The sequence below is a fragment of the Methanorbis furvi genome (assembly GCF_032714615.1).
Lineage (GTDB): Archaea > Halobacteriota > Methanomicrobia > Methanomicrobiales > Methanocorpusculaceae > Methanocorpusculum > Methanocorpusculum furvi.
On sequence record NZ_JAWDKA010000006.1, the window covers coordinates 1 to 54,794 of the forward strand.

General features: G+C 50.8%; 67 protein-coding genes and 3 tRNA genes (1 of these 70 running past the window's edge). 50 read left to right on the top strand and 20 right to left on the bottom strand.

What is annotated here, in order from left to right:
- On the top strand, positions 1-110 hold a 110-nt coding region (locus tag McpAg1_RS09610), incomplete at its 5' end, for a PGF-CTERM sorting domain-containing protein (RefSeq protein WP_420847103.1).
- Between the two features lie 239 nt (positions 111-349).
- Here the strand turns inward: McpAg1_RS09610 and McpAg1_RS05985 are convergent.
- The 4 genes from McpAg1_RS05985 to McpAg1_RS06000 form a co-directional block, all read right to left on the bottom strand.
- Positions 350-1,876 (bottom strand): AMP phosphorylase, encoded by a 1,527-nt coding sequence (locus tag McpAg1_RS05985; protein ID WP_338094391.1) that lies wholly within the window; start codon positions 1,874-1,876, stop codon positions 350-352.
- Positions 1,877-1,942: 66 nt separating this feature from the next.
- Positions 1,943-2,026 (bottom strand) — tRNA-Ser (locus McpAg1_RS05990).
- 33 nt (positions 2,027-2,059) lie between these two features.
- Complete coding sequence (locus tag McpAg1_RS05995) at positions 2,060-2,917, bottom strand: RNA-guided pseudouridylation complex pseudouridine synthase subunit Cbf5 (RefSeq protein WP_338094392.1); 858 nt, start codon at positions 2,915-2,917, stop codon at positions 2,060-2,062.
- The gene (locus McpAg1_RS06000; RefSeq protein WP_338094393.1) at positions 2,914-3,609 is read right to left on the bottom strand and encodes a uroporphyrinogen-III synthase; all 696 of its coding nucleotides are present in this window, start codon (positions 3,607-3,609) and stop codon (positions 2,914-2,916) included. The genes McpAg1_RS05995 and McpAg1_RS06000 overlap by 4 nt, the downstream gene beginning before the upstream one ends.
- 51 nt (positions 3,610-3,660) lie before the next feature.
- Between McpAg1_RS06000 and McpAg1_RS06005 the strand changes: the two genes are divergently transcribed.
- Positions 3,661-4,887: a tripartite tricarboxylate transporter permease gene (locus McpAg1_RS06005; protein WP_338094394.1), complete on the top strand. Its 1,227-nt coding sequence runs from the start codon at positions 3,661-3,663 to the stop codon at positions 4,885-4,887.
- 3 nt (positions 4,888-4,890) lie between these two features.
- Here the strand turns inward: McpAg1_RS06005 and McpAg1_RS06010 are convergent, their stop codons facing one another.
- Complete coding sequence (locus McpAg1_RS06010) at positions 4,891-5,886, bottom strand: tyrosine-type recombinase/integrase (protein WP_338094395.1); 996 nt, start codon at positions 5,884-5,886, stop codon at positions 4,891-4,893.
- A gap of 495 nt (positions 5,887-6,381) precedes the next feature.
- Here McpAg1_RS06010 and McpAg1_RS06015 point away from each other — a divergent pair, with 495 nt between their 5' ends.
- The gene (locus McpAg1_RS06015) at positions 6,382-7,542 is read left to right on the top strand and encodes a carboxypeptidase regulatory-like domain-containing protein (protein WP_338094396.1); all 1,161 of its coding nucleotides are present in this window, start codon (positions 6,382-6,384) and stop codon (positions 7,540-7,542) included.
- 196 nt (positions 7,543-7,738) lie between these two features.
- On the opposite strand, the gene McpAg1_RS06020 is transcribed toward McpAg1_RS06015, so the two are convergent.
- Positions 7,739-7,810: transfer RNA gene (locus McpAg1_RS06020), tRNA-Arg, on the bottom strand.
- Positions 7,811-7,908: 98 nt separating this feature from the next.
- Here McpAg1_RS06020 and dcd point away from each other — a divergent pair.
- Complete coding sequence (gene dcd / locus McpAg1_RS06025) at positions 7,909-8,340, top strand: dCTP deaminase (RefSeq protein WP_338094397.1); 432 nt, start codon at positions 7,909-7,911, stop codon at positions 8,338-8,340.
- Positions 8,341-8,346: 6 nt separating this feature from the next.
- Here the strand turns inward: dcd and McpAg1_RS06030 are convergent, their stop codons facing one another.
- Complete coding sequence (locus McpAg1_RS06030; RefSeq protein WP_338094398.1) at positions 8,347-10,623, bottom strand: tubulin/FtsZ family protein; 2,277 nt, start codon at positions 10,621-10,623, stop codon at positions 8,347-8,349.
- 250 nt (positions 10,624-10,873) lie between these two features.
- Here McpAg1_RS06030 and McpAg1_RS06035 point away from each other — a divergent pair, with 250 nt between their 5' ends.
- The gene (locus tag McpAg1_RS06035; RefSeq protein WP_338094399.1) at positions 10,874-11,857 is read left to right on the top strand and encodes a 5,10-methylenetetrahydromethanopterin reductase; all 984 of its coding nucleotides are present in this window, start codon (positions 10,874-10,876) and stop codon (positions 11,855-11,857) included.
- 414 nt (positions 11,858-12,271) lie between these two features.
- Here McpAg1_RS06035 and McpAg1_RS06040 read toward each other — a convergent pair whose 3' ends face one another.
- Complete coding sequence (locus McpAg1_RS06040; RefSeq protein WP_338094400.1) at positions 12,272-12,853, bottom strand: indolepyruvate oxidoreductase subunit beta; 582 nt, start codon at positions 12,851-12,853, stop codon at positions 12,272-12,274.
- Positions 12,850-14,637, bottom strand: a complete 1,788-nt coding sequence (iorA, locus tag McpAg1_RS06045; RefSeq protein WP_338094401.1) for an indolepyruvate ferredoxin oxidoreductase subunit alpha — start codon at positions 14,635-14,637, stop codon at positions 12,850-12,852. The genes McpAg1_RS06040 and iorA overlap by 4 nt, the downstream gene beginning before the upstream one ends.
- A 185-nt stretch (positions 14,638-14,822) precedes the next feature.
- Here iorA and McpAg1_RS06050 point away from each other — a divergent pair.
- A tRNA-Ile gene (locus tag McpAg1_RS06050) sits at positions 14,823-14,896 on the top strand.
- A gap of 33 nt (positions 14,897-14,929) precedes the next feature.
- Here the strand turns inward: McpAg1_RS06050 and McpAg1_RS06055 are convergent.
- Positions 14,930-15,469, bottom strand: coding sequence for a hypothetical protein (locus McpAg1_RS06055; protein ID WP_338094402.1), 540 nt, complete (start codon positions 15,467-15,469; stop codon positions 14,930-14,932).
- 95 nt (positions 15,470-15,564) lie between these two features.
- Between McpAg1_RS06055 and McpAg1_RS06060 the strand changes: the two genes are divergently transcribed.
- Positions 15,565-16,476 (top strand): AEC family transporter, encoded by a 912-nt coding sequence (locus McpAg1_RS06060; protein ID WP_338094403.1) that lies wholly within the window; start codon positions 15,565-15,567, stop codon positions 16,474-16,476.
- A 449-nt stretch (positions 16,477-16,925) separates the two neighbouring features.
- Here McpAg1_RS06060 and McpAg1_RS06065 read toward each other — a convergent pair whose 3' ends face one another.
- A complete protein-coding gene (locus tag McpAg1_RS06065; protein ID WP_338094404.1) occupies positions 16,926-17,768 on the bottom strand; it encodes a F420-dependent methylenetetrahydromethanopterin dehydrogenase in 843 nt (280 codons plus the stop codon).
- Positions 17,769-18,169: 401 nt separating this feature from the next.
- Between McpAg1_RS06065 and McpAg1_RS06070 the strand changes: the two genes are divergently transcribed.
- The 28 genes from McpAg1_RS06070 to cmk all read left to right on the top strand — a co-directional run bounded on the left by McpAg1_RS06070 (position 18,170) and on the right by cmk (position 34,363).
- A complete protein-coding gene (locus tag McpAg1_RS06070; RefSeq protein WP_338094405.1) occupies positions 18,170-18,574 on the top strand; it encodes a Tfx family DNA-binding protein in 405 nt (134 codons plus the stop codon).
- Positions 18,575-19,184: 610 nt separating this feature from the next.
- Positions 19,185-20,186, top strand: coding sequence for a 50S ribosomal protein L3 (locus McpAg1_RS06075; RefSeq protein WP_338094406.1), 1,002 nt, complete (start codon positions 19,185-19,187; stop codon positions 20,184-20,186).
- 8 nt (positions 20,187-20,194) lie between these two features.
- On the top strand, positions 20,195-20,941 hold the full coding sequence (gene rpl4p, locus McpAg1_RS06080; RefSeq protein WP_338094407.1) for a 50S ribosomal protein L4: 747 nt from the start codon (positions 20,195-20,197) through the stop codon (positions 20,939-20,941).
- Positions 20,942-20,943: 2 nt separating this feature from the next.
- Entirely contained in the window at positions 20,944-21,192 is a 249-nt protein-coding gene (locus McpAg1_RS06085) for a 50S ribosomal protein L23 (protein ID WP_338094408.1), read from the top strand.
- 11 nt (positions 21,193-21,203) lie between these two features.
- Positions 21,204-21,914, top strand: coding sequence for a 50S ribosomal protein L2 (locus McpAg1_RS06090; RefSeq protein WP_338094409.1), 711 nt, complete (start codon positions 21,204-21,206; stop codon positions 21,912-21,914).
- Between the two features lie 6 nt (positions 21,915-21,920).
- Entirely contained in the window at positions 21,921-22,331 is a 411-nt protein-coding gene (locus McpAg1_RS06095; protein ID WP_338094410.1) for a 30S ribosomal protein S19, read from the top strand.
- A gap of 5 nt (positions 22,332-22,336) precedes the next feature.
- Positions 22,337-22,810, top strand: coding sequence for a 50S ribosomal protein L22 (locus McpAg1_RS06100; RefSeq protein ID WP_338094411.1), 474 nt, complete (start codon positions 22,337-22,339; stop codon positions 22,808-22,810).
- Between the two features lie 2 nt (positions 22,811-22,812).
- Positions 22,813-23,514 (top strand): 30S ribosomal protein S3, encoded by a 702-nt coding sequence (locus McpAg1_RS06105; RefSeq protein ID WP_338094412.1) that lies wholly within the window; start codon positions 22,813-22,815, stop codon positions 23,512-23,514.
- 3 nt (positions 23,515-23,517) lie between these two features.
- A complete protein-coding gene (gene rpmC, locus McpAg1_RS06110) occupies positions 23,518-23,718 on the top strand; it encodes a 50S ribosomal protein L29 (RefSeq protein WP_338094413.1) in 201 nt (66 codons plus the stop codon).
- Positions 23,719-23,726: 8 nt separating this feature from the next.
- Positions 23,727-23,999 (top strand): ribonuclease P protein component 1, encoded by a 273-nt coding sequence (locus tag McpAg1_RS09615; RefSeq protein ID WP_420847101.1) that lies wholly within the window; start codon positions 23,727-23,729, stop codon positions 23,997-23,999.
- 9 nt (positions 24,000-24,008) lie between these two features.
- The gene (locus McpAg1_RS06115; RefSeq protein WP_338094414.1) at positions 24,009-24,335 is read left to right on the top strand and encodes a 30S ribosomal protein S17; all 327 of its coding nucleotides are present in this window, start codon (positions 24,009-24,011) and stop codon (positions 24,333-24,335) included.
- On the top strand, positions 24,332-24,730 hold the full coding sequence (locus tag McpAg1_RS06120) for a 50S ribosomal protein L14 (protein WP_338094415.1): 399 nt from the start codon (positions 24,332-24,334) through the stop codon (positions 24,728-24,730). Before McpAg1_RS06115 ends, McpAg1_RS06120 begins: the two co-directional genes overlap by 4 nt.
- Positions 24,731-24,739: 9 nt before the next feature.
- Positions 24,740-25,105 carry a 50S ribosomal protein L24 gene (gene rplX, locus McpAg1_RS06125; protein ID WP_338094416.1) on the top strand — a complete coding sequence of 122 codons (366 nt, stop codon included), beginning with the start codon at positions 24,740-24,742 and terminating at the stop codon, positions 25,103-25,105.
- On the top strand, positions 25,105-25,824 hold the full coding sequence (locus tag McpAg1_RS06130) for a 30S ribosomal protein S4e (RefSeq protein WP_338094417.1): 720 nt from the start codon (positions 25,105-25,107) through the stop codon (positions 25,822-25,824). Before rplX ends, McpAg1_RS06130 begins: the two co-directional genes overlap by 1 nt.
- Positions 25,821-26,336 (top strand): 50S ribosomal protein L5, encoded by a 516-nt coding sequence (locus McpAg1_RS06135; protein WP_338094418.1) that lies wholly within the window; start codon positions 25,821-25,823, stop codon positions 26,334-26,336. The genes McpAg1_RS06130 and McpAg1_RS06135 overlap by 4 nt, the downstream gene beginning before the upstream one ends.
- Position 26,337: 1 nt before the next feature.
- Positions 26,338-26,508, top strand: a complete 171-nt coding sequence (locus McpAg1_RS06140; protein WP_338094419.1) for a 30S ribosomal protein S14 — start codon at positions 26,338-26,340, stop codon at positions 26,506-26,508.
- Between the two features lie 13 nt (positions 26,509-26,521).
- On the top strand, positions 26,522-26,914 hold the full coding sequence (locus McpAg1_RS06145) for a 30S ribosomal protein S8 (RefSeq protein ID WP_338094420.1): 393 nt from the start codon (positions 26,522-26,524) through the stop codon (positions 26,912-26,914).
- A 14-nt stretch (positions 26,915-26,928) separates the two neighbouring features.
- On the top strand, positions 26,929-27,453 hold the full coding sequence (rpl6p, locus tag McpAg1_RS06150; RefSeq protein WP_338094421.1) for a 50S ribosomal protein L6: 525 nt from the start codon (positions 26,929-26,931) through the stop codon (positions 27,451-27,453).
- Position 27,454: 1 nt separating this feature from the next.
- Entirely contained in the window at positions 27,455-27,877 is a 423-nt protein-coding gene (locus tag McpAg1_RS06155) for a 50S ribosomal protein L32e (protein ID WP_338094422.1), read from the top strand.
- Positions 27,870-28,322, top strand: coding sequence for a 50S ribosomal protein L19e (locus tag McpAg1_RS06160; protein ID WP_338094423.1), 453 nt, complete (start codon positions 27,870-27,872; stop codon positions 28,320-28,322). Before McpAg1_RS06155 ends, McpAg1_RS06160 begins: the two co-directional genes overlap by 8 nt.
- Before the next feature lie 3 nt (positions 28,323-28,325).
- Positions 28,326-28,850, top strand: coding sequence for a 50S ribosomal protein L18 (locus tag McpAg1_RS06165; protein WP_338094424.1), 525 nt, complete (start codon positions 28,326-28,328; stop codon positions 28,848-28,850).
- A 1-nt stretch (position 28,851) separates the two neighbouring features.
- Entirely contained in the window at positions 28,852-29,469 is a 618-nt protein-coding gene (locus McpAg1_RS06170) for a 30S ribosomal protein S5 (protein ID WP_338094425.1), read from the top strand.
- A complete protein-coding gene (locus McpAg1_RS06175; RefSeq protein WP_338094426.1) occupies positions 29,469-29,930 on the top strand; it encodes a 50S ribosomal protein L30 in 462 nt (153 codons plus the stop codon). The genes McpAg1_RS06170 and McpAg1_RS06175 overlap by 1 nt, the downstream gene beginning before the upstream one ends.
- 5 nt (positions 29,931-29,935) lie before the next feature.
- Positions 29,936-30,358 carry an uL15m family ribosomal protein gene (locus McpAg1_RS06180; protein WP_338094427.1) on the top strand — a complete coding sequence of 141 codons (423 nt, stop codon included), beginning with the start codon at positions 29,936-29,938 and terminating at the stop codon, positions 30,356-30,358.
- Positions 30,359-30,382: 24 nt separating this feature from the next.
- Positions 30,383-31,825 carry a preprotein translocase subunit SecY gene (gene secY / locus McpAg1_RS06185; RefSeq protein ID WP_338094428.1) on the top strand — a complete coding sequence of 481 codons (1,443 nt, stop codon included), beginning with the start codon at positions 30,383-30,385 and terminating at the stop codon, positions 31,823-31,825.
- A gap of 785 nt (positions 31,826-32,610) precedes the next feature.
- On the top strand, positions 32,611-33,183 hold the full coding sequence (locus McpAg1_RS06190; RefSeq protein WP_338094429.1) for an adenylate kinase: 573 nt from the start codon (positions 32,611-32,613) through the stop codon (positions 33,181-33,183).
- Positions 33,184-33,187: 4 nt separating this feature from the next.
- Positions 33,188-33,817, top strand: coding sequence for a DUF106 domain-containing protein (locus McpAg1_RS06195; RefSeq protein ID WP_338094430.1), 630 nt, complete (start codon positions 33,188-33,190; stop codon positions 33,815-33,817).
- 3 nt (positions 33,818-33,820) lie between these two features.
- Entirely contained in the window at positions 33,821-34,363 is a 543-nt protein-coding gene (cmk, locus tag McpAg1_RS06200) for a (d)CMP kinase (protein WP_338094431.1), read from the top strand.
- Positions 34,364-34,380: 17 nt separating this feature from the next.
- On the opposite strand, the gene McpAg1_RS06205 is transcribed toward cmk, so the two are convergent.
- From McpAg1_RS06205 to trmY, 9 genes are all read right to left on the bottom strand, one after another.
- Positions 34,381-34,743 carry a hypothetical protein gene (locus McpAg1_RS06205; RefSeq protein WP_338094432.1) on the bottom strand — a complete coding sequence of 121 codons (363 nt, stop codon included), beginning with the start codon at positions 34,741-34,743 and terminating at the stop codon, positions 34,381-34,383.
- Between the two features lie 394 nt (positions 34,744-35,137).
- The gene (locus McpAg1_RS06210; RefSeq protein WP_338094433.1) at positions 35,138-35,374 is read right to left on the bottom strand and encodes a heavy-metal-associated domain-containing protein; all 237 of its coding nucleotides are present in this window, start codon (positions 35,372-35,374) and stop codon (positions 35,138-35,140) included.
- 26 nt (positions 35,375-35,400) lie between these two features.
- A complete protein-coding gene (locus McpAg1_RS06215; RefSeq protein WP_338094434.1) occupies positions 35,401-36,000 on the bottom strand; it encodes a HemK2/MTQ2 family protein methyltransferase in 600 nt (199 codons plus the stop codon).
- Complete coding sequence (gene rsmA / locus McpAg1_RS06220; RefSeq protein ID WP_338094435.1) at positions 35,997-36,773, bottom strand: 16S rRNA (adenine(1518)-N(6)/adenine(1519)-N(6))-dimethyltransferase RsmA; 777 nt, start codon at positions 36,771-36,773, stop codon at positions 35,997-35,999. Before rsmA ends, McpAg1_RS06215 begins: the two co-directional genes overlap by 4 nt.
- Complete coding sequence (locus McpAg1_RS06225; RefSeq protein WP_338094436.1) at positions 36,770-37,348, bottom strand: DUF655 domain-containing protein; 579 nt, start codon at positions 37,346-37,348, stop codon at positions 36,770-36,772. The genes rsmA and McpAg1_RS06225 overlap by 4 nt, the downstream gene beginning before the upstream one ends.
- Before the next feature lie 12 nt (positions 37,349-37,360).
- Positions 37,361-37,732 (bottom strand): RNA polymerase Rpb4 family protein, encoded by a 372-nt coding sequence (locus McpAg1_RS06230; protein WP_338094437.1) that lies wholly within the window; start codon positions 37,730-37,732, stop codon positions 37,361-37,363.
- Between the two features lie 41 nt (positions 37,733-37,773).
- Positions 37,774-38,067, bottom strand: a complete 294-nt coding sequence (locus tag McpAg1_RS06235; RefSeq protein ID WP_338094438.1) for a 50S ribosomal protein L21e — start codon at positions 38,065-38,067, stop codon at positions 37,774-37,776.
- 3 nt (positions 38,068-38,070) lie between these two features.
- Entirely contained in the window at positions 38,071-39,312 is a 1,242-nt protein-coding gene (locus McpAg1_RS06240) for a tRNA pseudouridine(54/55) synthase Pus10 (protein WP_338094439.1), read from the bottom strand.
- Complete coding sequence (trmY, locus tag McpAg1_RS06245) at positions 39,309-39,878, bottom strand: tRNA (pseudouridine(54)-N(1))-methyltransferase TrmY (RefSeq protein ID WP_338094440.1); 570 nt, start codon at positions 39,876-39,878, stop codon at positions 39,309-39,311. The genes McpAg1_RS06240 and trmY overlap by 4 nt, the downstream gene beginning before the upstream one ends.
- 167 nt (positions 39,879-40,045) lie before the next feature.
- Between trmY and McpAg1_RS06250 the strand changes: the two genes are divergently transcribed.
- The 15 genes from McpAg1_RS06250 to McpAg1_RS06320 form a co-directional block, all read left to right on the top strand.
- Entirely contained in the window at positions 40,046-40,954 is a 909-nt protein-coding gene (locus McpAg1_RS06250; RefSeq protein WP_338094441.1) for a hypothetical protein, read from the top strand.
- 476 nt (positions 40,955-41,430) lie between these two features.
- A complete protein-coding gene (mcrB, locus tag McpAg1_RS06255; protein ID WP_338094442.1) occupies positions 41,431-42,738 on the top strand; it encodes a coenzyme-B sulfoethylthiotransferase subunit beta in 1,308 nt (435 codons plus the stop codon).
- Between the two features lie 39 nt (positions 42,739-42,777).
- Positions 42,778-43,251 (top strand): methyl-coenzyme M reductase operon protein D, encoded by a 474-nt coding sequence (mcrD, locus tag McpAg1_RS06260; RefSeq protein WP_338094443.1) that lies wholly within the window; start codon positions 42,778-42,780, stop codon positions 43,249-43,251.
- Between the two features lie 3 nt (positions 43,252-43,254).
- Positions 43,255-43,878, top strand: coding sequence for a methyl-coenzyme M reductase I operon protein C (gene mcrC, locus McpAg1_RS06265; protein WP_338094444.1), 624 nt, complete (start codon positions 43,255-43,257; stop codon positions 43,876-43,878).
- 11 nt (positions 43,879-43,889) lie between these two features.
- Positions 43,890-44,654, top strand: a complete 765-nt coding sequence (gene mcrG / locus McpAg1_RS06270; RefSeq protein ID WP_338094445.1) for a coenzyme-B sulfoethylthiotransferase subunit gamma — start codon at positions 43,890-43,892, stop codon at positions 44,652-44,654.
- A gap of 3 nt (positions 44,655-44,657) precedes the next feature.
- Complete coding sequence (mcrA, locus tag McpAg1_RS06275; RefSeq protein ID WP_338094446.1) at positions 44,658-46,364, top strand: coenzyme-B sulfoethylthiotransferase subunit alpha; 1,707 nt, start codon at positions 44,658-44,660, stop codon at positions 46,362-46,364.
- 702 nt (positions 46,365-47,066) lie between these two features.
- Positions 47,067-47,963: a tetrahydromethanopterin S-methyltransferase subunit E gene (gene mtrE / locus McpAg1_RS06280; RefSeq protein WP_338094447.1), complete on the top strand. Its 897-nt coding sequence runs from the start codon at positions 47,067-47,069 to the stop codon at positions 47,961-47,963.
- 3 nt (positions 47,964-47,966) lie between these two features.
- Entirely contained in the window at positions 47,967-48,827 is an 861-nt protein-coding gene (gene mtrD, locus McpAg1_RS06285) for a tetrahydromethanopterin S-methyltransferase subunit D (protein WP_338094448.1), read from the top strand.
- A 10-nt stretch (positions 48,828-48,837) separates the two neighbouring features.
- Positions 48,838-49,695 (top strand): tetrahydromethanopterin S-methyltransferase subunit MtrC, encoded by an 858-nt coding sequence (gene mtrC, locus McpAg1_RS06290; RefSeq protein ID WP_338094449.1) that lies wholly within the window; start codon positions 48,838-48,840, stop codon positions 49,693-49,695.
- 19 nt (positions 49,696-49,714) lie between these two features.
- Entirely contained in the window at positions 49,715-50,008 is a 294-nt protein-coding gene (mtrB, locus tag McpAg1_RS06295) for a tetrahydromethanopterin S-methyltransferase subunit MtrB (protein ID WP_338094450.1), read from the top strand.
- 5 nt (positions 50,009-50,013) lie between these two features.
- Positions 50,014-50,748 (top strand): tetrahydromethanopterin S-methyltransferase subunit A, encoded by a 735-nt coding sequence (gene mtrA, locus McpAg1_RS06300; protein WP_338094451.1) that lies wholly within the window; start codon positions 50,014-50,016, stop codon positions 50,746-50,748.
- Between the two features lie 2 nt (positions 50,749-50,750).
- Complete coding sequence (locus tag McpAg1_RS06305) at positions 50,751-50,942, top strand: tetrahydromethanopterin S-methyltransferase subunit F (RefSeq protein WP_338094452.1); 192 nt, start codon at positions 50,751-50,753, stop codon at positions 50,940-50,942.
- Between the two features lie 11 nt (positions 50,943-50,953).
- The gene (gene mtrA / locus McpAg1_RS06310) at positions 50,954-51,691 is read left to right on the top strand and encodes a tetrahydromethanopterin S-methyltransferase subunit A (protein WP_338094453.1); all 738 of its coding nucleotides are present in this window, start codon (positions 50,954-50,956) and stop codon (positions 51,689-51,691) included.
- A gap of 14 nt (positions 51,692-51,705) precedes the next feature.
- Positions 51,706-52,725, top strand: coding sequence for a tetrahydromethanopterin S-methyltransferase subunit H (gene mtrH / locus McpAg1_RS06315; RefSeq protein ID WP_338094454.1), 1,020 nt, complete (start codon positions 51,706-51,708; stop codon positions 52,723-52,725).
- Positions 52,726-53,087: 362 nt separating this feature from the next.
- Positions 53,088-54,794, top strand: partial view of a tetratricopeptide repeat protein gene (locus McpAg1_RS06320; RefSeq protein ID WP_338094455.1) — the 5' portion only. It continues 453 nt past the right edge of the window; only the first 1,707 of its 2,160 coding nucleotides appear in the window; the start codon lies at positions 53,088-53,090; its stop codon lies beyond the right edge, outside the window.

The window sequence follows — 54,794 nt, forward strand, 5'->3', positions numbered from 1 at the left end:
CTACCGCTCCTGTAACCACCACCGCAACCCCGACTACTCCGGGATTCGGCGCATTCATTGCACTTGCAGGACTTGGTGCAGTAGCACTTCTCGTACTCCGCCGCAACTAAGCAGCGTGAAACAAAAAACTGGTGATTTTGTCCCACCCGGGACAAATTCCCTTTTTATCACAAAGATGCTCTTTTCAAAAAAATTATTGCAATCTGATGTTACGCGGTACAATTCACCGTGATCATTCGAAACGTCTTCGGTCCGCTTGTTCTGGAATAATTTTCATGTGGCTTGTGTAATTTTTGCACAAAATAATTCTGAGAAAAAATTTCTCAACTCAAAACAAAAAAAAAGATTTTCAGGCAACACGCCGTATCGGCGGAACCCGATCAAGCAGCATCCCCTCAACCACAACCGGCATGCTCACTCTTGCCTCTTCAATCGCCCGCTGAAGCCTCCACCCGCGATCTGCGTAAATAGTCAAAATCGGCTCTCCCTTCTTCACCGACTCTCCGGGTTTTTTGTGCAGATACAGTCCTGCTCCGTGATCCGCAGGAGACCCTGCAGTTCGTGCAACATTGATCAGCTCACGATTTTTCACCGCAATTACGTATCCGTCATTTGGGGCAGGAACATCAAACACATTCGAACCCAAAGCAAGATCGGAAGATTTGACTTTCGGGTCGCCGCCCTGTATCTCAATCATCTCCTGCATTTTCTGCAGTGCCTTACCGCTTTTGATCAGATCCATCGCAGCCTCAGTACCAAAACCGTACGCGGTCTTTCCGGTCATCTCAAGAGCCATGCCGGCAAGGGCTGCACTCTTCTGCATTAGAGAGGTGGGGCCTGGCATTCCCTCAAGAATTCTGAGAGCCTCTGTGACCTCAAGATTCACACCAATATTTCTTCCGACCGGTGCCCCTCCATACGTAATTGCGCACTCAACGCGAACGCCAAGACGTCTCCCGAGCTCGATCAGATCATTTGCAAGCAGCCGTCCCTCATTCTCATTCGGAACTTTTGTCCCGGGACCTACCGGAATGTCGATCACGCAGGTGTCAGATCCCACAGCCATCTTCTTGGCCATGATGCTTGCCAGCATCTGGCCTCGTGCATCAATCTTCAGCGGATACTCATAGGTGATGATCAGATCATCTGCTGGCGCAATGTTTGTCGCTCCTCCCCAGACGATCACACCGCCGGCCTTCAGCGTCATTTGCTGAATCTCCTGAATCGTAAATGTTACCGGGGCAAGTGCCTCCATCAGATCCGCAGTCCCTCCGGCGCCGGTAATGGCACGTGAACTGGTCTTTGGAATCAAAAGCCCGGCAGCAGCAATGACCGGCACCACGAGAAGAGTGATTTTATTTCCCGGCACTCCGCCGATTGAGTGCTTGTCCACAATCGGCCGGGTGTTGAAACTGAGCCGGTCGCCGGACGCGACCATCTCGCGGGTGAGATACTCTATCTCATCCATGTCGAGATTGTTGATGTATGCTGCAGTAATATATGCGGTAATCTCGGAGGGTGAGAGAACGTTTGCGGTCATGTCCTCTACAATCTGTGCGGTCTCTTCGCGGGTGAGTTTACCGCCGTCCATTTTTTTGCGGATGAACTCTATTGACGCAGGTCGGGATGCGACGCGGATCTCAACAGGATCTCCTTTATTTGTCTGAAGTTTTTCGTTTGCTCCGGCAGTGATGATGATTGTTCCGGGAGTTGTGACATTTTCCGTGAGGGATACAGCCGCACGCACTGATGTTCCTTTCGCGTTATTGATAATAGTGACGCGGTCTCCTTCCCGGACTCCTATATGCCGGGCATCGTCTGCATGGAGAACAGCATAGACACTGACAATGTCAACCGTAGAGCTGCTGAGTATCATTAGGTGATTTTAGGCAGGAGAACGAGATAAGGGTTTGCCAGAGTGCAAAAAATTCAAAAAGAAAAACGCTGAGGGGGAGATTTGAACTCCCGAGAGACTTTCGCCTCACGGGCTTTCCAGGCCCGCGCCCTACCGCTAGACTACCTCAGCAAACTAGCATAAGATGTGGGTTTTTCGTCTTTATTAATATTGCTTGTTTGAACGTGCCGGCGAAAGAAAAACCCGGGTCGATCTGGCAATAAGACCCGGCTCGCCGCAGACAAATTTTTCTGAGTCACGCAGTCCTTCGGCAAGGGCGACGAGTCTGCCCTCTTCGGTGATCACTGCCACGCTCTGTCCACGCACAAATTTGTCGCACCGGATTACCCCAACTCCCGCAAGTACTGCCCCGTGAGAAACTGCGTCGGCAGCACTTGGCCGGACAATGATTTTTGGAATGTCTGCGATTGCTTCTTCGGGCGGCAGGATCATGGCACGGATTTTTTCCTCGTCACCGTTCTCGATCGCGTCACGAACTTCGTGGAGCGTGTGCGTATTTTCAACAGAAAATCCTCCGGACTTTGTCCGCCGCAGTTCGATCATCTGTGATCCGCATCCAAGTATTCTGCCGATGTGGACGCAGAGTGATCTAATATATGTGCCTGCTTCGCAGCGGACACGTATCAGCACCAGCCTGTCCTGCATGTCAAGAAGCTCAATGCGGTGAATCACGCGAATGCGGAGCGCCCGCTTCACCGCCGAGCGTCTCGGCGGTCGCTGATAGACGCGGCCGGTGAACTCTTTTACTGCCGCCTCCACTTTTTCGCGAGGGATGTCTGCATGCAGACGAAGACATGCCACGTACTCTTTTTCATGCAGTAATAATAGTGGGGCAAGGCGGACTGCTTTACCAAGCATCACGACAAGAACTCCTGAGACCATAGGGTCAAGAGTTCCCGAGTGGCCTACCTCGCTCTTCAGCATATCACCAACCCATGCCGCAACCTGATGGCTGCTTGGTCCCCGCGGCTTGTCCACCAGAAGAACGCCGGTGTAGCTCATTGGCTGCTCTCCAGATAGGTGTTCAGAGCGTTCAGCGTTCCTTCCAGAGATCCGTCACCGACAATTTTCGGTTCAACTCCCCCTGCCCGCATGGCGTCAGCGGTGATATCACCAATGGCTATTGGAAGAATGTTCTGCATGGGGGGGAGCAGCGCCATCTTGTACGAGTTTGCACTGGTAAACAGGACTGCGTCGACTTCGTCGAAGTTCAGCAGTTCATTGGTTGGTTCAAGACCATAGCATCTGTACTCAAACGCCATGCCGCCCGCATCCTCGATCGCATTGATCAGGCCCGGGTTCGGTACATCCGCCCGCGGAATACCGATACGTTTTCCACTGATCCATTCACCAAGATAGGGTACAAAGTCGCGCGAATAAAATGTCGGAAGAGTTTCTGCTGCAATCCCTGCATCATGCAGAACTTTTGCGGTCTGCGGACCAATCGCGATCACCCGCGAATTTTTTGTGATGTCTGGATGTAAGAGCGGGGCGATTTTTTGCGCAGGAAGGGCACTGGTGAAAAATATTGCATCGAACTCACCATCAGCTGCTGCAAGCACAAATGTCTGAATCGTACTGCTTCTGATCTCCGCACGAAGCGGCGAGACAATTCTGCATTCATGTCCGTATTTTTTGCAGAGAGCAGCGTCTGCCGAACCTTTTTCGGCGAGACGGGTGATCGCAAGTAACATGCGCAAATATTGGACGGCAGAGTTAATATGCTGTCCCGTCAAGATTCAGATATGCTTGGGGTGGTAGCCGGCTGTCTTTTCGGAGTCCTTCTCGGAACTGTTTCCGGTCTTGTTCCGGGCATTCATTCAAACACCATCGCAGGTTTTCTCGCAGGGGCGGCAGGTCCGCTTCTGATCCTGTTCGGTGCTGAAGGAGTTGCCGCGGCAATCGTTGCCACCATGGTGACTCACACATTTCTGGACGCAGTGCCGTCGACTTTTCTCGGCGTCCCTGATCCTGACACTGTTCTCGCTGTTCTCCCGGCGCATCGGATGTGTCTTGCCGGTCACGGCGAAGAGGCGGTTCGAACGTCAGCGATCGGAAGTGCGGCAGGATTTCTTCTCTGCCTCCCGCTGTTCGCACTGTTTATGCTGTTCCTTCCGCCGCTGCAGGAGTATATTGACTGGGGGATTGGTCTGGTAATTTTGTTTGCGGCAGGTCTTTTGATTGTGTACAGTAAAACACCTGCCTGGGCTCTTGCGGTGTTTGCCGCGTCCGGTGTTCTCGGTGTTTTCTCTTTGGGCTACTCTTATTTTTCGTTCGGATTGTTTGGTATTGGAGAAGTTTTGCTGCCGCTCCTCACCGGACTTTTTGGTATACCTGTGCTGTTGGCATCAATGCGATCCTCACAGCCTCTGCCTGCGCAAAATTTTTCGGGTTTGTCGATCTCCCGGCGGGATATACTCGCAGGCGGTTTGCGCGGGGCTGTTGCAGGGGCTGTTGTCGGCTGGCTGCCGGGTTTTTCCAGCGGCACGGCAAATGCAGTACTTGTTGTCCGGCGCAGCAGTGATTTTGAGTCGATGGATGCCCGCAGCTATCTGGTAGCGACAAGTGCGGCGAACACCGCGAATGCAGTTCTTGGCATTGCCGCGTTGTATGCAATTGGAAGAATGCGAAGCGGCGCGATGGTTGCTTTGGGTGCGATTGATCTTCCACCGCTGTCGCTGATGATGGCTGCGGCTGCTGTTGCTGCAGTCTTTGCTTATCTTCTTACGATCACGTCTTCACGTTTCGCGCCACTGGTGATGCGATTGAACCAGCCGCTGCTTGCAAAGATTGTTCTCGTGTTTCTAATTGTGATGTCGTTTGTGTTTTGCGGACCGTTTGGTTTGTTGGTTTTACTGGTTGCTGCTCTGGTCGGCATGATCCCAGGTCTCGTAAATGTTCCGAGAATTTTTTGTATGGGGGCAATTATGCTGCCGGTGATGCTTCTGACTCTGGATCTGATCAGGTTGTAAGGTTCACCTGAGAATGCTGATCTCCTTCTCTGCTTTTCTGAACTGTTTGAGTATCTGTTTTCTGGTGTATCGCTGATAGGATCCTGCCAGATATCCTTCGTGTCCTGCAAGCATCTCACCAATATCTTTGTTCGCCGCAAGACCGAATCGTGAGATGAACCATTTGCGGGTCATGTGCCAGTGAAGCTGGCTGACATTGGTTACCGGATCGCGGTTTCCGTAGCCGAGTTCATCAGCAGTTTTTCTGAAATGATACTGTGCTGTTCCAACCGAGAAAGGAAACACTCTTGGATCTTCGTCACGACGTGCGGTGAAATAGTCCCTGAGAGCTTCGGATGCTTCAAGCGTGAGGTAGGTTGTTCGTGCAGTTCTGGTTTTGGTGTTCTCAGCACGGATGTTGACGGCTGTTCTCTGTTGATCTTCATCGAGATCAGTTTTGAGAAGGGTCATTGCCTCGCCAAGCCGCATACCGGATCCCACGAGAGTCAGAAGAAGGGTTCCGATATGTTCTGGGAGTTCCAGATACATCTCACGGAAAACTTTTCGTTTGATCTCCAGTTCTTTTGTTGTCGGTCTTGCAGGAGGCAGACAGTTAAACAGTCGCTGACGTTCCCGTCTGCTTAGAGAATACCCGTTGTCCTCAAGCCATACACAGGTTGATTTGATATTCAGGTTCGCGGTCATGGGTGCATAACATTTTGAAAAATGGTTGATCGCTATTTTGAGATCACGGTGATAATTTCTTCCGCGTTTGAGATCTGTAAGATATGCCGATGCGTAAGGATCGATATCTTCTGCTCTCTTGGATAGGAGATCCGGATACACACAGTTCAGATAGGCTGCGATTGCAAGGCGATAATTATCCATGGTTTTTTTGTTATCATACAGTTTCAGAAAATCACTGACTGGTGTTGCAGAGTCTGCATAAATGATCGGCGGTTCCATTTCAATCTCGACGATCTGATCGATTTCACTCATGTTGCATGTGGTTGGTGTCATTGATGTGTTCACCTATCTCCAAAATCACTGAAATAGCCCTGAAGGTTTTTCGTTCTTCTTTGCGATTGGTAGGTCTATTGTGATTTACGGGACAGTGAAAATATATGGTATTATGAAGGGATGTTGGTATGGTAATTTTGAAAAATTCGCACATTCAAGACAATTTCGTTATGATTTTCAACACTTCGGTTGTTGTGGCAACAACCAGATATAGTTTGAACTGATTGTTGACATGTCCGGGCACACACGCACTACTACCTCATTGGTTTTGCATCTGAATTCATTTACGTAACCAAGCTGATGTCCGTCATTGATCATGTTCTCATGATGACATTCATGGAGAACATCCATGAATACGTGTGCAACAGAGATCCTCTCCCACAACAAAGCATACAAACCTCCTGTTACTACTATACTACTATGAGTGAAAGGCGCCCACATCACCAGTTCGACCGAATAAGTAATACCGGTTCACCTCCAAAACTGAATACATCTATGTACATAAAACATCTCGTTGCGATCTTTTTGCTTGCGGCCCTGCTCTTCAGTGGTGCAGCAGCTGCGGAAGCAACAAGTCTCACACTAAATGTCTATGATAACAGTGCCTCCCACGACCCGGTCAAGGATGCAAAGGTTGTCATAACCAAAGGAGGTCTTGATCAGACTCTTTACACTGATGTGAACGGCAGAGCAAAGTTTGCCGCAGTAGAGTATCAGTCCACTTACACGGTATCGATAAGTAAAGACGGCTATGACACGCAGAAGTTTTCTCTCACCATCAATGTGATGGACAAAGACTACACCGTCTATCTGCAGAAGTCAAATCTGATTCAGGTAAAAGTTCTCAATCCTGACAAGTCGACTCCGGTTTCCGGTGCGAAAATTGCAGTTGACGGCCTCACTATGGGTACAACCAACAGCGCAGGTGTTCTGCATGTATCCATGGAAAAAGGAGCCTACCACAATGTTCAGGTAACTGCTGACTCGTACGAGACCTACTCTTCATCCCAGTACATTGACTCGGATCAGACATCGCTTACGATCACGCTCTCGAAGTCGTACCTTTCCCCGCGTGTCCTTGTCTATGACACTGACAAAAAACCGATTCCTGCTGCGTCAGTAATTATTGATGAGAAGACCACGGTCTATACTGATGAGTACGGCAGAGCATCACTCTCCAAACTTACCGCGGGAACGTATGATCTGAAGGTGACCAAGACCAACTATGTTCCGTACACCAAAAAAGTCACCTTCTCTGAAGACTCATCAGATGTGGTTGTTGAGCTCACGTATGAATCCGTTCCGGTCACGGTTCTGGTTGTTGAGGGAACAACTCCGGTTGCCGGTGCTCTTGTTTCTCTGGACAATCTGGTTACGGGCGTGACTGATGCGACCGGAAAGTTCACGAAGACCATGTCTCCTGGTCAGACCGTTCTCTTTGCAGCGTCCAAAGATGGTTACACGGGAACCAGCATCTCGTATCAGATCACAACCACGGGTGACAATACGATCACTCTCCCGATGACTCCCAACTTCCCGACGCCGATTGTTGTCGGCTGTATTGTTGCGGTCATTGTTATTGTGATTCTTGTTTTCCTTTTCACGAGAACCCGAAGACCGAGAAGAAATAATGACTTCGGTCGCAGAGGATTCTAACAATCATTTTTTTCAAAACACTTTGCTACCCACGATTCGCATGCCGTTCCATCGTGTTCACTGCTTCGCGGGAACACACAGAAATTTCACCGAAAAAAATATCACGGAACTCCAATCGAGACTAACTCATTTTATGTGAAACTGTGAACACTATGATCACGACGTGAGAGGCTCACGCATAAAAATTCAAAATACACGGACCTGCTGGGGATCGAACCCAGTTCTCCGGGTTCGAAGCCCGGAAGGATATCCACTACCCTACAGATCCTTATTGTATACTCATCTCTTTTTCTCTCTTTTTTACTCTATCGTATTTGTCCTGATACATCACAAATTACAATTGGAAAGGAAACCAACACACCATACATGTTACTCTCCTCATCCCGCATTCGTGCACGAATTGCTGACGGCACCCTTGGCATTGCTCCTTTTGCTGAAGACTCCCTGCAGCCGGCATCCTATGACCTGCGTGCTGCTGAGGATATCGTTTTGAAAAAAGGTGAGTTGTCTCTTGTTGCGACCATGGAGTTTGTCAGCCTTCCTGCTGATCTCGCCGCCACGCTTCGAGGCCGTTCCTCGTTTGGCAGAAAAGGAGTACTGCTTGGTGCAGGCTACATTGATCCCGGATTTCGGGGAAATCTGACACTTTGCATGGTAAACATGGGGCCTGAGGATATTTCGGTTACGAAGGGAACACGCATCGTACAGATGCTTATTCATCCAATCCTTGGCGATGTGGAAACAGCCTACAATGGAAATTATCAGGACAGCTACGGAATTGTAAAATCAAAAATATGAACGGGTTTACACCCACTTATCCTTATCACTTTTTTTTGCAATCTCTTTGACCGCGGCATTTTTCGGGAGAGGAATCGAGGTTACCCGGATACCTTTGTTGACCTCGCGGGGTTTCTGGGAGTCACGAACCTTTGCCGATTCACCAATCTCCTTCGGCCGCTGTGCAGACCCTCCGCGAATAGCTCCGTCAATCTCTTTGGGTGTTTGTGCTCCGGCCATTCTTACGGGTCCGTCCATCTCCTTTGGTCTCTGACTTCCTGACATTCTTACATGTCCGTCGGTCTCCTTTGGCCTCTGACTCCCCGCCATTCTTACATGCCCGTCCGTCTCCTTCGGTCTCTGACCTCCCGACATTCTGATATGTCCGTCGGTCTCTTTCGGTTTCTGATGTCCAACCGTCACCGATCCCTCAAGGACTCCCGCACTCATCGTCTCCTTTGGTCTTCCTGCTCCACCGACACTTGCCATGCCGGTTCCCACCCTGTCCGAGTCCTTCGGCTTGTCCTTGCCGCCCACATCCGCCATGCCGGCGAGAACTGTGTCCTCCTTTCTCTGCCGCTTCGGCATCATGATGGTGCTCCCGCTCATCTGTGGCTGCTTCTTCGGTCCGGCAATGGTTATTTTTGGCATCTCCTTTGGCTTTGCCGTCGGGAGAACCTGTCTCTCCTGTGCAGTCTCATCAAAGATAGTTGCCTGCTGGGGCTGTGACCCGATATACTGCTGGACATACTGCGGCGGATAGATGTACTGCTGCTGCGGCGGTGGCGGAGCAACCACTCTCCTGACCACATCCTCAAACACATCATCCTCCCCTCCGGGCTGGTATACATACTGCTGCTGGACTTCATCCTCAAAGACGTCCTCACCATAGTACTCCTCCTCATCTTCAAAGACATCCTCCCCATACGGAGTTGCATCGTAGATCTCTTCCTCGTCCTCGAAAACATCGTCCGATTCGTAGGCGAGGGTCTGCCCTGCCTCCTGAAGCATGTTTGAGTAATCATCCTCCAGCTCAAAGATGTCCTCTTCGTTTTCCTCGAAAACCTGAGCAGCTGACGGAACGCCAAGACCAATGGGCATCACCATCTCCTCTTCAAAGAGAACCGAGTCGCCAGCAATCTGAATGGCGGGTGTTGTCTCCTCTTCCTCTTCTTCGTACTCCTTGCTCTGTTCGTTTTCGTATATTCCTCGAATCTCGTCCAACTCCTTCACTCGTGGTACATTTTCCAGACCGGCGAGAACAATAATCACACCGACATACTGGGTTGACTTTACCGGATAATCTCCGGCACGCATCTCAAGACCTTTGATACTGCGGTCGATCCATTTGCGCACCGTTTGAAATCCTTTCATCGACAGTTCATCAGAAGGCCCTGCGATCAGCACCAGAGCTTTTTCCGAAGAGGTCAGATCACAGGGAACAGAGACCTCGCGATAGACCGCCTGCTTTGCCAGCTCAACGATGCGTGATGTCCGTGCCTGATTTTCTTCCAGAAGATATTTTTCCACACGGATGCGTTTCATCATATTGTTGGTCCATGTTGTCGGAAGTTTCTCGGTCGCATAACCGATCGCAACAAGGTCCATATCTTTGAGGGTATTGAGCACTTCGCCTGCATCCAGCACAACTTCGGCAGCTTCCACGCCGCGGTGATTGAACTCTCCTGCTCTGAGGAGGAGGCCGACACGACGTGCGAGCATCTCGTTCAGTACCGGATACATCTCATAGATGGTGGCTTTTCGTTTCGCCTCTATCTGATTTTTGATACTGTCCTCCTCTTCGGTACGCTTGAACCATGTTTCGTTGTCGAAGAGAATGGTTGCCTGCGAAACTTTTCGTATTTCGGCAAGGGTTTCTGAGGCGCGTGCTGATACCTTCACGCCTTCGTTTCTTCCGGGAAGGGTGAGGATGCAGAATACCGGATCTGCGAAGGCGTCGTTGAGCTGCTCAACAACAGTTGGCACAAGTTCGGCCATTCTTCCGCCAAGTCCTGCACAGACAAAAACTGCATCAACGTCATGCACGCCGTCACGCTGAAAACAGCTTGCAAGGTTTCCCACTTCAAAATCCGTTCCCTTCGTGTTGTTCTGTTTGATTGGATCTGTTGGGGTGAGTACGAACCGGTCTTCCTGGGGAATACTTTGCATCTCGGAGATCGTTTTCTGATCTGCATCAAACACAAATGAACGCACACTTCGTACACCACTCCGTTCGTCGTGTTGATTGAGTGTGTCAACGATCTGACAACCCGCTCCGCCGATTCCGATAAGTAGTGCTCTCATTGTGATTCCCATGCATTTCAAGAATGCATTCTGCTTCTATTATTCCTTTTGTAACCATATATTCTTTTATAAGATACGATGATTTTTAAAAACGAAATCGACAAATCGGAAAGCGCATACAAAAAACGATGATTTCAGCCGATTTTAGGATTCCATAGGGGAATCCCGCGGATTTTGCCGGAAAGTGTGTCTTCAAAACAGAATCTATTTATGCAGAGGGGATTAACTTAGAATTGAGGTGTAAAGAACTTTGACATATGGAATTGAGTTTGTTCCGGGAAACGTTAATGTTAAGCAGGTAGTTAACTACTGTAAACTTGCAGAGAGCAAGGACATTGACTACGCATGGATCACTAACCACTACAACAACCGCCACTGCTACCCGGTTCTGACCGCAGTTGCTCAGGCAACCACCACCCTGAAAATGGGTCCGGGTATCATGAACTCCTTCACTGACACTCCGGCAGGAATGGCATCCTTTGCCTGCACCCTGAATGAGATCTCCGATGGTCGTGCAGTCCTCGGTATCGGTCCTGGCGACCTGTCCACCCTTCCGAAGCTCGCAATCGACCCGGTAAAGCCGGTCGCAAGACTCGGTGAAGCAATCGACCAGATTCGCGCACTCTGCAGCGGTGCAGAAGTCAAGAAGTCAGGTCTTGAGTTCTTCGACTACGATGGTGCAAAGCTTACCGGTGTCACTCTTCCAGGAAAGAAGGGCATCCCAGTCTACGTCGGTGCACAGGGACCGAAAGTCCTTGAGCTCGCAGGTCTCAAAGGAGACGGTGCACTGATCAACGCATCCAACCCGAAAGACTTCGCAGTTGCAATCCCAATCATTAAGGCAGCATGCGAGAAGGTCGGCAAGAAAGGATTCGATGTCGGAGCATACACTGCACTGTCCATCGACCAGGACCAGAAGAAGGCAGAGAAAGCAGCAAAGATCGTTGCAGCATTCATTGCAGCAGGATCTCCTGAGGCACTTCTCCAGCGCCACGGCCTTGACCTTGCAAATGTTGCAAAGATTAAGGACGCACTTGCACGCTTCGACTTTGGTGCAGTCGGCGGTCTCGTTACCGAGAAAGAAATCGCAGCATTCACTATCTGCGGTACGCCGGATGTTATCCGCCAGAAGTGTGAAGACCTGACCAAAGCAGGTGTCACTCAGATCATCTTCGGTTCCCCGCTTGGACCGGACATGACCAACTCTATCCGCCTGCTCGGCAAGATTATGTAAATCGGGTAAAACCGGTTTCAATATTTTTTTCGTTTTTGAGAATTTTTTTTCTGTGGGGATGATTTCGTAGCTCCGCCCACGGAAAATCTGAAAACACGGAGCTTCACAGAAAAAAGATCACAGAGCAGACGTGAACATCACGGAAATATAATTTCGTTGGCTTTTTTCAACAGGTCAACTGAAAATTATTTTTCGAGAGTACTGAAAAAAATATTTTTGAATGCGATACCGTGAAAAAAATTCCGTTGGCTTTTTTCAACATGAGAACTGAAAATAATTTTGAATGAGAGTTCCGTGGTGTTCACGTCTGCTCCGTGATCTTTTTCTGTGAAAATTCCGTGTGTTCAGTGTGCTCCGTGGGCGGAGCTACGAAGTCATCCCAGTACAAAAAAAAATTTCAAAAAGAAAAAAAGATCAGAGGGCCTCGCGGCCCAGAGCAAATGCCTGTTCATTGATCGCAATAGTTTTCTGCGGAACATTTCTCCGCACAGCCTCTTCAAGCGATGCAACCGAGAGCGGGAGCTCGTGTGAAGCTGCGCCAAGCAGAACAATGTTTGCCGCAAGCGGACTGCCGGCCTTTGCCGCGATATCTGTTGCATTCATCAGAACAACTTTGGCACTGCCTGACTTCAGCTCAACAGCGACATCATCAAGCTGCGGCACCGGAAGTTTTGCCGAAAACACCGAGGTTGGCACAATCATCTCGCGGTTGACGATCATTGTTCCGCCATCCTTCAGGAAGTGGCGGTAGCGGACCGCCTCAAGCATATCAAACGCGATCAGCAGATCAGCAGAGCCCGGAGCAATCAGAGAGCCGAACTTTCCATCGATGCGGATGTGCGTCTCAACAGACCCTCCGCGCTGCGACATGCCGTGCGTCTCTGCGCCGCGAACGTGACGGCCCTCGATCACACAGGCATCGCCGAGAACGTTCGAGGCAAGAATAGTTCCCTGCCCGCCGATACCAACGATCAGCACATCATAACTCTTCTTCATTGTCTCGCACCTCCACGGTGAATCGCCCCTGCAGGACAGATGTCAGCACACACGCCGCATCCGGTACATAATGCAGTCGTTACTGCCGCACCATTCTCATCGATCTCCAGAGCCGGACAGCCGTATCTGATGCATGCGCCGCACTTATTACAGCGTTCAGCGTCCACCACATATCTGCTGCGTTTTACGCCGTTGCGTTTGTTCATGATCACGCACGGCTGCTTGGCGATAATAACTTTCACGCCCGGTTTTTCCTTTGCAGCCTTCAGGGTCTCCAGCAGATCCGTCAGATCGTAAGGGTCAACCGACTCCACAAACGAAACTCCGCAGGCACGTGCCAGCTCTTCGAGTGAGATCTTCGGCGACTCAACGCCGGTTGCCGTCATCCCTGTGTTCGGGTTTGGCTGGTGCCCGGTCATTGCCGTGATCCGGTTGTCGAGAATGATGACCGTCTGGTTTGTGTTATTATACACTGCATTGATCAACCCGTTCACTCCGGTGTGCAGGAAAGTGGAGTCACCGATTGTGGAAACCACGTCCGTCTCCGGACATGAGTGGGCGATACCTGATCCGACCGTGATCGATGCTCCCATACAAATCGTTGTGTCAACCGCGCCCATCTGAAGTCCGAGCGTGTAACAGCCGATGTCGCTTGGGAACACGCCGTCTTTGAACACCTTCTTCATCGCGTAAAACACCGAGCGGTGCAGACATCCGGGGCAGAGAATCGGCGGCCGGACGGCGACAGCGGTCGGCTGTTTCTCAGGCGGGAACGGATCTTCTTTGAGGTAGCCTGCCTTCAAAAGAGCTTTTGCAACAAGTGCTGTTGAGAACTCTCCTTCGTGCGGCAGATAACCGTCGAGTTTTCCGTGAACTGTTACCGTTCCCGCAACCTGCCGGACCGCCTCCTCAACAACCGGCATCAGCTCTTCCACGACAAGAACTTCGGTGTGTTTTCCAACAACTTCAGCCAGCCAGTCAGCATCGATCGGGTATGCGCCGATCGTGATTAATGAAATATCTTCGGGGAGAATCTCTTCAACATATGCCGCAGAAATTCCTCCGGCAATCACCGCACGTTCTCCGCGAACGGTCGCCGAGTTGTAGCCTGCCTCAACAAGATATTTTGCAACCTCGGCCTGCTTCTTGGTGAGGATTGCATGAAGCGGGCGGGTGTGTGCCGGAATCACCACGTACTGTTTCGGGTCGCGGACAAACTCGCCTTTGCGTGGTGACGGAGTTTCTTCGCCGAGAGCTACGTCACTTTTTGAGTGGCAGATTCTGGTGGTGGGTCGAAACAGCACCGGCAGGGAAAACTTCTCTGAAATGTTCCAGGCAGCGGTCATCATGTCATGAGCCTGCTGAACATCCTTTGGATCCAGACACGGAATCTGGGCAAACTTTGCATACATCCGGGAGTCCTGTTCGTTCTGCGAACTGTGGGCGAACGGATCATCTGCTGACAGAACAACAAATCCGCCTTTCACGCCGGTATAGGCTGAGGTCATCAGAGGGTCTGCGGCGACGTTGAGGCCGACATGTTTCATGGTCACAATTGATCTGCATCCGCACCAGCTTGCACCGATCGCATTTTCAAAGGCAACTTTTTCGTTGACCGACCACTCAAGATAATACCAGGGATCCTTTACTCCACGGAGAGTGTCAACCACTTCGGAGGATGGCGTTCCCGGATATCCCGAGACAAAGTCCACTCCTGCTTCAAGGCATGCATGGGCAATTGCCGCGTTTCCGAGAAGATATTGTTTTTTTCTCTCTTCAGCCATGTATTCATCCTGCCAAATATATTATTCCTTAACTTTTGGCAGAACAAGCAGTTAAGCCTGTCCCCATTGGTGATGTTGTGTCTTTAATCATGCTCCGTGGACGGGGCAGAAATACTAACTCAAATCCGGCAATTCGGAATCTATTTATATGGACACGGCATATGTATTAGGGTAACACCCAATCGGGGCCCGTAGCATAGCTAGGTGGTGCGCCCGGCTGATAACCGGGAGGTCATGAGTTCGAATCTCATCGGGCCCACTGTTTTTTCTTTGTTTTCAAAAACGAAAAAAATTATGTCTGATTCTTTTTCTGAATGTATCCAAGCGTCAGATCAAGTGCAGCAATCACGTCCTCTTCTGCAAGCAGGTACTCTTTCATTGCCGAGTAGAGCATGTAGATGATATCGTAACCATAGAACTCCAGCGCATCCTCCGGTGTGAGCGCTGATGCATAGGTGTCGACGACGAATCCGTCGTTTGAAAACATCAGTTCGTAGAGATTTCCGTTTTCCGAGAGCACACAGAACTGCTGAATGACTTTTTTCTTGGGATCGTCCGGCCTCAGCGCGACAGGATCTTCACTCTTCCCGAGAATGATCATCTTTTCATCATAGTACTTCTGGTCATAGAGATCTCCTTTACTGTCCTGTTTTGCTTTGAGCAGGTACTCAGATCCTACCTCTTTTGCTATCGGCGCGACAGACTCTGTCATGCGCACAAGAAGGGCTGCGTTTTGTTTGATGATCTCTTCAGAGAGGCGCTCCTGTTCTGTTTTGGCTTCGCTGATCAGCGTCTGGAGCCGTTCAAATCCCTGTTCGACGATTTCGTCCATACCATATTATAGATCAGTTCGATAGTTTAACTATCGGTTCGGTTTCATATGTACAAAATACCTCGGGGATGTTGGTTGTGGATTATTTTATCGCCTTGAATCAGATATTAATCCTGTTCCTTCTGATCGGAGTCGGATTTTTCTGCAGGCGTGTCGGGATTTTAACGGAAACATCAGTCTCATCGCTTTCCAAATTTCTGCTGCATATCTGTATTCCGGCGATGATCATCTACTCGATGCAGATTCCGTTTACGAATGAGCTGCTGCAGAACGGCGAGCTGCTGATGGTTTCTGCGATCGGCTACTATGCGGTGTCACTCGTGATCGCCTGGTTTGCTCCGGTTATTCTTCGTGCGAAACATGAGGAGTATGGCGTGTTCCGGTTCATGCTGGTGTTTTCCAACTCGATGTTCATGGGATTTCCGGTCCTGTCGATGATCTTTGGTCCGCAGGCGATTTTTTACGCGGCAATATTTAACATTCCATTCACGATTCTTGCGTACTCGCTTGGCATCTGGCTTCTGACGGCACACGGCGGCGGACACGGCAGGCCGGTTTTTCAACCGAAGCTGCTTCTGAATGCTGCCTTCATCTCGACATTCGTCGGTCTTGCCCTGTTTCTGACGTCGACAACGATTCCTGATCCGATCAATGGATCTCTTGCTCTCCTTGACAGTGTGACCACTCCATTATCTCTGGTGGTTACCGGAGGTTTTCTTGCGCAGCTGGATCTCTCAAAGATCTTCGGTAATGTCAGGCAGTATTTTGTCGCGGGAGTTCGTCTGCTGATCCTTCCTGCTCTGATGTTTGCTATCTTTTCGCAGTTCATCACCAATCCTTTGATCCTTGGGGTGATTGTGGTGACCGCGGGAATGCCTGCTGCGACGAACACGGTGATGCTCGCATCCGAGCATCGTGTTCATCCTGATATTGCTGCTCAGGGTGTGTTCATCACTACACTGATTAGTGTGCTTACGCTGCCGCTGCTCGCGATGTTTCTGTCGTGAGAAATGTTTTTCATAGCTCCGCCCACGATTCGCATGGCTTCGTTGCTCCGCCCACGGAAAATCTGAAAACGCGGAGCTTCACAGAAAAAGATCACGGAGCAGACGTGAACAGCACGGAACTCTCATTCAAAATTATTTTTTCTGTACTTTCGTAAAATAATTTTCAGTTACTCTTTTGAAAAAACTCAACGAAATTTTTTCACTGTATTGTATTCAAAAATATTTTTTTTCTGTACTCTTCGCAAAATAATTTTTAGTTGCCTTGTTGAAAAAAATTCAACGAAATTCTATTTCCGTGTTGTTCACGTCTGCTCCGTGATGTTTTTTCCGTGCCCATTTCCGTGTACTCTGCGTGTTCCGTGGGCGGAGCTACGATAAACATCGCTTGCTAAATAAACGACTCGTGGACAACATCCACAAAAAAGAAAAAAAATATTTTTTCAGAATATTTACTCTGGCTTGCTGATCAGTGCGACCTTGGAAACGATCTCACCGGTCTTCTTGTGCGGCTTGCGGATGATGCTGTCGCCTGCCTTCTCGATCTCGCGTGCCTCATCACAGAGTGCTGCTGCAACGCGCATCATTTCGTGTGCGGAGGTGACGATTGGGACGTAGTCTGTCCACTCTTTGGTCATGAAGCAACCCTTAACATTGACGCCTGCAACGGACTGTGCAATCTCGTATGCTGCACGTGCCTTTGCCTGTGCGTAGGGGTTGGTAAACTCGCCCTTGGTGGAGTTGTCAGAGTTCAGGACAACCTTCGGGAGAACGAGCTCTGCGCCCTTCTTTCCTGCCTTAACCTGGTCGATGACTTTGTCGAGCTCCATCTGGAGCTTGCGGAATGCACCGGTCAGTGCAAGGACTTTGACAAGGTTGCCGTTGTAGTCTGCCATCTCTACTGGGTCGAGGAACTCACGGCGTGCACCAATCATGGCGTCTGCCTTGACGATGATGTATCCGAACTTGGATGCCTTGAGTGCGTCGAACTGTTCCTTCTTGGAGGTGACATCATCAGTGATGACGATTGTCGGGATACCTGCTGCTGCAAGGTCCTCACGTGCACCGGCCGGTCCCTCAAGGAGTCCGTTCGGGGAGACGACGATTGCAAAGTCCGGCTGCCATGCTTTCAGGTTGGTGACAACACGGTCAACATCTTCCTTCTGCAGTTTCGTTCCAGAGGTTGCCATGAAGGTCATCATGTCTTCACGGTCTGCACGCTCATCTAACAGAAGCTCTGCCATAACACCGGATGCGATGTTACCGAGCTTTGCAACTCCTACCTTAACTACCATATTTATTACACCTCTCATTTTCAATGAGAACATCAGATCATCGACGAGAACCAATATAAGGTTTGTGAATTGTTAATGCGGTTTTCAAAAATAAGGTGATACCTTGGTTTTTTGAAGAAAATGTCGATAAATTTCGGATAACGTCGGGTACGATAACTGATGATGAATCACAACAGCAAATGTTTTTTTCCTCATCTTTTTCGTTTGGGTAACTCTCCCATCTCAAAACCGGCCTCAACCATCATACATCTGTGCGCGTGTCTTCGCAGTATATCTGATCTGCACTTCTCCACCACGGAATTTTTTCTGCGGGCTGGTTTGTGAGTGAAAGTACACTACTCTGCGAAGGCAGAGTTCTTTAACCAAATATGTTTATAGTTAACAATCTTAAATTAATAACCATGAAGGATACTCTCCTTACCGATCGTCAGAAGGAAGTTATCAGATACCGCAAACAGGGTATGACCCAGCAGCAGATCGCCGATCGTCTCGGGACATCAAAAGCAAATATCTGTACTATAGAAAAATCTGCCAATGAAAACATCAGACGTGCAAAAGAAACCCTTGAGTTTTTGTACACTCTTGATGCTGCTGATCTCTGCATCCTTGCTGCCGGAACTGATCTTATGGAGGCCCCGCACCTGATCTTTCAGGCAGCTGCTCCTCTCAACATCAAAATTCGTTACGACAGCATTTCTCTCATCAACCGCATCAGCTCCTATATGCCTGAAAAGATCAAGGGCCGGCATGTACGCGAAGACATCCGGGTATACCTCAACACCGACGGCGATCTCTACTTCGGATAATCTTTTTTTTCAGCTTGCCCCACTATCTTTATAACTCTTCTCTACCAATAATAGAGGAGCCTTCATAGGCTGATATCAGCATAGCTGCTGTGTATCGTGGATATCCAGTTGGTTTGAAAACACGCAGATTCTGCGACTGTTTTCATTATCGTGTAACCCTTTCGCGGTGTTCCCGCAAAAGGATTAAGACCTCAATAGGTCTGATGAAACGCGCCGGGCGAACGTCGTTATGTACGAGCCCATTCTTTGTGAAAATCAAAGAGCGCGTGGACTGTCAGGTTCTCTTTCGTGAGACTTGGAAGCCGCAACTGTGCGGCGCGCACACTCAACCTGTGCGTTTTCGGGCATAAACCACAAGAACAGACAAGACGTTGTCGTTCATTGCGGATATCCTCAATTGGATCAATTGCTACCCGTCTTTCCGTCTTCTTAGCCCCTGTGTTATTTACACAGAGTGCGGAGACCGACACTTAGAATGTACGTCCCATGGTCGAAGGCGATAAATTTCGCAGGCCGATGGTGAAAGAACGGTTGTTTCATAATTGACAACCACAGCAGACGTCTTCGTCCCGCAAGGGCGCAAGACACAGTATTAAGGACTGATTAACACATGAGAACTGTGAGACCGCGTGCAGGTTCACTCGCATACTATCCTCGCAAGAGGGCCAAGAGTATTGTACCAAAGTACCAATCCTGGCCAGAGTATAACGGGCAGCCCACGCTTCAGGGCTTCGCCGGCTACAAAGCAGGCATGACCCACGTCATCATGATTGACGATCACAAGAAGAGCCCGACCGAAGGCAAAGAGATTATGGTCCCGGTGACCGTAATTGAGATTCCGGCAATGAAAGTTGCTGCAATCCGCGTCTACGTCAAAGACACCTACGGCAAGCACCCGCTTACCGAAGTCTGGTCTGAAGATGTTGCGGCTCTCTCCGGCAGAATCACCAAAGCAAAGGCACACAACGCCGCAGCTGCAACCGAGAAGATCAACGCCGCAATGGCAGACGTCGTCGAAGTTATGGTTCTGATGTACACCCAGCCGGACACTCTCACCGGCGTTCCAAAGAAGATTCCGGACTTAATGGAAATCCGTGTCGCAGGCGGCAGCTCCCAGGAGCGCTTCGACTACGCACTCTCCCTTCTTGGAACCAGCATTGACATGAACACCATTCTCTCCGAAGGTCAGTTCGCTGACATCACCGGAATCACCAAAGGAAAGGGATTCCAGGGAGCAGTCAAGAGATTCGGTATCTGTCTCAGAAAGAGAGCTCACTCCAGAGCCAAGAAGACCAGACACATCGGTACTCTTGGTCCATGGCACCCTCACCACGTCCGCTGGCAGGTTCCAATGCCCGGTCAGATGGGTTTCCAGCAGCGTACCGAGTTCAACAAGAGAGTCATTAAGATCGGCGAGAACCCGGACGAGATCAACCCGGCAGGAGGATTCCTCCACTACGGCCTTGTCCGCAACAACTACGTTCTGATCAAAGGCTCCATCCCGGGCCCGGCAAAACGCCTGATTCGTATCCGCCCCGCAACCCGTATGGGCGAGCAGACTATCCAGACTCCGGTTGTAGAATTTGTGAGTCTCCAGAGCAAGCAGGGGTGACCTGACCGATGAAAGCAAATGTAAAAGCAATTAACGGTTCTGTTCTCCACGAAATCGAGCTTCCGGTTGTCTTCTCCGAAGAATTCCGCCCGGACCTCATCAAGAGAGCTGTCCTCGCCTACCAGAGCGAACAGTACCAGCCGTACGGCGCAGACCCGTATGCAGGTATGAGAACCTCTGCCGAAGGCTGGGGTTCCAAGCGCGGCGAATCTAAGATTCCGCGTATCAAGAACGGATCCCGCGGTGCAAAAGTTCCGCAGACCAAAGGCGGTCACCCGGCACACGCACCAAAAGTTGAGAAGATCATCCTTGAGAAGATCAACAAGAAAGAGAAGGCAAAGGCCATCCGCTCTGCAATTGCAGCAACCGTAAACACCGAACTTGTCACCGCCCGCGGTCACAAATTCGAAGGCGATGCAGCAATTGTTGTTGAGGACGCATTTGAAACGCTCACCAAGACCGCAGAAGTCAAGAAGGCACTCATTGCCCTCGGACTCGGCGCAGACCTTGAGCGTGCAAAAGAGTCCCGTGCAATCCGTGCAGGACGCGGAAAGACCCGTGGACGCAAATACAAGCAGGCAAAGTCCGTCTTAATCGTCACGGTCGGTACTGAATTCACCGCAGGTGCAAACATTGCCGGTGTCGATGTAATGCCGGTCACTTCTCTGAACGCAAATGTTCTTGCCCCCGGAACCGATGCAGGCAGACTTACTGTCTGGACCGAAGCCGCTGTCAAGAAACTCGGGGAGGCATAATTATGACACTCGCACACCCGCTTGTAACAGAAAAGGCAATGGTTCTCCTGGAAAATTCCAACCAGCTTTCTTTCATCGTACGAAAGGACGCAACCAAGGCATCCGTCAAGGCAGCAATGGAGAAGAGCTTCGGCAAGAAGGTCGCATCCATCAGCACCATGATGACCACCAAGGGAGCCAAGAAGGCAATCATTACCTTCGAAGAGAAGAACGCTGCTGAAGAGATTCTCTCTCAGCTGGGTATTGTGTAAGGTGAGTCAACATGGGACACAGAATTAGTACACAGGCACGTGGAAAGGGAGGTTCAACCTACCGCGCCCCGTCGCACCAGTATAAGGCTGCGCTGAAACACTTCGGTTCCTTTACCGAAACTGTTACTGCAACCGTCATTGACATCGAACACGACCCGGCACGCCACACTCCGATTGCAGTTGTGAAAATCAACGGCAAGAAAGAGTACGCACTCATCACCGAAGGTGTGGGTATCGGCAAAGAGCTCGCATGGGGACCTGAAGCAAAGATCGAGAACGGTAACACCCTTCCGCTTGCATCAATCCCTACCGGTATGGCAGTCTGCAACATCGAGGCACGCCCCGGAGACGGCGGCAAGTTCGTTCGCGCAAGCGGCGTTCAGGCAATTGTCATCGGAAAGTCCGAAGGCAAAGTCGGTGTCAGAATGCCGTCCGGCAAACCGAAATGGTTCAATGAAAACTGTCTTGCAACCATCGGCCTTGTGGCAGGTGGAGGACGCGGTGACAAGCCGATCCTGAAAGCAGGTAAACAGTATCACAAGATGAAGACCTCGGCAACCCGCTGGCCACGCGTCCGTGGTGTCGCTATGAACGTTATCGACCACCCATTCGGTGGTGGAGGACACCAGCACCCGGGTAAGCCAAAGACTGTCGCACGCGGAACGCCGGCCGGTAAGAAAGTCGGACACGTCGCAGCACGCAGAACCGGATGCCGGAGGTGAACGTAAATGGCAAAGAAAACTACTAAGAGAATGCCAAAGCGGCGAGAGGAGTACACCTACCACGGCTACAACATCGAGCAGCTCAAGTCCATGTCCATGGAAGAGCTCCTGCCGATTATGCCGAGCAGTGCCCGCCGTAAGGTCCTTCGCGGTTTCACCCGCGAGGAAGAAGACGTTCGCAATAAGATTGTAACAGGTGAAGGCGTGAGAACTCACGTCCGTTCCATGATCATTCTGCCCGAGATGGTTGGCAAGAGTGTTGCCATCTACTCTGGTAAAGAGTTCGTCAATGTTGAGATTCCGGTTGAGGGAGTGTTCCACTACTTTGGTGAGTTCGCTCTGACCCGCAAGAAGGTCAGCCACGGAAGTGCCGGTATCGGTGCAACCCGGTCGAGTAAGTATGTCCCACTGAAGTGATTGTCATGGCAAGAACAGAATACAGTAACAAACTTACCGGCGACAACATCGCCCGTGCAAAGGCCAACGAGCTTGGATGCTCTCCGAAGCATGCAGTGGAAATTGCCCACCTTGTCCGCAACATGATGGCAGATGATGCAGTTGCATATCTGGAACAGGTTGTTGATCTCAAGAGAGCAGTACCGTTCCACCGCTACGCAAGAAACGTCGGCCACCAGAAGAGCTTAAACGGTAAGACCTTTGGCACCGCAGCCGGAAGATATCCGGTCAAGGCAGCCGCAGAGTACATCCGCTTAATCCGCTCCGCACAGAAGAACGCCGAGTACGCAGGTCTTGCTCCGGAAAAGATGGTCATCATCCATGCCGCAGCAAACAAAGGCCGGTGCATCAAGGCAATCTTCCCCCGTGCAATGGGCAGAGCCACTCCGAAACACAGAGACTCCGTGAACGTTGAGTTAATCCTCCGCGAGGTGCAGTAAGTATGACTATCGAGAAGAAGTTTGTCGCAGACGGCGTCCGCAAGGTCCGTGTTGAGCAATACCTCAACAAGGAACTCAAACGTGCCGGATACGGTGGAATGGACATCGTCCGCACTCCGATCGGAACCCAGGTCACGATCTTTGCTGAGAAGCCTGGTATCGTCATCGGTAAAGGCGGTAAACTGGTTCGCCAGATTACGTCTGACCTTACCTCAGTATACGGTATCGACTCTCCGCAGGTTGAAGTTCAGCAGGTTGCAAACCCGAACTTAAACGCCCAGATCATGGCCGAGCGCCTTGCAAATGCACTGGAACGCGGATGGTACTTCCGTAAGGCAGGTACCTCCGTCATCCGCCGTGTCATGGACTCGGGAGCACTTGGCTGCGAAGTTATCATCGCAGGTAAGCTCACCGGTGCCCGTGCACGTGTGCAGAAGTTCGTTGAAGGATACATCAAACACTCCGGTGAGCCGGCTGAGTCTGTGGTTGAGTCAGGATACGCAACCGCAGTCAAGAAGCTCGGTATCATTGGTGTTCAGGTCAAGATTGTCCCGCCGGGAGCAATCCTGCCGGATCACTTTGAGATCCGTCCGGATGCAAACCCTGCTCCGGCACAGATGGCCGAGGCTGATGTGTTTGAAGAGTTTGACGCAGAACTTGCAAGTGAGCCGGAAACCGAACCTGAGTTCCAGAAGGAGGCCTAAACTATGGCAATCTTCAGAGCAAAGGAAGTTGCCCAGTTCTCCGATGCTGAGCTTGTGGAAAACGAGCAGAAACTCAAGAACGAGTTAATTCAGCAGTACGGAAAAGTCAGCGCCGGTGGTGCACCGGAAAACCCCGGAAAGATCCGGGAAGTTCGCAGAACTATCGCACGTATTAAGACTGAACAGGCAAAGCGTCAGGCGTAAAACAGTCTATGATCACTCCACAATCTATCTGCAATCATGAACTGATTGGTTTGTATGCGGTTGTGGTGGGATCACGCAACAAAACACAGGAGGGAATGTGTGGTTTCATCGTCGATGAAACCAAAAACACATTCTCTCTTCAGACGGGGAATGGGATTAAGTGCTTGGAGAAACAATATATGTTACTCCGGGTAACCCTCCCGGATAGTGTTAATGTTGTAATAGACTGCTCATGCTTGTCTGTTTCTCCAACGCGGCGCGTTACAATGCGCGTAAGATGAGGGTTAAATATGGCAAAAAATATCGGCTTAAATGTTACAGCCCCTGAAAAGGACTGTAACGATGTAAACTGCCCATTCCACGGCAGCTTACCGGTGCGCGGCCAGGTGATTACCGGTAAGGTCGTGAGTGAGCGCATGCAGGGGACCGTTGTCGTTGAACGGAACTATCTCCACTTTGTCAAGAAATATGACAGATACGAGAAGCGCAGTTCCAAAATTCACGCACACATGGCTCCGTGCCTCGACGCCAGAATCGGCGACGAGGTTACCATTGCAGAGTGCAGACCATTGAACAAAACAACCTCCTATGTCGTTGTTGAGGTGACTCGGGCATGAAAGGATTAACATCCAAGATCCCGCGCGCACTTCAGACCGGCTCCAAGATGGTTTGTGCAGACAACACGGGCGCCCGTGTTGTACAGATTGTTTCCGTCTTCGGTTACCATGGTGTCAAAAACCGGCAGCCAAAGATGGGTATCGGCGACCTTGCGACAGTAACTGTCAAGAAGGGAACCCCCGATATGAAGAGAAAGCTTGTCAGAGCAGTTGTTGTCCGTCAGAAGAAGGAATTCCGCCGCCCGAACGGTCTGCGTGTTTCCTTTGAAGAGAACGCAATGATCCTCTTAAATGATAACGGTGACCCGCGCGGTACCGATATCAAAGGACCGGTCGCACGTGAAGTTGCAGAGCGGTTCCCGAAAGTCGGATCGATGGCAACGATCATTATCTAAGGTGAAAACATGGCACGTATTGCAAGCATTCAGCCGAGAAAGCAGAGAAAGTTCCGGTATAACGCACCTATCCACGTTCGTGGAGCGTTCTTACACGCAACTCTCGCTGACGATCTCCGTACGAAATATGGCAAGCGCAGTTTCCGTGTTGTCACCGGCGACACCGTAAAAGTACTCCGCGGTGAGTTCGCAGGAACCGAAGCTGTTGTCGACGCAGTTGACACAAAGAGCAGCAAAGTTCTTGTTCACGGTGTTGCAGTGAAGAAGGCAAACGGCGAGGATGTTCCAAGACCCGTTGACCCTTCGAATGTGATGATCACCAAACTGAATCTCAAAGACGCAAAGCGCGTCGCACGCCTTGAGGTGAAGGCATAATGACTCGTACAAAGCGTATGACAGCACCGGACGCATGGCAGATTGCCCGTAAGGAAAGCAAGTATGTGGTAAGTCCCGCACACGGTCCGCACGACGGATCTGCTCTTCCGATCGGTGTCTGGATGCGTGATCACATGAACTTCGCCCAGAACACCAAAGAAGTCAAGAAGATTCTTCATGACCGTCACGTTGTTCTGAACGGCAAGATCGTAACTGATGAACACATCGGTATCGACGTGTTCGACATTGTCAGCTTCCCGAAGATCAACAAGCACTACATGATTCTTGTTGACGAGAAGGGACGTCAGACTGCTCACGAGATCTCCTCTGAAGCAGCACAGGTCCAGCTGGTTAAGGTCGCAAACAAGACCACCATTACCGGCGGCAAGACCCAGATTAACCTGACAAGCGGTGCAAACTTCATCGGCGACAACAGCTGCAAAGGAAAAGATTCCCTTGTCATCACTATCGTCGGTGACGACCGGTTTGTTGTCCAGCAGCACTTCCCGTTCGCAGTAGGAAACATGGCAATGATCATCGGCGGTCAGCACACGACCAAGACCGGTAAGATTGTCGAGATCAAGATCCAGGAGTCTTCCCTTCCGAACCGTGTTGTCATTGAGACAGCAAACGGTGACAAGTTCGAGACTATCGAGGACTACATCTACATGATCGGAACCACCGAGTCCTTCCTTTCCACCTGGGGTGTTGATGCATGACCGACATGCAGAAGCCCTTTGTTGCAAAGGTTGTCGTCCACATGGGCGTCGGTGAGGCAGGAGAACGTCTTGTCAATGCCGAGAACATCATGGCAGACCTTACCCAGGGATCCAAGCCAATCCGTTCCTATGCAAAGAACACACTTCCGGCTTTCGGTGTCCGCCGTGGCCAGCCGCTCGGCTGCAAGGTAACCCTTCGCGGCGAAAAGGCTGTAACTTTCCTTCAGACTGCATTAAAGACCTATGCAGTGGAGAACGTTCTCCATGCACGTCAGTTCGATGCAACCGGAAACTTCGGTTTCGGTATTGAGGAACACACGGACTTTCCGGGTCAGGCATATGACCCGAAGATCGGTATCTACGGTATGGATATTATCGCAGTTATCGAGAAGAAAGGTACGAGAACCGCACGCAGAAAGATCCAACAGAAGAAACTCAACAGCAAACTGCATGTGACCCGTGAGGAGTCCATGGCATTTGTGACCGAGGCCTTCGGCATTGAGGTGGAGTAACATGGCAGCAAAGGACAACGGCAAGGTCCAGCAGAAAAAGTTTGGTCGTGGTGCAAACCAGTGCCAGCTTTGCGGACGTAAGCAGGGACTTGTGCGCAGATATAACATTTACTTCTGCCGCCAGTGCTTCCGTGAGTGGGCACCCACGATGGGCTTTAAGAAGATGAACTAAGAGGTGACGGAGAATGACAAAACAGAATCCGATTGCAGACGCAATGAGCGCTATCAAGAATGCCGGTGACACTGGTAAGCTTGTAGTGACCGTTGAACCGGCAAGCCGCCTCTTTGGTGACATGCTTAAAGTCATGCAGGAATATGGATATATTAACGGTTTCGAGAAGGTTGAGGACGGCAGAGGAGGTCAGTATGCGATTTCCCTTTCCGGCGGCATCAACAAGTGTGGTGTTATCACCCCCCGTTTCTCAGTAAAAGTTGAGGACCTCGAGTCCTGGGAAATGAGATACCTTCCAGGAAAGGGTTTTGGAATTATTATTCTGACCACTTCCAAAGGTGTCATGTCCCACGAACAGGCGCGTAAGCTCGGCGTCGGCGGTGAGCTGTTAGGATACGTCTTCTAAGGAGAGGATAAATTATGCATGAAATGATTTTCCACATCCCGGCGGGCGTAACCATCACCAAAGAAGGTGACCTGATGACCGTCAAGGGAGCAAAAGGTTCCCTTGAACGCATTATGCACCACCCGGCAATTGACATCATCACCGAAGACGGCGTTGTCAAAATTACGACCGAATCTCCCAGACGCCGTGTGTATGCACTCGTCGGTACCTACAACGCACTTCTGCATGTAATGGCAAAAGGCGTTACTGAGGGCTACGAGTACCACATGAAAATTGTCTACAACCACTTCCCGATTCAGGTGAAGGTTGCAGGCGACCGCGTTGAGATCGCCAACTTCCTTGGCGAGAAACAGGCCCGCTACGCAAAGATCGTAGAAGGCGTGAAGGTAAAAGTCCAGGGCGACGAAGTGATCTTAAACGGTATCGACCGTGAAAAGATCGGCAACACTGCAGCAAACGTTGAGCAGGCCTGCAAGGTCCGCAACCGTGACCCGCGTGTGTTCCAGGACGGTATCTACATTACCAACAGAGGTAACTAACATGGCGAGCGAAATTAAGAAACTGATTCGTGCACGTGCTGCAAAGAGAGCCAGATTCTCCCGCCAGTGTCTCTGTGCAAAGGTTAAGCTGGCTGACTCCTGGCGCAGACCACGCGGTCTGCACAGCAAGCAGCGCAAAGATTACCGTGCAAAGGGTGCACACCCGGAAGCAGGATTTGGAGCACCGAAAGCAATTCGCGGATTCCACCCAAGCGGATACCGTGAAGTTCTCGTGTTCACTCCGGCCGAACTTGAAGAGATTGATGCAGCAACGACAGCTGTTCGTATCGGCGGATCCGTCGGCGGCCAGAAGCGTGCTGTTATGCAGACAAAGGCAGCAACCCTTGGTATCAAGGTTCTGAACCCGAAAGAGGCAAAGACTGTTGTTGCACCGGTTGTTGAGGAGGCGAAGTCCGATGAGTGATCTTGCATCCCAGCGTCGTATCGCAGCATCCGTTCTCGGATGCGGTCTGAACCGTGTCTGGATCAATCCTGAGAAACTCTCTGACGTACAGAGCGCAATGTCCCGTGAGGATATCCGCAGACTGATCGAGGAAGGAGCAATCTCTTCCCATCAGAAGAAAGGTATCTCCCGCGGACGTGCACGGGCACGCATTGCAAAGCGCGCATACGGACACTGTAAAGGTCCGGGACGCCGCAATGGTGCAAAAGGTGCACGCACTCCGTCCAAGACCCAGTGGATCAAGAAGATCCGTGCACAGCGCAAAGAGCTCCGTGCACAGCGTGATGCAGGTTCCATTACGAGAACCGAGTACCGCAGACTTTACCGCCGCGCAGCCGGTGGTCAGTTCCGCAGTGTCGCTCACCTGAAGACTCAGGTTGAGATCGTAACTTCCCGGAGGGACTAAACAATGGCAACAAATGGAAGATACTTTGTTCAGTTCCGCAGACGCCGTGAAGGCAGAACTGATTACTACCAGCGCCAGCGGCTGATCGTCTCCGGCAGAAACCGTATGGTTGTCCGCAAGACGAACCGCCACATCATCATTCAGCTTGTTGCTGCACAGATGGATGGCGACTACACGCTCGTTCACGTGAACAGCAAAGAACTCACAAACTACGGATACAAGGGCTACCTTGGAAACACCCCGGCTGCATACCTGACCGGTATGCTGTTCGCAGTCCGTGCCCAGAAGGCCGGATACGAGGGCGCAATTGCAGATATCGGTCTGCAGGTTGCATCCACCGGTGCCCGTGTGTTTGCAGCAGTAAAAGGAGCAGTTGATGCAGGATTCGACGTCCCCGTCGGAGAGAGCATCCTTCCGGATGAGGACCGCTGTAACGGCGCCCACATTGCGGAGTACGATGACCGTTATGCAGACCTCGTCTCTCAGGTCGAGACTGCAAAAGACGCAATCATGAAGGAGCTGGAGTAACATGGCTTACGAACAGGAAGAGTGGGTCCCGATCACCGGTCTTGGCAAGAAAGTTATGGCCGGGGACTTTGCAAGCTTTGATGAGATCCTTGCAAGCGGATACCCGATTAAGGAAGCAGGCATTGTTGATGCAATGCTCCCTGACCTTGTTGACGAAGTCCTCTGCATTGACATGATGCAGCGTATGACTGACTCCGGTCGCCGTATTAAGTTCAGAGCGGTCGTTGTTGTCGGCAACAAGGATGGTTACATCGGTTTCGGCCAGGGCAGAGATGTTCAGGTCGGTACTGCGATCAAGAAAGCAATCGTGAATGCAAAGCTCAACGTTGTCAAGGTCCGCCGTGGATGCGGTTCCTGGGAATGCGGCTGCGGTCAGAAACACTCTGTCCCGATGGAAGTTACCGGTAAAGCAGGATCTGTTACGGTTACTCTCAAGCCCGCCCCGAAAGGAATCGGTCTGGTGACTGGTGACGTTGGTAAGAAGGTTCTGGCACTCGCCGGTATCCGTGATGTGTGGGTCAACACCAGTGGTAACACGAGAACGACCCTCAACTTCGCAAAGGCTACCTACAACGCACTTCGCGAAACGAATCTGATTCGTATCGGAGGTAGAAAGTAATGTACGCAGTTGTGCAGGTTCGCGGTGTCGTTAACACCCGCCGCGACATTAAGGAGACCTTAAAGATGCTGCGTCTTCACCACATCAACCACTGTGTCCTCGTGCCCGAGACTCCGGAGTACCTCGGTATGATCCGGAAGGCAAAGGACTACATTGCGTTCGGTGAAGTCGACGCTGCAACCCTTGAGACGATCCTCTCTACCCGTGGAAGACTCACCGGAAACAAGCCGCTCACTGAAGAGTATGTAAAGGAGGCAACTTCCTATGGAAGCATTGCAGACCTTGCAGCAGCTCTCGTCGCAGGCCAGATCCGGATGAAGGATGTTCCTGAACTTAAGCCGGTGCTTCGTATGCACCCGCCAAGAAAGGGATACAAGACCACGAAGCGTACGTACAATCAGGGCGGTGCCCTTGGATACTACGGGAAGGAAATTAACGACCTTCTGATCAAGATGAGGTAAAAAGTATGCCAGTCAACAAGCGTTCAAAGTTCCGGGGAACCCGCACCTGCGGTGGAGGAACCCACAAGAACCGCCGTGGTGCAGGTAACCGCGGAGGTCGTGGACAGGCAGGATGGCGTGACCACAATTTCAGCCGGTTCTATCTGCTCGGGAAGACGGAAGGTAAACACGGATTTGTCTGCAAGACATCCGTTACCTACGAAGTTCTCGATATTGGTGATATTGACCAGATGATTCCGGATCTTGTTGCCCGCGGTATTGCCACACAAAACGGAGATGTTATTATTCTTGACGCCGCACAGATTGGTGTTGAGAAGGTTCTCGGCGGAGGCCAGGTTACTCATAAACTTGAGATCACCGCAGAGAATTTCTCCGAGCGTGCTGTCGCAAAAGTTCAGGAAAAGGGCGGTCAGACTCTGACCCCCTAAATTTAATTTTTTGGTGTATCACTCATGGGAGAACTGCTGGATCGAATGGAACCACTGCTGGCAAAGATGCCGGCGGTCAGGCCACCGGAGGGTCACGTTCACTTCAAAAATAAGTTGATGTGGACTGCCGCGGTGCTGCTGTTGTATTTTATACTGACGAACATTCCGGTTTTTGGTCTGAGTGCAACTTCTCTGGATGTCTTCCAATATTACCGTGCATTACTTGCCGGTGCATCCGGAACAATTCTGCACCTTGGTATCGGACCGATTGTGACCGCATCTATCGTACTGCAGCTGCTTCGTGGTGCCGACCTGATTAAGATTAATACCTCTGACGAGCGTGGCCAGGTTATTTACATGGGTCTGCAGAAGTTGCTGATCTTTGTGATGATCATTCTTGAAGCTCTGCCAAACGTGCTGGGCGGATGGATGACTCCTGACATGACGGTTGCTGCTATGTTTGGCGGCAATACGATGATCGTGATGTTTATGATTTTCCTGCAGATCTGTTTAGGCGGTCTGCTGGTTGTGTTCATGGATGAGGTCGTCTCGAAATGGGGTATTGGTTCTGGTGTTGGTATCTTCATCGTTGCAGGAGTTGCCCAGGGTCTCGTGAACGGTTTCCTTAACTGGGAGACGACGACCGATCAGTTTGCGGTGGGTTTCTTCCCCCGACTGTTTGAGGTCATAGGCTCAGGTGCGAACTTTATTGAGTACTTCGGTCTTGAGGCGCTCGCACTTGTTACGACAATAGGGTTGTTTTTCCTTATTGTGTATGTTGAGGCAACCCGTATCGAGATTCCGCTTGCCCACGCGAATGTGCGTGGTGCCCGTGCCAGATTCCCGGTGAAGCTTGTGTATGCAAGTGTTCTGCCGATGATCTTGGTTCGTGTTCTGCAGGCAAACATTCAGATGATTGGTATGTTCCTTTCCAGTGTTGGAATTACTTTCCTTGGAGAGTACAATGGTTCTACGCCGATCAATGGTCTGATGTGGTATCTTGCACCGATTAACCAGCCGCAGGACTGGATGTGGTGGCTCCCGCAGTTTACGGGTGCCGGCCATGCAGCATGGGAGGTTGCTATCCGTGTTGGTATTGATGCATTCGTTATGATTGCAGGTGGTGCCCTGTTCGCAATCTTCTGGGTTAAGACCGCCGGTCTTGATTCGAAGCATGTTGCCCGCCAGATTCAGAACTCTGGTATGCAGATTCCGGGATATCGCCGCAGCCCTGCGGTGCTGGAACGGTATCTGGACAGATACATTCCGCGTGTGACGGTGATTGGTGGTGTGTTTATTGGAATATTAAGTATTCTTGCAAACATGCTCGGTATCATCGGCTTCGTCGGAGGTACTGGTCTTCTGCTTACGGTCTCAATCGTTTACCGTCTGTATGAACAGATTGCAAACGAGCAGATCATGGAGATGTATCCGTTTATGCGGGGCTTCTTCGGCGGCAAAGAATAAACATTCTTTTTTTTTGTTTTGTGTGTTGTGAGTTTGCAAGGGGCGTACCCTTCACGTTGTTGGAATTTTTTTGAAACACGTTTGAAAATATTTTCTTTGGATTTTTTGTTTTGAAATTTTTTTCTGAAAATGTTTTGTGATAATTTTTTTGCGTTGAAAATATTTCGATGACTCTGTATTGTCGAGCAATTCGCGGCTCCAAAATATTCATCGTCACATGAGTCCTCGTGAAAATTTTTCAGAATAAGGAGTTACGCGGTATAAAATAATACAAGGAAAAGGGATTTTCCATTACTTGACCTCACTCTGACTAACCACGGAATGCACGGAGTACCCAGAACTTCACTGAAAATTGTACTCTCACAAAAAGATTTAGTCGATTTTTTTTCTGGAAAAAAGTAAGCGATTGCGTGGATTTGCGGTTTCTTTTTCCTCATCATGCCCACTCGCCACTTACCCGCTTACTTTTTCCAGAAAAAACGGACTAAATCTTTTTGTGGGAGTACAATTTTCAGTGAAGTTCTGGGTACTCCGTGCATTCCGTGGTTATTCCAAGCAAAATCGCATACCACAAAACCCCACAGCGTAACTCCTATTCAGAAATAATTATGATGAAATTTTTTCACAGCATCAGATGACATTTCCCCTCTGATGGGAATACGCTCAATGACGAACGCTCCCCGTCAATAAACGAATTCGGGCGCAGAGACACAATGAAAAGTAGATTTATTATCCTGTCGCTCCAACCTTTAGACAATTCTCACAAAGGAAAAGTGATCTAAAATATGGCAGGAAAAAAGGTCATCATCACCGGCGTCCCCGGCGTTGGAAAAACCACAGTAATTAATACGTCAATGGAAAAAATCGTCGCAGAAGGCATCCCGTACCAGAACATCAACTTCGGCAGCTTCATGTTTGAAGTCGCCTTAGCCGAGGGACTTGCCCAGGACCGCGACCAGATGAGAAAACTTGACCGCACGGTTCAGAAACGCCTGCAAAAACTTGCAGCAGAAAAAATCGCCGCAATCGACGGCAACGTCATCGTTGACACCCACGCATCCGTCAAGACCCCGAACGGATACCTTGCCGGTCTGCCGGAATGGGTAGTCTCCGCCATCATGCCTGATGTGATCGTTCTTGTCGAGACCGACAATGATCAGATTCTCGTCCGCCGCCTCTCCGACGAAAGCCGTGTCCGCGACGTCGAAGGTGCAAAGTCCATCGCCGAACATCAGGAAATGAACCGTGCGTTTGCCGCATCCTATGCAATGCTCACCGGTTGTACGGTAAAGATCATTGTTAACGCTGATTTCCTCCTTGACAAAGCAGTCGAGGAACTTACCGCAACCCTGAGGTAACCTCATGGAAATCGGTAAAAAGTACGGAATGTACATTGCCTTAGCCGTCGTGTTCGGCATGATGCTTCTCTACGGCTGGCCGGAAGCGCGTACGTTTATCGCCAGTCTGGTCGATCTGGTGATCGGTCCGTTCGCAGCTCTCGGTCTGCCGTTCTTTGCACTGGTCTTAATCCTTGCAACCTTCACGGGTCTGTACTCCTCACTCATTCAGAAGTACACCATCGACTACGAAAAGATGCGGGAAAATCAGGAGAAGTTCAAGGACTTCAATGCAATGTTCCGCGAAGCCCAGAGATCCGGCGACGAGAAGGCAATCAAAAAGATGCAGGCACGTCAACAGGCAATGATGTCTGAGCAGATGGAGATGAGCCAGCAGCAGTTCAAACCGATGGCGTACATTCTTGTGCTGACGGTCCCGATCTTTTTCTGGCTGATCGAACACATTCCGCAGACCACTGATCTGATTATGGCCAACGCGAATCTCAGCAATGCGATCGTCCTGCCGTTCGCAGGTCTTGCCAGTTACTTTGACATCTATCTCTGGTTCTTCCCGCTCTGGATTCTCTGGTACATGCTCTGTTCTATTACGGTCAGTCAGGTAATTCGCAAGGCTCTGAATATCGGGGGCTTGTAACCGATGCGGATTACGATCAGCGGTTCTCCGGGTTCGGGAACCACGTCTCTTGGCAAGGTGCTTGCCGAGAGATACAATCTCCGCTACCTGTCTGCCGGAGAGGTTTTCCGCGGTCTTGCCAAGGAGCATGATATGGACCTTGCTTCTTTTGGTAAGCTTGCCGAGGAAAATCCTGAGATCGATCTGAAAATTGATGCCCGGCAGAAAGAGATCGGCGAGGCGAGCGATGATATTATTCTGGAAGGCCGTCTTGCCGGCTGGATGGTTGAGAATGCTGATCTGAAACTGCTGTTGTATGCTTCTCCGGGCTGCCGTTCGGAACGGATTGCCGAGCGCGAGAATATTTCGCCCGAGGAGGCTTATCAGCAGACCATTGATCGCGAGGCGAGCGAGGCGTCGCGGTACATGGAGTACTATGAGATTGATATTTCCGATGATTCACCGTATGATCTGGTGATTAACTCTGAGACGTTTGATCAGGCAGCTGTTGTTGCTCTTGCCGAGGCGGCAATTGCAGTTGTTTTGAATAGACTGAAAAAAGAGTAATATTATTTTTTTATGATCTATTGGCATTGGCTGCCTGCTTCGTAGAGGGCGTAGAGTTCGTTGCCTGCTTCGGGTCCTGCACGGCGCAGTGCCTGTTCGATTAAGACTTCTGCGCATTCTACCGGTATGCATCCGATTCCTTCTTTTCCTTCCCGGATCATGTCGATGAGTCTGAGGAATTCGTCGTCGCTGAGTTTGTTGAGTCGTGCGGCGAAGTCGTCTGCGTCTTTGGCGTAATGGTTGGCTACGGGCGGGAGTATGGACCGGTAGGTGTTTTCGGATCCTTTGCAGACGAGTGTGTCGCATTCTGGTGCAAGTTTGAGGAGCAGCGCGATGTCGTGTTCGGAAAGTGTCCTGGCCATTATGTACCATTGTGCCATTCCGGCGTAATTACTTGTCGATGGGGGATGGTTTTTTGTGTTTTTCTTTGAGCCGCCCACGGAAAAGCGGAACACACAGAAATCTCACGGAAAAATATCACGGAGCAGACGTGAACATCACGGAAATTAAATAAGTAAGTTTTAAAAATTATTTTGTGAGAGTCCGAAAATATTTTTTTTTGAATGAGAGCTTCGTGATGTTTTATTTTTCTTTGAAATTTTTTTTGGCAATCCTGTTCGCAAAATGTTTTTGCAAAAAAAAGTCTCAAAAATTATTTTGTGAAAGTACGAAAATATTTTTTTGAACGGGAGTTCCGTGTTGTTCACGTCTGCTCCGTGATGTTTTTTTCCGTGAAATTTCCGCGTGTTCCGCTTTTCCGTGGGCGACCCGAGCTCACGAAATATTTTTCAGAGAGTCCGGCACAACATCGAATCCTGCGTCCAGAACGCATTCACGAATATCATCGAATGTTGTCGCATCCCCTTCGACCGAAAGCGAAACTTTGCCTGAGACATGATCTGCTTTGACGTCAGTTACTCCCGGCAGTTCTGCAAGCATCGCAGTGAGATGGCCTGAGCATCCGCCGCAGTGCATACCTGCTACATCGAACTCAATTTTTTTGGCTGTCATGACAAATAATTGGGGCCTTGGTTCACTTATGCCCTTCTACTCTGACAGCTGCCGTCAGGAAAACAGCAGAGATCGCGTGAGATGCGAAGCACATACAACATCTCGCCATCCTCCATTTTTTCGGAGTCGGCAACTATACAGATCATAGCATATCTCCTGCACAACTCCTGAATCTCCGCAAGACCTGTTGATGAAGAGATGAGCAAAAGTATTCGCCCGAACTTTGCAAGATGCAGAACCGCATCAGGCAGAAACTTTTCAATCACCTCTCGTCCGGTAACTCCTCCGTCCAGCGCAAACTCCAGCCAGTCGTTCAGCCGCTCCTCAGGCATTGTTGGAAGATAAGGGGCATTGAATACAATCAGATCAAACTCTCCTGCGAGCGGGTCCAAAAGATTTCCCCTGATAACATTCACACCCTGTTCGCCCGCGTACTGAGCGGCATGAGGATTGATCTCTGTTGCGACTGTTTGTGGTGCAACATCCATCACCGCCTTTGCAACTGCTCCCGATCCGGTTCCCACCTCAAGAACACGATCCCCGTGCTTCACCTCACGGAGTGCGGCACGCATCAGAAGAAACGTGTCTTCGGCAGGAAAATAGATCTGGTTCGTATCAAGGATCATTGTATCAGAAGAGCAAGGCGGTTGGAAAGATCAATAAAATCAACAACCGACAGCATCTCCGGCCGCTTGTCAAGCAGTTCCTTTGGCAGCGCATCAATAAGCGAGAGGGCTGCATCACCATAGATGCTTTTCATTCCTTTGAGACCGTTTCGGATCGTTTTTCTCCGGTGGGAGAACAACTCTCGGACGAGGACTGCATGCACCTCGCGGTTTGCAATCGGCACCGGTGGGTCATGCGGCGTAATCTTCACCACAATCGACCAGACCTCCGGCGGCGGCGAGAACGATTCCGGTGGAAGCTTCAGGATCATCTCCACATCCGCAAACGTCTGGGTCATCACCGAAAGCCTTCCGTACTCACCGTCACCCGGTGGAGCAATCATCCGCTCGCCGAACTCCAGCTGATACATCAGCACAGCCGATTCAAATCCTGCCTCAAGCAACCGGAACGTAATCTTCGATGAGATCGAGTACGGCAGGTTTGCGACCACAATCTCAAACTCAGGCAGCGGCACTTTTGATGCATCACCGCGGATGATCTCCAGCTGACCGGATGCCAGCTGATCAGAAAAACGTTGTTCAAGATTTGGGAGAAGCGTTCCGTCCAGCTCAACTGCACGAACCGCTGCCCCGCGTGAAAGCAGAGCGTCTGTCAGCACGCCGCCGCCCGGTCCTATCTCGAGAACTTTTCTTCCCGATACCGGAACCGTCTCAGCGATCAATGCAACAGCCTCTGCATCAACCAAAAAATGTTGATCCTTTGGAGCCTTCATTTTGAAGTAAACAGATGATACTTCTCGTCAGGATTTTCCAGCTCCAGCATGATCCGTTCAAGAATAAACTTCTCAGGCTTCTGCAGCGTCTTGACGCGCGACCGGATATCATCAAAGCTCTCAAAGGGTTTTTTCTGCCGCTCGGTCAGCGTGTCGGTCAGCGTCTTTTTCCCAAAGCCGGGAAGAAGGTTCAGCATATGCAGCTTCAGACTGATCGGCACTGCTTCATTGTAGAACTTAATGAACCGCGGCTCACTTTCTGCAATGATCTCTGCAATCACTGGTTCAAGTTCACCTCTTGCGGTGTTGGACAGCTCAGCGTAGGATACCCTGCGCTTCACCCGCTCAACCACTTTTCGTTCTCCGTCTCCAATGTAGACTTTGTCATGCAGATTGATTGCAAGATTGCGCTTGGGAATCAGCTCAAGCAGTTTAAACTGATCAGTACCGATTGCAAGGATGATCGGCTCACGCTGGTTTAAGGGGCGCTTGTCGTCGGCATATCCCCACTGAAGAAAATCCAAAACGATGGCTTCGACTTCCTTCTTATCGGATCTCTCGGTTTTTGGAGGCATTGTCTGCACCTCTCACGCATGCTGGCGGAGAATGTCAAGGATCTGATCCAAATCCTCCGGAAGAAGTGTGTACCGCTCTTTTGCGTAGATCGCGCGGAGCTCGTCACGGCTTTCCGGCATGATGTTGACGATCCGGCATGCAATCTCCGGTCTGATCTTTTCAAGCTTGTTCAGCTCGCTGACAAGAGCTTTTGCAGTTGCAGAGTCGCACTTTCCGAGACTGTCAGCATGATCGATACTCTTGCGCAGCTCATACGACATCGTGCGTGAAGACGTTTCCGTCTCGCTGTCTCCGCCGGATCGCTGATCACGAATCGAGATCAGAACCTCACGGAGTTCGGGCAGCGACATCATTTCTTCGCTGATAACTTTTTTCACTTTCATGCTTATGACTCCTGAATAGTTGTAAAATTAGTATTTGGGGGTTAATATTTCTGCGCCTTGAGGTGCTGGGGACGGGAGATGACCACTTTGGTTGCATTGCCGTCTTTGATCTCAAGGATCCACGCACGTCCGCGCTGACCGAGAATAGTACCGGTTCTGCCGTGGAAACGCGGGTGGGGCATACCCTTCTGCACGCTTGGCTCAAGCACGATGTGTACTTTCTGTCCTTCTTCGAAGTGCTGGATGACAGAAGTTACATTCGGCATTCCGCGCTCGCGGAGACCCTTCTGAAGCTTATACCGTGTCCGTTTCTTAATACCATTATGTTTTGCCATTGATTACTCATCTCCATTATTAATTCCGTCGACCTGCACCACGTCTAATGCGACAACCTTGGCGGGGACGGCGAGGATTTCAGCGAGACTCGGGGTTGTTCGACCTCCGTCTCCTGATACGAGTTCCTTGATATAGAGTCCTCCTTCTCCAACAACCTCGATGCGGTAGAGGGAATCTTCTATTCCGAGACACTCGATATCAACGACCGTCCTCTCTCGCACAAGATCAGCCCTGCGGTGAGCTACGCGTTCGGGCGTGCGCTGATGAATCAAAGCTCCTTTCAGCTTTGATACCGCATTCTGAACCTTATCAAGAGAGATACTGTCGTCTATATCGACTAGAATCCTGTATGTTTTATGCCCTTTGTGTGATTTAAGCATTTCCACCATTTTTTTGTCAGACCAGCTTTCCAGTTTTACCTGAACGCGTGGACCTGCCGATGCATTAATGGCGGATTCCAGCTCCTGCAGATTTACTTTGCGAATCAGCGGGTTTTGCATCTCCATTACAAATGGTCTGCCGGTTCCAATCATGACCGCGTCAATGTCTTCGCGCCCTGATCCGTGCAGAATACCTTTTTCTGCGAAAAACATCTGTATCGGGACCTCTGCGATCAGTTCTTCGACTGAGGTCGGGTACTGTTTTCCGGTGAAGTTGCATTTTTCACATCCTCTTCCGCGGCATGCGCGGCAGTCCCAGTGTGTCTGGGGGATTCCCCGTTCGAGTTTGAGGTATCTGCCGTAGAAGTAGACTGATGCAATCTGTGTTTCGACGCAGTCGTCTGCGATGTTGAGTACTGCGGTTACTTCAGGATCTTTGGGATCTCCTTTCTTGCCGGTAAGAGCGGATACTGCTTTGCCGACTTCGCGGTTCATCTCAGATTTCAGCGGTTCGGGTTTTTCAAGAGAGAGGTCTGACCAGATCATCTCTTCGGACTCTGCCATCATCGGGGGAACCCGTGTTCCGATCACAAAGGTTGCGTAGTCGATGTCTTTTAGCGCCACCGCAACTTTTTCCGCCCAAGAGGGAATCTGATCAAAGAGATCATTGCAGATCCAGCAGGTTCCTTTTTCGTATGGGACGAACGGAATGTTGTAGGCGAGTGCGTGCGCGATGCGCAGCGCGTTGCCGCGCTGTTCGTTGGTGAGACCAAACGATCGTTTTGCAAATAATCTTCCTAGGCAGTGATCGCAGATGTCTCCGTACTCAAGGATGTTGTGAACGGTTTCCAGAATTTCTGTCATGGTACCTGCCTCCGGTCGAACTCATTCATGATGACGGTGATGGTATGGTCAGCATGCAGTACGCGGGGACCTACCGAGTAGCGTGGAAGATCTGCGAGAAGTGCCTCTTCTTCTTCGGTGAAGTTCATGTGATCACTCAGGATGAAATTTTCCGGCAGCGTTTCTGCATTTCTGATGTCTTCGCCGTTTTCGTCAAGCACGGCAAACGAAAAGTCAGCCAGAAGTTCTGCAAGGCCGCCGCTGCGGATTGCAATACCGTCGGCAGCTTTTTTGAACTCAGGTTCTGCTGCGGTGCTGAGACCTTTTTTGATGAGTGCTCCGGCGCTTCTCTCGTCAGGGTTCAGTGACCGGATGGTGTCACCGGAGAATCTGAGTGTTTTTGGTATCTCTCCTCCTTTGAGAATCAGATAACATTCGGTATCGCGGCGGAGATCATGGCTGAGGAAGAAGGATGTGTTGACGCAGCGGCAGAGGACGTCCATTCTTCCTGCGGCTCCCGGCATATCATTGAGGGAAAAGTCGGGAGTTGTTACGGCCTTGTGGCCGACAATTGCAAACCGGGGCATGTGAGAATATATATTGGTAGTTGACTGGCATAAGGAGTTCGCCTGTCTTGGTTTTGTATCTTTAATCCTGGTAGTCCACGAACGAACCCCGTCCTATCCCCTCCACTTTGTTCACTCCGCAAATAATCTAAACAATGAAAGCTCATATCCTCGTATTCGAGGAAATCATGAAATCTAAACACATCCTTCTCATCCTGCTGATAGGAATCCTTGCCGTCAGCCTCATCGCATCACCTGCGGCTGCACGTGACGTAACTCCCGGCAGTACCATCTTTGTCTATGAAGACGGCCTTGCTTTCACCGGCGGTCTCTCTACAATCACTCAGCTGCAGTACACTCAAAACAACAATGTCTTAAACACCATTCCAGTACAGGATCCGTCCAACTTCAATCTCCTTGCAGCATCTGTCGGCGGGTACACCGGATCATGGAATGCAGTTGATGCAAGCGGGACCCAGCTTGGCATCGTCATGATCTATTACCCTGAACTCTCCATCGACATCGTCCTCGCAAAAGACGGTTACTCCTCTGTTCAGGAGTACGGATTTGTCGACACCGAGTACTACAAAGTCAAAATCAACGCACCGCAGGTAGGTCCGAGCGGTGTCGGAGCGACCGCCAACGTTGTTTTCAAAGGAATTGACGGAGCAGAAACCACCTATGCCTCTGGCAGCAACTTTGCCAACATTCCAATAGACAGTGCCCAGGTCCTGACCACTCAGGCATTCCGGCCTGAAGATCTCCGCCAGACCACCACCATCTATGCCGAGTGGAACACCCCTGCATCCTTCCACAACTATGCACCAAAATCCAACTCCATCACCATGAACTATGATGATGTCGGAAACTCAGGAACCCACATCACCTTCAATCCCACAGTGACCAAGACCATAGCTCCGGTAACTACCGTCAGGACGACAATCCCGACCACCGTTAGAACCCCGGTCCCGACAACCGAAATCCCAACACCAATCCCGACCACAGAAACACCGACACCTGCCCCGACCCAGTCACCTCTTCCACTCGTACTTGCCCCGCTCGCTGTCCTTGCCGGAGCCCTCCTCCTCCGCAAATAATCTCTTTTTTTCTTGTGCGCGGTGAATATCCTGACAGAATGTATCGGCGCATGCAGAATTATCATTTGTATTGGTCTTAAACGCACGAAGTATTACGTGACACAAACTTCCGTCACACTTGGCAAAATCTTTCACGAAAAAATCGGGATTATATTTACAAATTTCTAAACTCCTGCCCTAATCCCCCAAATGAAGCTGTTCTCCTCATTATCTCTCATCAAAGAGAATACTTATATCCAGACACAAAGAAACATTTCAATGTCCCGAGAGGGGGACGTGTGAACATTTTCGGAAAGCTTAGGCAATCCACCAGAAACTGTTTGCGCAATGTGCCAAAACAACCGTCACTGACAGTATCAGCAACTTCTATTAGCGACTCTCAGAATTTTCAGTGAAAGTAACGGAAAACCAATGCACCACATGCAGCAATGCATCTGATGCAAAGCCAATGAACAACATTATTCAGAGGAAAAATTATGGCAAAATACAAGGATGTCATTGATCTCTATGACGACAACGGCAAGCTCCTCAAGAGCAACGTTGCACTCGAGAAGATCAGCCCGCTGGTCAACCCGGCAGTAAAGAAGATCATCGACGACACCAAGAGAACCGTCGCAGTCAACCTCGGCGGCATGCAGGAAGCACTCAAGACCGGAAAGATCGGCAAACACCAGCAGATCCTCGGTCGTGAGCTCAACCTCGACCTCGTCGGTCACGTCGACTCCATCGAAGCAAAGATCAAAGAGTACGTCTCTGTCACCGCAGGCGACGACACTGAAGTCAAGCGCTTCAACGGTGGAAAACTCCTGTTAGTCAAGGTCCCGTCTGCACGTATTGCAGCAGCAGCAACCTACGACGCAGCACTGACCTCTGTCGCAGCAGCCGCAACCTATGCAGTTGTTGAAGAGTTCAACGTTGACATGTTCAACGCAAACACCGTCAAGGCAGCAGCATTCGGTTCCTACCCGGTTACCATGGATATGGCAGGTGGAGCATGTTCCATGATCATGTCCATCCCGCAGAACAACGAGTCCCTTGGTTACGCACTCCGTAACATCCCGGCAAACCAGACTGTAATGATCACTCAGAAGAATGCAATGCAGGGTGCAGCCCTCGCATCAACCTTCGAGCAGGCAGGTCAGTTTGAGATGGGTAACGCAATCGGTCCGTTCGAGCGTGCACAGCTTCTTCTCTACGCCTACCAGGGCCTGAACGCAAACAACATCGTCTACGACCTTGTCAAGAAGAACGGCCAGACCGGAACTGTTGGTACCGTCGTCCAGTCTCTTGTCGAGCGTGCAATTGAAGACAAAGTCATCACCCAGGGTGCTGGCAGTGCAACCTTCAAGCCGTACGAGACCAAAGACCCGATGATGTGGAATGCATACGCATCTGCCGGAACGCTCGCAGCAACCATGGTCAACTGTGGTGCAGGACGTTTCGCACAGGCAGTCTCTTCGACTCTGCTCTACTTCAACGACCTTCTTGAGCACGAAACCGGACTTCCGGGATCTGACTTCGGAAGAACCATGGGTGTTGCAGTCGGTTTCTCCTTCTTCAGCCACTCCATCTACGGTGGAGGCGGACCGGGTATCTTCAACGGCAACCACGTCGTTACCCGTCACGCAGCAGGTGTCGGTATGCCCTGTATCGTTGCAGCTTGTGCACTTGATGCAGGAACTCAGATGTTCTCTCCAGAGGGTACCTCCAAGATCTATGGCGATACCTACGGTCAGATCGAAGAGTTCGCAAACCCGCTCCAGGCAATTGCAAAGGCAGTATAAGCCTGGCAATCTTAACACCACCCAGAGGTGGATGACAGAATGACAGAATTAACATATCCCCAACTGAGAATCGTACCAACCCGATTCCTGAATCCGGAAACCACCGAGAAACTTCTCGGCGAACTCTGTGAAATAGACGGTATTCGAAGACTTGTACTGAACGGTCCGAATCTTCCTGCAGTTATTCCTTATGGTCCCGCCCGCGGTATGGCAAACGATACCAGCTACCGGCGTTCCATTATGGTCTGCGGAGAAGAGTTTGTCCTTCACATACATGTTGGAACAATTCTCGTCGAACTGGAATCTGCGGAGGTAATTTCCCAGGTGAAACTGGTATGCGATGAAGTGTTTGCCGACAAATTCCCGTACGGAATTTCCGAAGGTACCTACATGCGTTCCAATATGACAACAACCGATTATGCCAAATACGGCATTGTCGAGGACGAGCGCATTCTCGGAATGTCCGATCCCAAGAGCAAACAACGCCCGATCATCCTTCAGGGGAATAGATAAATCATGCCTCTTGGACGTGTTACACAATTAGTCGACTGCAGACAGAGTATGGGTATGGGCAAGGGAGGCTCTCTTGCTCAGAGGGGAACCATCTCTGAATGTAAAAATCCTGACGTCATTATCGTGGGAATGTCTCCAGGCAGGAGACACATAACAAAACCCGTCTGCGATATCACGTCAGCACTGCGGCAGCAGGGGATAGAATACAGCGTAAGTACCTTGGTGCTGAACGCGGGCAGCGGAGTCCCCCCGGACGCAGAAATCGGCGGTGTATCACTTGGTTCCAACTTCGGCATACTGGAACGTGAAATAGAACAGATTGAACGCCACAAAGTGGCTGTTCTTCACCACGGCAACATCCGTTCGCACGTGGTCCACAAATCCCGAAAGATCTTACAGGAATGCAACGTCAACGCCGTTGTTGTCTGTCAGGCTCCGGTTGATTACGAGGACCTCGCAAAGGAAGGCGTCAAAACCGCATACGTCATGCCAAAACCTGAGAAGATCAGAACGAAAGGAACAGTTATGGGGATTGTGACCGGCATTACCCGGGGTCAGACCCCAAGTCGTGTCGCAATGTCTGATGTCATTCATGAAGTACTACGAATTATTAAATCTAACAACTAGGTGAACAAACTATGGCATACAAACCACAGTATGGACCGGGAACGTCCAAGGTTGCAGAAAACCGCCGCAACCAGATGAACCCGAACGTGAAGCTCGAGAAGATTCGCAGCGTCACTGATGAGGACCTTGTCCTTATTATGGGACACCGTGCACCAGGACAGGCATACCCGTCCGCACACCCACCACTGGCAGAGCAGGGAGAACCTGACTGCCCGATCAGAAAGATCGTGAAGCCGACCGAGGGAGCCAAAGCTGGTGACCGCGTCCGCTACATCCAGTTCGCAGACTCGATGCTGAATGCACCGTGTCAGCCGTACCAGAGAACCTACCTCGAGATGTACCGCTACCGTGGTATTGACCCGGGAACACTCTCTGGCCGTCAGATCGTTGAGTGCCGTGAGCGTGACCTTGAAGGATACGCACGCGAGCTCGTTGAGACCAACCTCTTCGACCCAGCAACCTGTGGTATCCGCGGTGCAACCGTGCACGGCCACTCCCTGCGTCTCGCAGAGAACGGTATGATGTTCGATATGCTCCAGCGCTGTATCCTCGACGCAGACGGTATCGTCAAATACGTTAAGGATCAGGTTGGTGTCCCACTTGACCGCAAAGTTGCCGTTGGCAAGCCGATGGACGCAAAGTGGCTCAAGGACAACACTACCATGTTCAACTCTCTCGTCGGCACTGCATTCCGCAGTGACGCAGAGTACGTCAAATACGTCCAGCGCATCCACGCACTTCGTACCAAGTACGGATTCATGCCCAAGGAGGCCTAAACTATGGCAAAAGTAGAGAAGACCCAGAAACTTTTCCTTGATGCACTCAAGCAGAAGTTCCCCAAGCAGGACGTCGAGTCCACCACCACTGAATTCTACAAGTTCAACGGTGTCCGTCAGTCCGCACGTAAGCTGGAGTTCATGAAAGAGAACGAGTCCATCGTCGCAAAACGTGGAATCTCCATGTACGACCCCGAACGCTGCCACCTTGGTGGTATCCCGATGGGTCAGCGTCAGCTCATGACCTACGAAGTCTCCGGAACCGGAACCTTCGTTGAGGGTGATGACCTGCACTTCGTTAACAATGCAGCAATGCAGCAGTTCTGGGATGATATCCGCAGAACCGTAATCGTGTCCATGGACATGGCACACGCAACCCTGCAGAAGCGTCTTGGCAAGGAAGTCACTCCGGAAACTATCTCCGAGTACCTCCACATCGTCAACCACGCAATGCCAGGAGGAGCAGTCGTTCAGGAACACATGGTTGAGACCCACCCGGCTTTAACCGATGACTGTTACGTCCGTGTCTTCACTGGTGACCAGGAACTCGCAGACTCTATCGAGTCCCAGTTCGTTATTGATGTCGAGAAGCTCTTCCCGAAGAAACAGGCAGAGGCACTTCAGGCAGCAGTAGGCAAATCCCTGTGGCAGTGTGTCCACATGCCGACCATTGTTGGCCGTACCTGCGATGGTGGAACCACCTCCCGCTGGTCTGCAATGCAGATCGGTATGTCCTTCATTGCAGCATACCGTATGTGTGCTGGTGAAGCAGCAGTCGCTGACCTGTCCTTCGCAGCAAAGCACGCTGGTGTCATCAACATGGCATCCCACCTGCCGGCACGCCGTGCACGTGGACCGAACGAGCCAGGAGGAATTCTCTTCGGCAACTTCGCCGATATGATCCAGGCAGACCGCCTGAACCCGAATGACCCCGCAAAGTCAACCCTTGAGGTTGTCGGTGCAGGTGCAGTCCTCTTCGACCAGATCTGGCTCGGCTCGTACATGTCCGGTGGTGTCGGTTTCACTCAGTATGCAACCGCAGCATACACCGATAACATCCTCGACGACTTCGTCTACCACGGTATGGACTACATCCACGACAAATACAAGATCGACTGGAAGAACCCGAACCCGAAAGACAAAGTCAAAGCAACCCAGGAAGTTGTCAACGACATCGGTACTGAAGTCAACCTCTACGGTATGGAACAGTACGAACAGTTCCCGACCATGCTTGAGGACCACTTCGGCGGTTCCCAGCGTGCATCCGTTCTTGCAGCAGCATGTGGTACGACCACCTCTATTGCAACCGGTAACTCCAACGCTGGTCTGAACGCCTGGTACCTGTCCATGCTTATGCACAAGGACGGATGGTCCAGACTTGGATTCTTCGGCTACGATCTTCAGGACCAGTGCGGTTCCGCAAACTCTCTCTCCATGAGACCTGACGAGGGTTGTATTGGTGAGTTCCGTGGACCGAACTACCCGAACTATGCAATGAACGTCGGTCACCAGGGCGAGTATGCAGCAATTGCAGCAGCAGCTCACCTCGGCCGCGGCGATGCATGGGCACTGTCCCCGCTTATCAAGATCTGTTTCGCAGATCCGGCACTCACGTTCGACTTTGCAAACCCGAGAAAGGAGTTCGCAAAGGGAGCTATCCGCGAGTTCATGCCAGCAGGCGAGCGCTCGCTTATCATCCCGGCACAGTAATTCTGTTCAGGGTGATAAACCCAATTTTTTCTTTTTTTCCTCCTCATTCCCACTCAGCACTAACCTGATCACCACTTTTCATAATGACAGTACTGCATCCCATTTCCTTCTCATCCGCGCAGAGCCAGACCCGTCACTCCGGAAATCATCTACCTTCTATATAATATCCATCCAGCTTTTTCCTCATGACACATGCCGCATGCCTTCACTTTTCCGACGACAAAGGTATTATGCAGGGATATTTATTCCAGAAAAATTGAGATGAAGTAATGCTTACTTGTGTTACTAAAATTTATTGTTTGTAATGCAAATTGTTTTGGCAATTCCGGCAAAAAAACAGGAATAATCACTGATCATAGAACGCCCTTTCGACAATTTTCGTATACATTAATATACCTCACGGGGCAAACAAGTTATTGTCCACACTTTGTACTCCATTCTTTAGAGTGGTAACGTTATTCGAACATTCACGCTTATCTCACGTGTGGGTTAAATCGTGAATTGTCCACGAGTCGAACAGACTCCTGAGACGTCTGCACGGATCTATTTCGTGCGGCTACTTGAGACGCATCCTTCGTTTCAGTTCCACACTGAAACACAACGTTCGTTTCCGAACTGTCGGAAACGTCAGCCTGATGCCTGTGGGGCGTCAGGTTTTGCACGAAAAAGTTTGTGCACGCTAAACTCAAGGGAGAATCTTACATGCAAGAAATTATCATCGGCATTGGAGTAACTGCCCTTGCGGGAGCTCTCGCAGCGGTTGCAGGTGCAGCCGAGGATACTGAGTCCAACATCGGTTCACAAGGTGACCCGAACTCTCAGGTCCAGCTTGCACCTCAGATGGGTTATACTCACCGTATATACAACAAAGCAGTATCCGGTGAACCCCCAGCATATACGCTCTGGGTAACCCTTGCTTGCGGTGTTGCATGGGCATTCATTATGATGAATGTTAATGCAGTACTGGCAATCATCTTCGGTACAGTTCTCGCAACCTTTGTGCAGGGTATCTATGCTACCACTGCATACCTTGGAAGAACCGCAAGTCTTTCCAAGTTCGGACAGCCGGTCTTTATTGATGTCTTAAAATCAGTAACGACTGTAACCATGGGTCACGCATTCGTTGCAATCTTCACTACGGTAACCGCTTGTTACCTGATGTCAACAGTGCTTCACCACCCGTTCGCACTTCCGCTTCTCGGCGTGGTATGGGGTCTCGCTCTTGGTGCAGCAGGTTCTGCAACCGGAAACCCGTACTATGGTAAGGAGCGTCAGTACCAGAACCAGAAGTTCGGTGCTGGTGTGCCAATCTCTGCATCCGGTAACATCGTTCGTTACGCAGAAGCCGGTCAGAGAAGCTCTATTGACAACGGTTTCTTCACCGCAAAACTCGGCGGACCAGCATCCGGTCTCTGCTTTGGTTTAATTGTGTTCTTTGAACTGTGGCGTACCGTTCTCTTTGAGCCTATCGCAAACGGATGGGGAGCAGTAGTTGCAGGTGTTGTTATCATCCTCATCTTCATGATCATCGATCGCTATGTTGAGGTATGGGCACGCAAGAACTACGGACCCTACACCGCGGCAGCTACGGAGGCCTAAATTATGAGCGCAATCGCAGCAAAACCGGCAGGCAATGCAGGAGCATTCCAGCCTGTCGCATCCGTAATCGCAATTATCCTTGCAGTCATCTTCATTGGCGTCGCCTACCTCCTCGGTAACACCGGGATCCTTTCAGGCGGAGCAATGGCCCCGATGATGACCCTCGTTGGCATCATCGTTGGTGCAGCATTAATTGCATTTGGTGTCCACTTCGTCCCGGTCGGCGGTGCGCCGGCAGCAATGGGACAGTCTCCGGGTATCGCAACCGGTGTCGCAATGCTTGCGACCGGTGCAGGTCTCGCAGGACTGTTCGGAGGAGCATGGGCAGCAAGTTTAGGCTTTGGAGTCGCTCTCGCCGGTGGTGCAATCGGCGGCGGTTTAATGATGGCAATCACCTGTTTAATGGTGAACATCTCCTATGTCTACGGCATGGGTATCCCCGCAGCATCCGGTAAGGTCGCAAAAGACCCGATCACCGGTGACTCTCAGGCTGAGTATAAATCCCAGGGAACCGAAGGTCACGGTCTTCCGTTCATCTCCTACGTTGGCGGTGTTATCGGCGGTCTCTTCGGCGGTCTTGGCGGAACACTCATCTACATTCAGCTTCTGAACTTCTACAATGCAAGTTTCGCAGCTGTCGGAATCGTTGGCGAAGACGCCCCGGTTCTCGCAGTAGGCCTTGCAGGCATCTTTGCAATCGGTATGTTCCTTGTTATCGCAGTACTTTCTGCATACAACATTACCGGAACCATTGAAGGCCCGCACGACCCGAAGTTCAAGCGTTTCCCCCGTGCAATCGTCGCAGCAATCTGTGCAAGCGGTATCTGCGGACTTGTTGCACTGCTGGTGGTGGCAGTACTCTGAGGTGTAAAAAATGTCAGTAAAAGTTGAAGCATCACACGATGGCATTCCACACAACAAGGTTATGGCTATGGGCCTTATCCTTGCACTGGTCTCCCTTTACATCGCAGTCGCCGGCGCATTTGCAGGATATGATTATCTTGCATTCTTCGGTGGAATTGCAGCTGTTGGTGCCCTTATCTGGGGTAACAGCACAATTAAGAAACTCTGCAGCTACGGTATCGGTACCGGCGTTCCGTCCGCGGGTATGCTCGCATTCGGTTCCGGTGTTATTGCAATGCTGTTCGCAGCAAAACTCGCAGTAATCAGCCCGTTCCTTGTACCAATCGCAGGATTAGTCATTGCACTGATCGTCGGTCTCGTTCTTGGATGGATCTCTAACTCCGTTCTGAACATGAAGATCCCGGTCATGACCCGCAGTATCGCCGAGCTCGCAGCAGTCGGTTCCGTCGCCCTTATGGGCCTGACCGTTGTTGCAACCGGTCACGTCTCCTTCTCGGAGATCACTGCGTTCAACATCGACATCCTCGGCATCACCGTGAGCTTCTATGATGTGTCCTACATTGGTGCAGGCATCATTGCAGTCTCATTCATGCTTGGTGCAATCGCACTGCAGCACCCCTTCAACGCCTGCCTTGGTCCGGGCGAGAAGCAGGACAGAACCAACATGCTCGCTATTGAGTGTGGATTCCTTTCCATGATTGTCATGGCAGTCATTTCCTTTGCATTCGTTTCCCTCGTTGCAGCCTGGATCTCTCTTGTCATCGGACTCATCGGATGGTTCGTGTCCTATAAGAAGTACTTCGCCTTATCCAAGCGCGATGCAGCAGCATGGCTCGACGCAAAGCCGTTCAGCGATGCGGAGGAGTAAGCTTTAGGAGGAATCAAAAATGGGATATGTATTAGTATTACCTGAATTTGGCCTCGTAGCTGACCCTATCGCAGGCATTGTCACGACCGCAGGTATCTCTTACCAGCCGGTCATTGATCAGGTAGCTGAACTTGAAAAGATTGCAGACGATCTGGTTGGAATGCTCTCCGGAGAAGGAAACTTCCTCAACAGCTACCCCGGACGTGAGAAGACTCTCCTGTACGCAGGAACGGTTACCTCGCTCTGGTATGGTCTTGCTGTCGGACTGTTCATCGCCGGCCTGATTGCAATCGCGTTACTTGTTGGGATGTGAGATACATGGCAGATAAGAAATCACCAGCAAGCGGATGGCCGATTGTTCAGGGTGACTACCACACCGGTGACGCAAACAGCCCAGTCGCTGTTATCACCATGGGTTCCCACCTTGACGAGACGGCAATCTGCGCTGCAGGAGCTGCCCTCGCAGGATCCTGTAAGACCGAGAACCTCGGTATTGAAAAGATTGTCGCCAACATCATCTCAAATCCGAACATTCGTTTCGTTCTCCTCTGTGGTACTGAAGTGAAAGGTCACCTCAGTGGTCAGAGTATCGAGGCGATGCACAAGAACGGTGTTGACGGCGGTAAGATTGTCGGTTCCGGCGGAGCAATTCCGTTCCTCGAGAACCTGACGGCAGAACACATCAAGCGGTTCCAGGAACAGGTTGAGATCGTTAACATTATGGAGAGCGAAGACGTCGGTCAGATCTCTGCAAAGATTAACGAGCTTAAATCCAAAGATCCCGGAGCATTCGGTGCTGACCCGATCGTCATCCAGATTTCTGACGATGACGGCGGATCTTCCGGAGGCGCAGAAGCCGGCGAGGAAGAGCCTCTGACCGGTGAGATGGCACTCATCACTGCCCGCATGAAATATATCCAGATGATGGTTACCGACATCGGTTACCGCACCAGATTCTCTTCCGGTCTCTACGGAGGTAAGATTGAGGGTCTGATGATTGGTCTTATCGTGTCCTTCGTCATCCTCGGTGCTCTCTTCTATGGAGTGATGTAAAAATGGCAGGTTCAATTATCAGAATGGCTGCCATCGATAAGATGGTAGATGACATCAGATACAAGGGACAGATTCTTGCCCGTACCCACAAAGTCGAGTCCGCAATTATGGACTCCGGTCTTGTCGGATTTGGCGCAGGTCTTGTTCTTGCCCTTGTTATGATCCTTGTCCCGGTACTGGTGCTGATGCCCTGAGGTGAAGAAGAATGGCAGATAAGAAATCACCAGCAAGCGGATGGCCAATTGTCCAGGGTGACTACCACACGGGTGACGCAAACAGCCCTGTTGCTGTTATCACCATGGGTTCCCACCTCGACGAGACGGCAATCTGCGCTGCAGGAGCTGCCCTCGCAGGATCCTGTAAGACCGAAAACCTCGGTATTGAAAAGATTGTCGCCAACATCATCTCAAACCCGAACATTCGTTTCGTTCTCCTCTGCGGTACTGAAGTGAAAGGTCACCTCAGTGGTCAGAGTATCGATGCGATGCACAAAAACGGTGTTGAGGGCGGTAAGATTGTCGGTTCCGGCGGAGCAATTCCGTTCCTTGAGAACCTGACGGCAGAACACATTAAGCGGTTCCAGGAACAGGTTGAGATCGTTAACATTATGGAGAGCGAAGACATCGGTCAGATCTCTGCAAAGATTAACGAGCTCAAAGCAAAGGATCCCGGAGCATTCGATGCTGATCCGATCGTCATTCAGATCTCTGATGATGCAGGCGGAAGCGGTGCCGGTGCAACGGTTGCCAGTGCAAACCCGCAGTTCCTTGAGATTGAAAAGCGTCTTGACGCGATCGAGAAGAAGATCGAGTTTACGGACGCTGAAATCGCAATGCGTGTCGGAAGAAAAATCGGTCGTGACATCGGTATCCTCTACGGTCTCGTAGCAGGATGTATTGCCTTTATGGTAATTCTGATGTTACTCCCGCAGTTATTGATGTAATTTGAGGTGCCAATATGTTCAAGTTCGAAAAGGAACAGCAGGTCTTTGACTTTAACGGAACTAAGATTGGTGGACAGCCCGGAGAGTACCCGCGTGTTCTCGGCGCATCCATCTTCTACAACAAACACGAGTGTGTTCTTGATGATCACACCGGTAAGATCGACAAGGCGAAAGCAGAAGCACTCTGGAACCGCTGTCAGGAACTGACGGACGAGACCGGAAACCACTTCTTCCTTCAGATCATCGCCGAGCACGGAGAGGCATTCGAGTCCTACTTCCAGTGGTTCGACAGCATCGACAACAAGACTGCATTCCTGATGGACTCTTCTGCACCGGCAGCACTTGCCCATGCAACGAAGTACGTCACGGAAGTTGGTCTTGCAGACCGTGCAATCTACAACTCCATCAATGGATCCATTGCACCGGAGAACATCCAGGCACTTGCAGAGTCCGACGTTGACTCCGCAATTGTTCTTGCGTTCAACCCGGGAGACGGTTCTGTTGCAGGCCGTGAGAAAGTTCTTTCTGAGGGTGGTGTTGCAGGTCAGGCAAAGGGTATGATTCAGATCGCAGAAGAGTGCGGTATTAAACGCCCGATTCTCGACACTGCAGCAACTCCGCTCGGTCTCGGCTCTGCCGGTTCTTTCCGTGAGATTCTTGCATGCAAGGCAATCCACGGTCTGCCGACCGGTGGTGCATACCACAACATGACGGTGTCCTGGACCTGGCTGAAACGCTGGAGAAAGAATATCCACGAGCAGTACAAGGGTAAGGATGTCCTTGCAGAGCAGATGTTCCACCACCACTACGGTGGTATCGAGGGTATCCGCCAGATTGCCTGGTCATCGCCCGACATTGGCTGTAACATCATGGCAATGACCCTTGGTGCAGATCTTATCATGTTCGGTCCGATTGAGAACATGGAAGGTATCGCAACCGCAGCAGCATTCTCCGACATTGTCCTGTCCGAGGCCTTAAAGGAACTCGGCGGCGAAGTCGCAGACCACGAAGGCCCGCTGTACAAGCTGGTCTAAATCCGGATTGGAATATATCCGATGCCGCAGAGAATATCTGCGGCGCTATTTTTTTTATCGATTTTGTTCACTCCATCCTGCTTTGCTCTGCTCCGCCCACGGAAAGCACTGAACACACGGAAATTTTGCAGAAAAACATCACGGAGCAGACGTGAACACCACGGAATTCTCATTCAATACAATATTTCTGTGATGTTCACGTCTGCTCCGTGATGTTTTTTCCGTGACATTTCCGTGTGTTCAGTGCTTTCCGTGGGCGGAGCAGAACAAGCAGAACGTGGTGAACAACTCAGAGATAATTATCCAAAGCCGGTTCTATCAGAAGGCATACATAGTGTTAACACACAAAACTCTACATAATCATGCGAGTCAGCGAGGGAAATCTGACCCAACAGTACTACACGGATTATCTGACGATTCTTGCCGATGAGATGCTCTCTCACTCCACAGACGATGCCGTCCGCTTCGGAGTGCACGAAAACATTGTGTTTCGCAATCTGTTTCTGCACCGGATGAGTGTTGACGGCGGATTCCATGCGAGAGTACTTGCTGCCATTCTTCAGCAGCCTGACGACAGCCGTGTCCTGCTGGACCTTCTCCATGCTGCAGAAAATATCAGTGACGACGTTCTGCCGGTTCTGGACTGGCTGAAACAGGAGCATGCCTCTGCAGTGGAACACGGGGAGTCTTCCCGGAAACTTGCTCTGACTGCTTTGATCAGATCCTACATCTCAGGAACAAATCAGGCTGCAGAGATCATTGCCTCCTTTGGTGACACGCGTCCCGAGAGCTGGTGGCAGTTCAAAACCCGTGCCATCACCACCTCGGAAGTGCGCAATCCTGACATGTACTTCGGCGTCGGCCGCCGTCCGTTCTGGCACGAGTTTCCGCTCGACCGGTATGCGGCTGTTCGTGCAGGCGTTCCCTCGCTTCCTCCGCAGGACATCTACGACTGTGTGGTCTGCATTGCCGGAGCATGGTTCTCATCCCTGACCCGTGAAGAGATGATCACCTGGCTGAACATGCCCCAGCCCACCCTTGCCGAGTGGGATTCCCTCTGTTCTCCCCTGCTGGACTGCGAGACACCGGACGCGGCACTGTCCACCGCGAACTGGCTGTATGCCTCGGGAAACAATGAGCCTGCCCTTGATCTCTACGCAAATATCGCTCTCGCATTCCCCGGAACCCCTGCCGAGACAGTGTCGTTTGAACTGATCGGCACCATTCTCAGGCGTTCCGGAGACTTTGACAACGCATTTGAGGCATACAAAAATGCCTTCATGACCTCCCGTGGCGGTCCTGCATACCAGACTGCAATCGGCCTGAAAAATCTCTGCGAAGTCGGTGAGGATTTAGGCGAGGACATGAGCGAGTACTATACCCGTATTGCAGGTATCGCCGCAATGCTTCCGGTCACCGACAAACTGCGGCTGTATCTGGAACTCGCTGCATCGTGTCGCAGACGCCATGCCTATGAGGACGAGTATCATCATCTCGAACTGATCATCGGTGAAGAAGGCGGCGACGAGGAGCTTGTTGACACGGCAATGTCGCGTCTCTCAGAGATGAACTCGCATCTGACCGCCGACGGAAGACCGGACGCTCTCTCTCTCAAAGCATTCGATGACGAGATTGAGTCCTCTGTTGCTGCCACCCGCGGTACTGCCGCCTACTTTGGATTTGATCCCTCTTGTGCCCTTGACTGGTACTGCCGTTCCTCTTCACCTGAGATTTTGCCGCTTCAGTTTAAGGCAGCGGTTGCGGCAGGAGTTGACGCAACAGCATATGCGCAGACGTCTGCTGAAAAAACCGTTCTTCTTGCAGCAGCTGATGCACCATCCGCACTGATTGCCGGAGAACTGAACAAGTCAGTCACCAGTTCCTGGCAGAACGGTGCTGATATCTCTGCGGTTCTCGATCCGGTTCTCCCGCATCTCAACGCCGAAAAACGTTCAGCTGTTTTCGCGGATCTGACCAACAGATCTACCCGTGATGACGAGCGTGCCGTTGTCTGCTCTGCGGTATCGCGTGCACTGCTTACTGCGGGTTTTGCCGACGAAGCGCGTTCG

Excerpts from the sequence above, each read along its gene's own strand:
- McpAg1_RS06190 (WP_338094429.1), top strand. The coding sequence starts at position 32,611 with ATGGCAGGAAAAAAGGTCATCATCACCGGCGTCCCCGGCGTTGGAAAA.
- McpAg1_RS06195 (WP_338094430.1), top strand. The coding sequence starts at position 33,188 with ATGGAAATCGGTAAAAAGTACGGAATGTACATTGCCTTAGCCGTCGTG.
- mtrC (WP_338094449.1), top strand. The coding sequence starts at position 48,838 with ATGTCAGTAAAAGTTGAAGCATCACACGATGGCATTCCACACAACAAG.
- mcrC (WP_338094444.1), top strand. The coding sequence starts at position 43,255 with ATGCCTCTTGGACGTGTTACACAATTAGTCGACTGCAGACAGAGTATG.
- McpAg1_RS06090 (WP_338094409.1), top strand. The coding sequence starts at position 21,204 with ATGGGACACAGAATTAGTACACAGGCACGTGGAAAGGGAGGTTCAACC.
- rpl6p (WP_338094421.1), top strand. The coding sequence starts at position 26,929 with ATGCATGAAATGATTTTCCACATCCCGGCGGGCGTAACCATCACCAAA.
- McpAg1_RS06105 (WP_338094412.1), top strand. The coding sequence starts at position 22,813 with ATGACTATCGAGAAGAAGTTTGTCGCAGACGGCGTCCGCAAGGTCCGT.
- McpAg1_RS06210 (WP_338094433.1), bottom strand. The coding sequence starts at position 35,374 with ATGACAGCCAAAAAAATTGAGTTCGATGTAGCAGGTATGCACTGCGGC.
- McpAg1_RS05995 (WP_338094392.1), bottom strand. The coding sequence starts at position 2,917 with ATGAGCTACACCGGCGTTCTTCTGGTGGACAAGCCGCGGGGACCAAGC.
- McpAg1_RS06145 (WP_338094420.1), top strand. The coding sequence starts at position 26,522 with ATGACAAAACAGAATCCGATTGCAGACGCAATGAGCGCTATCAAGAAT.
- McpAg1_RS06240 (WP_338094439.1), bottom strand. The coding sequence starts at position 39,312 with ATGACAGAAATTCTGGAAACCGTTCACAACATCCTTGAGTACGGAGAC.
- McpAg1_RS06140 (WP_338094419.1), top strand. The coding sequence starts at position 26,338 with ATGGCAGCAAAGGACAACGGCAAGGTCCAGCAGAAAAAGTTTGGTCGT.
- McpAg1_RS06015 (WP_338094396.1), top strand. The coding sequence starts at position 6,382 with ATGTACATAAAACATCTCGTTGCGATCTTTTTGCTTGCGGCCCTGCTC.
- McpAg1_RS06115 (WP_338094414.1), top strand. The coding sequence starts at position 24,009 with ATGGCAAAAAATATCGGCTTAAATGTTACAGCCCCTGAAAAGGACTGT.
- mcrG (WP_338094445.1), top strand. The coding sequence starts at position 43,890 with ATGGCATACAAACCACAGTATGGACCGGGAACGTCCAAGGTTGCAGAA.
- McpAg1_RS06075 (WP_338094406.1), top strand. The coding sequence starts at position 19,185 with ATGAGAACTGTGAGACCGCGTGCAGGTTCACTCGCATACTATCCTCGC.
- dcd (WP_338094397.1), top strand. The coding sequence starts at position 7,909 with ATGTTACTCTCCTCATCCCGCATTCGTGCACGAATTGCTGACGGCACC.
- McpAg1_RS06305 (WP_338094452.1), top strand. The coding sequence starts at position 50,751 with ATGGCAGGTTCAATTATCAGAATGGCTGCCATCGATAAGATGGTAGAT.
- McpAg1_RS06230 (WP_338094437.1), bottom strand. The coding sequence starts at position 37,732 with ATGAAAGTGAAAAAAGTTATCAGCGAAGAAATGATGTCGCTGCCCGAA.
- mtrA (WP_338094451.1), top strand. The coding sequence starts at position 50,014 with ATGGCAGATAAGAAATCACCAGCAAGCGGATGGCCGATTGTTCAGGGT.
- McpAg1_RS06160 (WP_338094423.1), top strand. The coding sequence starts at position 27,870 with ATGAGTGATCTTGCATCCCAGCGTCGTATCGCAGCATCCGTTCTCGGA.
- McpAg1_RS06175 (WP_338094426.1), top strand. The coding sequence starts at position 29,469 with ATGTACGCAGTTGTGCAGGTTCGCGGTGTCGTTAACACCCGCCGCGAC.
- rsmA (WP_338094435.1), bottom strand. The coding sequence starts at position 36,773 with ATGAAGGCTCCAAAGGATCAACATTTTTTGGTTGATGCAGAGGCTGTT.
- McpAg1_RS06065 (WP_338094404.1), bottom strand. The coding sequence starts at position 17,768 with ATGGTAGTTAAGGTAGGAGTTGCAAAGCTCGGTAACATCGCATCCGGT.
- trmY (WP_338094440.1), bottom strand. The coding sequence starts at position 39,878 with ATGCCCCGGTTTGCAATTGTCGGCCACAAGGCCGTAACAACTCCCGAC.
- McpAg1_RS06085 (WP_338094408.1), top strand. The coding sequence starts at position 20,944 with ATGACACTCGCACACCCGCTTGTAACAGAAAAGGCAATGGTTCTCCTG.
- secY (WP_338094428.1), top strand. The coding sequence starts at position 30,383 with ATGGGAGAACTGCTGGATCGAATGGAACCACTGCTGGCAAAGATGCCG.
- McpAg1_RS06225 (WP_338094436.1), bottom strand. The coding sequence starts at position 37,348 with ATGCCTCCAAAAACCGAGAGATCCGATAAGAAGGAAGTCGAAGCCATC.
- cmk (WP_338094431.1), top strand. The coding sequence starts at position 33,821 with ATGCGGATTACGATCAGCGGTTCTCCGGGTTCGGGAACCACGTCTCTT.
- McpAg1_RS06180 (WP_338094427.1), top strand. The coding sequence starts at position 29,936 with ATGCCAGTCAACAAGCGTTCAAAGTTCCGGGGAACCCGCACCTGCGGT.
- McpAg1_RS06100 (WP_338094411.1), top strand. The coding sequence starts at position 22,337 with ATGGCAAGAACAGAATACAGTAACAAACTTACCGGCGACAACATCGCC.
- McpAg1_RS06170 (WP_338094425.1), top strand. The coding sequence starts at position 28,852 with ATGGCTTACGAACAGGAAGAGTGGGTCCCGATCACCGGTCTTGGCAAG.
- McpAg1_RS06000 (WP_338094393.1), bottom strand. The coding sequence starts at position 3,609 with ATGTTACTTGCGATCACCCGTCTCGCCGAAAAAGGTTCGGCAGACGCT.
- mtrB (WP_338094450.1), top strand. The coding sequence starts at position 49,715 with ATGGGATATGTATTAGTATTACCTGAATTTGGCCTCGTAGCTGACCCT.
- McpAg1_RS06040 (WP_338094400.1), bottom strand. The coding sequence starts at position 12,853 with ATGAAGAAGAGTTATGATGTGCTGATCGTTGGTATCGGCGGGCAGGGA.
- iorA (WP_338094401.1), bottom strand. The coding sequence starts at position 14,637 with ATGGCTGAAGAGAGAAAAAAACAATATCTTCTCGGAAACGCGGCAATT.
- mcrA (WP_338094446.1), top strand. The coding sequence starts at position 44,658 with ATGGCAAAAGTAGAGAAGACCCAGAAACTTTTCCTTGATGCACTCAAG.
- McpAg1_RS06215 (WP_338094434.1), bottom strand. The coding sequence starts at position 36,000 with ATGATCCTTGATACGAACCAGATCTATTTTCCTGCCGAAGACACGTTT.
- rpl4p (WP_338094407.1), top strand. The coding sequence starts at position 20,195 with ATGAAAGCAAATGTAAAAGCAATTAACGGTTCTGTTCTCCACGAAATC.
- McpAg1_RS06120 (WP_338094415.1), top strand. The coding sequence starts at position 24,332 with ATGAAAGGATTAACATCCAAGATCCCGCGCGCACTTCAGACCGGCTCC.
- mcrB (WP_338094442.1), top strand. The coding sequence starts at position 41,431 with ATGGCAAAATACAAGGATGTCATTGATCTCTATGACGACAACGGCAAG.
- mcrD (WP_338094443.1), top strand. The coding sequence starts at position 42,778 with ATGACAGAATTAACATATCCCCAACTGAGAATCGTACCAACCCGATTC.
- mtrD (WP_338094448.1), top strand. The coding sequence starts at position 47,967 with ATGAGCGCAATCGCAGCAAAACCGGCAGGCAATGCAGGAGCATTCCAG.
- rpmC (WP_338094413.1), top strand. The coding sequence starts at position 23,518 with ATGGCAATCTTCAGAGCAAAGGAAGTTGCCCAGTTCTCCGATGCTGAG.
- McpAg1_RS06165 (WP_338094424.1), top strand. The coding sequence starts at position 28,326 with ATGGCAACAAATGGAAGATACTTTGTTCAGTTCCGCAGACGCCGTGAA.
- McpAg1_RS06005 (WP_338094394.1), top strand. The coding sequence starts at position 3,661 with ATGCTTGGGGTGGTAGCCGGCTGTCTTTTCGGAGTCCTTCTCGGAACT.
- McpAg1_RS06135 (WP_338094418.1), top strand. The coding sequence starts at position 25,821 with ATGACCGACATGCAGAAGCCCTTTGTTGCAAAGGTTGTCGTCCACATG.
- McpAg1_RS05985 (WP_338094391.1), bottom strand. The coding sequence starts at position 1,876 with ATGATACTCAGCAGCTCTACGGTTGACATTGTCAGTGTCTATGCTGTT.
- McpAg1_RS06030 (WP_338094398.1), bottom strand. The coding sequence starts at position 10,623 with ATGAGAGCACTACTTATCGGAATCGGCGGAGCGGGTTGTCAGATCGTT.
- McpAg1_RS06205 (WP_338094432.1), bottom strand. The coding sequence starts at position 34,743 with ATGGCACAATGGTACATAATGGCCAGGACACTTTCCGAACACGACATC.
- McpAg1_RS06235 (WP_338094438.1), bottom strand. The coding sequence starts at position 38,067 with ATGGCAAAACATAATGGTATTAAGAAACGGACACGGTATAAGCTTCAG.
- McpAg1_RS06095 (WP_338094410.1), top strand. The coding sequence starts at position 21,921 with ATGGCAAAGAAAACTACTAAGAGAATGCCAAAGCGGCGAGAGGAGTAC.
- mtrA (WP_338094453.1), top strand. The coding sequence starts at position 50,954 with ATGGCAGATAAGAAATCACCAGCAAGCGGATGGCCAATTGTCCAGGGT.
- McpAg1_RS06010 (WP_338094395.1), bottom strand. The coding sequence starts at position 5,886 with ATGACACCAACCACATGCAACATGAGTGAAATCGATCAGATCGTCGAG.
- rplX (WP_338094416.1), top strand. The coding sequence starts at position 24,740 with ATGGCACGTATTGCAAGCATTCAGCCGAGAAAGCAGAGAAAGTTCCGG.
- mtrH (WP_338094454.1), top strand. The coding sequence starts at position 51,706 with ATGTTCAAGTTCGAAAAGGAACAGCAGGTCTTTGACTTTAACGGAACT.
- McpAg1_RS06250 (WP_338094441.1), top strand. The coding sequence starts at position 40,046 with ATGAAATCTAAACACATCCTTCTCATCCTGCTGATAGGAATCCTTGCC.
- McpAg1_RS06070 (WP_338094405.1), top strand. The coding sequence starts at position 18,170 with ATGAAGGATACTCTCCTTACCGATCGTCAGAAGGAAGTTATCAGATAC.
- McpAg1_RS06055 (WP_338094402.1), bottom strand. The coding sequence starts at position 15,469 with ATGGACGAAATCGTCGAACAGGGATTTGAACGGCTCCAGACGCTGATC.
- McpAg1_RS06155 (WP_338094422.1), top strand. The coding sequence starts at position 27,455 with ATGGCGAGCGAAATTAAGAAACTGATTCGTGCACGTGCTGCAAAGAGA.
- McpAg1_RS09615 (WP_420847101.1), top strand. The coding sequence starts at position 23,727 with ATGATCACTCCACAATCTATCTGCAATCATGAACTGATTGGTTTGTAT.
- McpAg1_RS06130 (WP_338094417.1), top strand. The coding sequence starts at position 25,105 with ATGACTCGTACAAAGCGTATGACAGCACCGGACGCATGGCAGATTGCC.
- mtrE (WP_338094447.1), top strand. The coding sequence starts at position 47,067 with ATGCAAGAAATTATCATCGGCATTGGAGTAACTGCCCTTGCGGGAGCT.